At 43.7% G+C, this 45,145-nt stretch carries 36 protein-coding genes, 1 tRNA gene and 3 pseudogenes; 14 read left to right on the top strand and 26 right to left on the bottom strand.

The genetic code is table 11. The features are described 5' to 3' along the window. Positions 1 to 256: 256 nt before the first annotated feature. From HXY43_RS19465 to HXY43_RS19425, 9 genes are all read right to left on the bottom strand, one after another. On the bottom strand, positions 257 to 679 hold the full coding sequence (locus HXY43_RS19465; protein WP_290886291.1) for a hypothetical protein: 423 nt from the start codon (positions 677 to 679) through the stop codon (positions 257 to 259). A gap of 275 nt (positions 680 to 954) precedes the next feature. Further along, entirely contained in the window at positions 955 to 2,079 is a 1,125-nt protein-coding gene (locus tag HXY43_RS19460) for a site-2 protease family protein (protein WP_290886297.1), read from the bottom strand. A gap of 125 nt (positions 2,080 to 2,204) precedes the next feature. Continuing rightward, on the bottom strand, positions 2,205 to 3,233 hold the full coding sequence (locus tag HXY43_RS19455) for an NAD-dependent epimerase/dehydratase family protein (RefSeq protein WP_290886288.1): 1,029 nt from the start codon (positions 3,231 to 3,233) through the stop codon (positions 2,205 to 2,207). Between the two features lie 17 nt (positions 3,234 to 3,250). Then, positions 3,251 to 3,907 carry an ATP-dependent Clp endopeptidase proteolytic subunit ClpP gene (gene clpP, locus HXY43_RS19450; RefSeq protein WP_290886285.1) on the bottom strand — a complete coding sequence of 219 codons (657 nt, stop codon included), beginning with the start codon at positions 3,905 to 3,907 and terminating at the stop codon, positions 3,251 to 3,253. Between the two features lie 34 nt (positions 3,908 to 3,941). Continuing rightward, positions 3,942 to 4,112 (bottom strand): hypothetical protein, encoded by a 171-nt coding sequence (locus HXY43_RS19445; protein ID WP_290886282.1) that lies wholly within the window; start codon positions 4,110 to 4,112, stop codon positions 3,942 to 3,944. Continuing rightward, a complete protein-coding gene (locus tag HXY43_RS19440; RefSeq protein ID WP_290886279.1) occupies positions 4,075 to 4,203 on the bottom strand; it encodes a hypothetical protein in 129 nt (42 codons plus the stop codon). Before HXY43_RS19440 ends, HXY43_RS19445 begins: the two co-directional genes overlap by 38 nt. Positions 4,204 to 4,284: 81 nt before the next feature. Continuing rightward, the gene (locus HXY43_RS19435; RefSeq protein WP_290886276.1) at positions 4,285 to 4,866 is read right to left on the bottom strand and encodes an SRPBCC domain-containing protein; all 582 of its coding nucleotides are present in this window, start codon (positions 4,864 to 4,866) and stop codon (positions 4,285 to 4,287) included. Beyond that, on the bottom strand, positions 4,851 to 5,186 hold the full coding sequence (locus tag HXY43_RS19430) for a helix-turn-helix transcriptional regulator (protein WP_026734237.1): 336 nt from the start codon (positions 5,184 to 5,186) through the stop codon (positions 4,851 to 4,853). Before HXY43_RS19430 ends, HXY43_RS19435 begins: the two co-directional genes overlap by 16 nt. Before the next feature lie 60 nt (positions 5,187 to 5,246). Continuing rightward, positions 5,247 to 5,789: a PadR family transcriptional regulator gene (locus tag HXY43_RS19425; protein ID WP_290886271.1), complete on the bottom strand. Its 543-nt coding sequence runs from the start codon at positions 5,787 to 5,789 to the stop codon at positions 5,247 to 5,249. Between the two features lie 159 nt (positions 5,790 to 5,948). On the opposite strand from HXY43_RS19425, the gene HXY43_RS19420 reads away from it, so the two are divergent. Then, a complete protein-coding gene (locus HXY43_RS19420; RefSeq protein WP_290886268.1) occupies positions 5,949 to 6,209 on the top strand; it encodes a pirin-like C-terminal cupin domain-containing protein in 261 nt (86 codons plus the stop codon). 73 nt (positions 6,210 to 6,282) lie between these two features. Further along, a complete protein-coding gene (locus HXY43_RS19415) occupies positions 6,283 to 6,609 on the top strand; it encodes a hypothetical protein (RefSeq protein ID WP_026734234.1) in 327 nt (108 codons plus the stop codon). An 87-nt stretch (positions 6,610 to 6,696) separates the two neighbouring features. Here HXY43_RS19415 and argJ read toward each other — a convergent pair whose 3' ends face one another. From argJ to HXY43_RS19400, 3 genes are all read right to left on the bottom strand, one after another. Beyond that, entirely contained in the window at positions 6,697 to 8,010 is a 1,314-nt protein-coding gene (argJ, locus tag HXY43_RS19410; RefSeq protein WP_290886266.1) for a bifunctional ornithine acetyltransferase/N-acetylglutamate synthase, read from the bottom strand. A 1,090-nt stretch (positions 8,011 to 9,100) separates the two neighbouring features. Then, the gene (gatB, locus tag HXY43_RS19405; RefSeq protein WP_290886264.1) at positions 9,101 to 10,576 is read right to left on the bottom strand and encodes an Asp-tRNA(Asn)/Glu-tRNA(Gln) amidotransferase subunit GatB; all 1,476 of its coding nucleotides are present in this window, start codon (positions 10,574 to 10,576) and stop codon (positions 9,101 to 9,103) included. Between the two features lie 529 nt (positions 10,577 to 11,105). Beyond that, positions 11,106 to 11,179, bottom strand: a tRNA-Val gene (locus tag HXY43_RS19400). Between the two features lie 477 nt (positions 11,180 to 11,656). Here HXY43_RS19400 and HXY43_RS19395 point away from each other — a divergent pair. Together HXY43_RS19395 and HXY43_RS19390 are read left to right on the top strand one after the other, a co-directional pair. Then, positions 11,657 to 12,502, top strand: coding sequence for a PEP-CTERM sorting domain-containing protein (locus HXY43_RS19395; RefSeq protein ID WP_290886262.1), 846 nt, complete (start codon positions 11,657 to 11,659; stop codon positions 12,500 to 12,502). 216 nt (positions 12,503 to 12,718) lie between these two features. Next, on the top strand, positions 12,719 to 13,381 hold the full coding sequence (locus HXY43_RS19390; RefSeq protein WP_290886260.1) for a class I SAM-dependent methyltransferase: 663 nt from the start codon (positions 12,719 to 12,721) through the stop codon (positions 13,379 to 13,381). Between the two features lie 91 nt (positions 13,382 to 13,472). Here HXY43_RS19390 and HXY43_RS19385 read toward each other — a convergent pair whose 3' ends face one another. Together HXY43_RS19385 and hisC are read right to left on the bottom strand one after the other, a co-directional pair. Then, the gene (locus HXY43_RS19385; protein WP_290886257.1) at positions 13,473 to 14,354 is read right to left on the bottom strand and encodes a rhodanese-related sulfurtransferase; all 882 of its coding nucleotides are present in this window, start codon (positions 14,352 to 14,354) and stop codon (positions 13,473 to 13,475) included. Positions 14,355 to 14,667: 313 nt separating this feature from the next. Continuing rightward, positions 14,668 to 15,717: a histidinol-phosphate transaminase gene (gene hisC, locus HXY43_RS19380; protein ID WP_290886254.1), complete on the bottom strand. Its 1,050-nt coding sequence runs from the start codon at positions 15,715 to 15,717 to the stop codon at positions 14,668 to 14,670. 263 nt (positions 15,718 to 15,980) lie between these two features. Here hisC and lysS point away from each other — a divergent pair, with 263 nt between their 5' ends. Beyond that, positions 15,981 to 17,507 (top strand): lysine--tRNA ligase, encoded by a 1,527-nt coding sequence (lysS, locus tag HXY43_RS19375; protein ID WP_290886251.1) that lies wholly within the window; start codon positions 15,981 to 15,983, stop codon positions 17,505 to 17,507. A gap of 114 nt (positions 17,508 to 17,621) precedes the next feature. Here lysS and treY read toward each other — a convergent pair whose 3' ends face one another. The 3 genes from treY to HXY43_RS19360 all read right to left on the bottom strand — a co-directional run bounded on the left by treY (position 17,622) and on the right by HXY43_RS19360 (position 23,427). After that, positions 17,622 to 20,441 carry a malto-oligosyltrehalose synthase gene (treY, locus tag HXY43_RS19370; protein WP_290886248.1) on the bottom strand — a complete coding sequence of 940 codons (2,820 nt, stop codon included), beginning with the start codon at positions 20,439 to 20,441 and terminating at the stop codon, positions 17,622 to 17,624. A 101-nt stretch (positions 20,442 to 20,542) separates the two neighbouring features. Further along, positions 20,543 to 22,375, bottom strand: a complete 1,833-nt coding sequence (treZ, locus tag HXY43_RS19365) for a malto-oligosyltrehalose trehalohydrolase (protein ID WP_290886245.1) — start codon at positions 22,373 to 22,375, stop codon at positions 20,543 to 20,545. Positions 22,376 to 22,488: 113 nt separating this feature from the next. Further along, positions 22,489 to 23,427 carry a hypothetical protein gene (locus HXY43_RS19360; RefSeq protein WP_290886242.1) on the bottom strand — a complete coding sequence of 313 codons (939 nt, stop codon included), beginning with the start codon at positions 23,425 to 23,427 and terminating at the stop codon, positions 22,489 to 22,491. 345 nt (positions 23,428 to 23,772) lie between these two features. Here HXY43_RS19360 and HXY43_RS19355 point away from each other — a divergent pair, with 345 nt between their 5' ends. Beyond that, positions 23,773 to 24,402: a class I SAM-dependent methyltransferase gene (locus HXY43_RS19355; RefSeq protein WP_290886239.1), complete on the top strand. Its 630-nt coding sequence runs from the start codon at positions 23,773 to 23,775 to the stop codon at positions 24,400 to 24,402. Positions 24,403 to 24,431: 29 nt separating this feature from the next. Here HXY43_RS19355 and HXY43_RS19350 read toward each other — a convergent pair whose 3' ends face one another. After that, positions 24,432 to 24,908, bottom strand: a complete 477-nt coding sequence (locus tag HXY43_RS19350; protein WP_290886236.1) for an MFS transporter — start codon at positions 24,906 to 24,908, stop codon at positions 24,432 to 24,434. Positions 24,909 to 25,337: 429 nt separating this feature from the next. After that, positions 25,338 to 28,712, bottom strand: coding sequence for a maltose alpha-D-glucosyltransferase (gene treS, locus HXY43_RS19345; protein ID WP_290886233.1), 3,375 nt, complete (start codon positions 28,710 to 28,712; stop codon positions 25,338 to 25,340). A 110-nt stretch (positions 28,713 to 28,822) separates the two neighbouring features. Here treS and malQ point away from each other — a divergent pair, with 110 nt between their 5' ends. Further along, on the top strand, positions 28,823 to 30,343 hold the full coding sequence (gene malQ, locus HXY43_RS19340) for a 4-alpha-glucanotransferase (RefSeq protein WP_290886230.1): 1,521 nt from the start codon (positions 28,823 to 28,825) through the stop codon (positions 30,341 to 30,343). A gap of 317 nt (positions 30,344 to 30,660) precedes the next feature. On the opposite strand, the gene HXY43_RS19335 is transcribed toward malQ, so the two are convergent. Beyond that, positions 30,661 to 31,374 carry a hypothetical protein gene (locus HXY43_RS19335; RefSeq protein ID WP_290886228.1) on the bottom strand — a complete coding sequence of 238 codons (714 nt, stop codon included), beginning with the start codon at positions 31,372 to 31,374 and terminating at the stop codon, positions 30,661 to 30,663. A gap of 627 nt (positions 31,375 to 32,001) precedes the next feature. Between HXY43_RS19335 and HXY43_RS19330 the strand changes: the two genes are divergently transcribed. From HXY43_RS19330 to HXY43_RS19320, 3 genes are all read left to right on the top strand, one after another. Next, positions 32,002 to 32,619, top strand: coding sequence for a hypothetical protein (locus HXY43_RS19330; protein WP_290886226.1), 618 nt, complete (start codon positions 32,002 to 32,004; stop codon positions 32,617 to 32,619). A 21-nt stretch (positions 32,620 to 32,640) separates the two neighbouring features. Beyond that, positions 32,641 to 33,021, top strand: a complete 381-nt coding sequence (locus HXY43_RS19325) for a hypothetical protein (RefSeq protein ID WP_290886224.1) — start codon at positions 32,641 to 32,643, stop codon at positions 33,019 to 33,021. 169 nt (positions 33,022 to 33,190) lie between these two features. Beyond that, positions 33,191 to 33,535: a hypothetical protein gene (locus HXY43_RS19320; RefSeq protein WP_290886222.1), complete on the top strand. Its 345-nt coding sequence runs from the start codon at positions 33,191 to 33,193 to the stop codon at positions 33,533 to 33,535. Between the two features lie 509 nt (positions 33,536 to 34,044). On the opposite strand, the gene HXY43_RS19315 is transcribed toward HXY43_RS19320, so the two are convergent. Next, the gene (locus HXY43_RS19315; protein ID WP_290886219.1) at positions 34,045 to 34,875 is read right to left on the bottom strand and encodes a DUF6544 family protein; all 831 of its coding nucleotides are present in this window, start codon (positions 34,873 to 34,875) and stop codon (positions 34,045 to 34,047) included. A 132-nt stretch (positions 34,876 to 35,007) separates the two neighbouring features. On the opposite strand from HXY43_RS19315, the gene HXY43_RS19310 reads away from it, so the two are divergent. Beyond that, positions 35,008 to 36,648: a mechanosensitive ion channel domain-containing protein gene (locus HXY43_RS19310; protein WP_290886217.1), complete on the top strand. Its 1,641-nt coding sequence runs from the start codon at positions 35,008 to 35,010 to the stop codon at positions 36,646 to 36,648. Positions 36,649 to 36,779: 131 nt separating this feature from the next. Here the strand turns inward: HXY43_RS19310 and HXY43_RS19305 are convergent, their stop codons facing one another. Then, the gene (locus HXY43_RS19305; RefSeq protein ID WP_290886215.1) at positions 36,780 to 38,606 is read right to left on the bottom strand and encodes a pentapeptide repeat-containing protein; all 1,827 of its coding nucleotides are present in this window, start codon (positions 38,604 to 38,606) and stop codon (positions 36,780 to 36,782) included. A gap of 541 nt (positions 38,607 to 39,147) precedes the next feature. On the opposite strand from HXY43_RS19305, the pseudogene HXY43_RS19300 reads away from it, so the two are divergent. Next, positions 39,148 to 39,747 (top strand): annotated as a pseudogene (locus HXY43_RS19300) (rubrerythrin family protein); the annotation flags it as partial. A 168-nt stretch (positions 39,748 to 39,915) separates the two neighbouring features. Here the strand turns inward: HXY43_RS19300 and HXY43_RS19295 are convergent. Together HXY43_RS19295 and HXY43_RS19290 are read right to left on the bottom strand one after the other, a co-directional pair. Beyond that, on the bottom strand, positions 39,916 to 40,410 hold the full coding sequence (locus HXY43_RS19295) for a Dps family protein (RefSeq protein WP_026734518.1): 495 nt from the start codon (positions 40,408 to 40,410) through the stop codon (positions 39,916 to 39,918). 91 nt (positions 40,411 to 40,501) lie between these two features. Beyond that, positions 40,502 to 40,765, bottom strand: a complete 264-nt coding sequence (locus HXY43_RS19290; protein ID WP_290886294.1) for a sulfiredoxin — start codon at positions 40,763 to 40,765, stop codon at positions 40,502 to 40,504. Between the two features lie 233 nt (positions 40,766 to 40,998). On the opposite strand from HXY43_RS19290, the gene HXY43_RS19285 reads away from it, so the two are divergent. Beyond that, positions 40,999 to 42,135: a transposase gene (locus HXY43_RS19285; RefSeq protein WP_290886212.1), complete on the top strand. Its 1,137-nt coding sequence runs from the start codon at positions 40,999 to 41,001 to the stop codon at positions 42,133 to 42,135. Positions 42,136 to 42,281: 146 nt separating this feature from the next. Further along, positions 42,282 to 43,877, top strand: coding sequence for a SpoIID/LytB domain-containing protein (locus tag HXY43_RS19280; protein WP_290886209.1), 1,596 nt, complete (start codon positions 42,282 to 42,284; stop codon positions 43,875 to 43,877). A gap of 118 nt (positions 43,878 to 43,995) precedes the next feature. Here HXY43_RS19280 and HXY43_RS19275 read toward each other — a convergent pair. Then, positions 43,996 to 44,910, bottom strand: a pseudogene (locus HXY43_RS19275) (alpha-hydroxy acid oxidase); the annotation flags it as partial. An 85-nt stretch (positions 44,911 to 44,995) separates the two neighbouring features. Next, positions 44,996 to 45,145, bottom strand: a pseudogene (locus tag HXY43_RS19270) (IS630 family transposase); the annotation flags it as partial.

Below are 45,145 nucleotides of genomic sequence, written 5' to 3'. Positions count from 1 at the left end.
GGCAGGATGCCCCGAAGTTTGCCGGAAAGAACATCTCCCCGGCAACTTCTCTCCACCCCACAAGAGATTTGTTGTTCTTGTGGGGTGGGCGTCTCGCCCGCCCTATTTTTACTTTATTTCTGTCTATCTACTTAACTTTATTTACAATTTTTTGGGCTAAAAACCAGAGTCCCTTTGAATTTAATTACCAAATATTATTAGCAATTAAGATGTGTTCGCCCTGGCGGCATAGTGCAGTATGCGATCGCTCCATTTATCAGCGTGCTTCCCAGTCTGGACAATCTACTGTTAATTCTGGATGCACTGCACAAGGCAACAAATATTTGCCACTGTAGAATTTACAGTTTCGGCATTTTGAGTATTTTGAGTATGGAGAAGAACTCTTGATTCTGTAGCTGTGCTGTTCCTCGAACTCTAGCTGTGAGTGACCGACTGCCTTATCATACATCGCTGCTAAGAAAGCCGAACCCGTCAATCCGATGAGACCAATACCACTAGTAACCGCGCCTACTTTCAAAGATTTTTCTATGAGTTGCCTATAAGGTTGAAGAAATTCCTCAGTTACCAGAAAACTATAACTTGTTAGCCCTACTGTACATATCAAAATTCCTGGCAGGAAGATTGTGAAATAACAAAAGTATTCCATCTTTGGTAATAAGCACTCTCTAATCCAATTCATAGAAACCTCGCCACATTTCCTCACAACAACTTTGTGGATGAGAGATATAAACGTTTCAGAATGTACTTACTAGGTAGACGCAGTTTCAAGCTTTGCAATCCCGATATCCGATAAAATCTACTTATTGCTGCTGTTGAGCGGCGATCGCACCTTACCACATGCATCATTGTGGTGCCAAGCCAAAAAATAGCCCCCTATTGGGGGCATAGTCGATTAATATTGAGTGTTCTTACTTAAGCATTGCCTCATTCTTCTTGTTTCGGAATTTCGGGTCATTATGCAGGGTTTGTTTGCACTCTTTTTTGGAGTAGGTTAATAATTGCAGCTTTTTCTAAGATTCCCACCAGTACTCCATTGTCGCGAATCACAGGCAGTGCAGATAATTTTTGTCCTTCGAGTAGCTGTACTACTTCCAACAAGGGTTGATCGGATTTTACAGTGCTAGACACCTCGATTGGTCGCATGATTTCCCTAACTAGAGTTTCTGACCACAGTGCAGTAGGGATGGAACGGATGTCATTAACATTTACTGCTCCCAGTAATTGCCCGCTATCATCTGTTACTAAGAACCGACGCCAGTTTTGTCCATTTAAGATTTGCTCATCGGCAAACTCTCTGAGGGTAAGATTGGCAGATACTACCGGACTATTAACTGTGACTGCGTCTGCTGCTGTCAATCCTTGCAGTTGTTCTTGGACTCTAGCAAACTGAGCCGCATTACCAGCATTTTGCAGTAAAAAGAAACCGATTAACAAGTTCCAGAAGTTAGCAAAGCTGCCAAAGAATAGTAGCGGAAGTAAACCAGAGGCGATCGCCACCCAACCAAAGATTTGTCCAACTCGGCTGGCAAAAACCACACCTTTATAAGGATTACCCGTAATTTTCCATACTGCTGCTTTCAGTATATTTCCGCCATCCAAAGGCAAGCCTGGAATTAGGTTAAACAGCGCTAATGCCAAGTTAATATAAGCTAGCAAACCAAGAATCGCTGCTAATGGGCCAGATGCGGCAGTGGCAAAACCAATTGCTGTAAATATACCGAATAGCACCAAACTAACTAAAGGGCCAGCGATCGCTACCCAGAAAGCTTCAGCTGGGGTTTCCGATTCTTTTTCTAAGCTTGCCAGCCCGCCAAATATAAACAATGTAATTGATTTGACATCTATTTTCTGGCGAATGGCAACAAAGCTGTGTCCTAATTCATGGGCAACAACAGAGCTAAATAACAATAGCGCCGTCATCAATCCTAGTAGCAAAGCCAATCCCCCGCCTAATTGGGGAAATTGCGCCGCTAGTCCATTGCTATAACTCCAAGTCACCAAACCTAAGACAAAGAACCAGGACGGATGGATATAAAAGGGAATCCCAAAGAGGTTGCCAACGCGAATCGTGCCATTCATGTCGTTTACCTTCGATTTTTCAGCTTTGAGAAGTTTTTTCACTTCTCTTGATGCCTCTATCGTAACGAAATGTTAAGCACTTTTAATCTTGTTAACTGTAGTGGTGTCCGTCCCTTTAGGTGTGGTTATGCGACTTTTGTTAAAATCGCGTCTTCTGTGGCATAGTCGAGCAACCACGGTGCCGCAAACTGCTGCGGTTGTTGGGGTGAATGATTCCACTGCCAATTAATGGTTCGTTGCAATGCTTCATCTAGTGAAACAATTTCCTCATATTCCAACTCTTGACGGATACGAGTTGAGTCTACAAGCCAATCTTGTTCTGTGTTTACGGGTAACTTCCACTCTGGTGGTAACTGGCTTTTGGGTACGACAACAACTTTACCTTGCCATTGTGCAATTTTCCCGACTCTGGTAACGCGTTCAGCTTCAGTAAGTACTTCTACATCAGCAACATGATAAATGCGATTGGCTGCGCGTTCATTTGTCGCTGCTAGGGCGATCGCATAGCCTATATTCTCCACATAACCGTAGGAACCACGCCATCTAGCGATACTCTCTTCCAAGAGGATCGCAGAACGGCGATCGCCCATCCTTTGCAAGTATGGAAACAGGCGGTTGAGTGGATCGTTTTCACCGTATACCATTGGCAGGCGTACAATTGTGCCGGGTAAGTCGGGGTTTGCCATCACTACCCGTTCCACCAGAATCTTTTCATAATCTACTGGTGCATCAAGGGGTCTAATTGGCATTTCCCGGAATGGATACAATGAGGAGCGTAGGGGCGAATCTTCAGTAAGTGGTACAGGTACAACCTCAGATTCCTTGCCTAAAATCACCCCATAGGCACGATACACATCCATACTACCGATCGCAACAACACGCTGGGCAATACCTGCAAATGTGTTCATCAGCGTGAGTGCGTCTTGTTCTGTATAAGCAACCATATCTACCACGACTTGGGGTGAAAGCTGCTGAAACTTGCTTTTCATTTCAACAAGCTGAGAGCGATCGCCCAAAATGTCATCCACATCTGGTGGTAAGTTTGCCTTAGTTTTTCCCCGATGAAATACACTCACTTCATGACCCATTGCGATCAAGTGACGAACTACAGGGGGGCCAATAAAATTAGTGCCGCCAATGATGAGAATTTTCATGGTTGGTATCCTTTATTTTATCTTCCATTCCACTGCTGTTTATTGATATCAGAATTGGTTGCAGATTGAAGAGATGCAGATGTTTTCAGGATGATACTGTCAATTAATCCGTATTCTTTTGCTTCTTCAGCACTCATGAAAAAATCGCGCTCTGAATCCATTTCAATCTTTTCTATTGATTGACCAGTATTAGTAGCGAGTATCCTGTTGATTAATTGACGGAAATACAAAATTTCTTTGGCTTGTATTTCAATATCAGATGCTTTTCCTTGAGCGCCTCCTGATGGTTGATGAATCATAATCCGAGCATTAGGTAAAGCATATCTTTTACCCTTAGTTCCAGAAGAAAGCAAGAACGATCCCATTGAGGCAGCAGTACCGATACATACAGTACACACGTCTGAACGAATTTGGTTCATAGCATCGTAAATAGCCATTCCTGCTGTCACTGAACCTCCAGGGCTATTGATATACAATGTGATATCTCGCTCTGGATCTTCGGCGTCGAGAAATAGCATTTGTGCAACGATGAGGTTAGCTGTCTCGTCGGTAACTTCGCCTCGCAAAAAGATAATTCGCTCTGCAAGTAAGCGCGAATAAATATCTAATGCTCGTTCGCCTCTTTCTGATGGTTGAATAATAATTGGGATGCTGGGTTGAGTTGGAGTGTTCATAACTGGTATCTCCAAAAAATAGAAATCGGTTGTTTTAAAATTTGTCTGACCAAAGCTTGTAATGTTGCCAAGCTTCTGTCGTATCCACCTCTGGCATATGCTTTTCTACCAAAGTAAATGTTTCTTCAATCAGTTCACCTAAGTGACTAACAGCAATTTCAGGAGACTCACGAAAAATCTGCTTGTCCGCGAGCAACAGAACCACCAACTCCAATTGCTTTCACTTTTGGATTAGCTAAGTATGTAGCTGCGTTTTTTTGCGCCAAGGCAAGCAATTGTTTACTGGCGTCGTTCATTTTGTTATTCAGGCTGGTATTGAAACGCAGAGGTACGCAGAGGAAAGCGCAGAGGGGCGCGGAGTTTTGGTATGTGTGAGTTTAATTTGCTACTAAAATTTTTGGCAGTTTTTCATTCAGTCTGTATTCCCATCCACCATTGAAAAAAGAACTGAGAATGAGGCTATCTAAGGTCTCATACTTGCCGCTGGGTATTGATGGGAATATAGTGTTGCGATCGCTCGGTGCTAGTGTCTGCGTTACCGTTGAAGACTCATGCATGAATTTACCTTGCCACGGTTGGGAAAGGTTTCTTGATTGATGTAGAGACGTTGCATGCAACGTCTCTACAAGTTCGTGCCTCAATCCTTTATGTTCAAGTTGAAGTTTAGTACCGCCATCTACAGGTTTAAGTGTCCAGGTAACAATTGAAGGCTGGCACATCATACTGTCTTGCCAAGTGAAGGCAAGCCGTTTTGGCTCGTCGAGTTCAATCACTTCACAGTCTATATTTTCTCCTAGCCCTGGCAATGTTGAATGCACAAATCGGAATTTATGCCCCAAACGCGGCTCAAAGTCGTTTTCCATTAGCCAGGCTGCTAACGCCTGACGGTTGGTGAGTACTTGCCAAACCCGCTGGGGTGGATAGGGATAGAATGCTTCTATATTCAAGTTTCGGAGCATGAATTTTCCTCCAAGTAATTGCCTAGGGCATCTAGTTTTTCTTGCCAGAATTGCTCGTAATCAGCAATCCAGTTAGATATTTGCTTCAGTGGCTCCGGATTTAGCCGATACAGGCGCTGTCGCCCTGCTTTCCGCATTTGTACTAGGCCTGCTTCACAAAGAACCTGTAAGTGTTGAGAAATAGCTGGCAAGCTCATAGCAAATGGCTCAGCCAGTTGTTTGACTGGTTGCTCACCAGTACGTAACAGATCCAATATCGCCCTGCGTGTGGGATCTGCGATCGCCACAAAAACATCGGCACTGGCAGCAGGTCTACTCATTCAAATTAACCATATATTTAAGCAAACGCTTAACTATTGATATAGTACATAAGCAATTGCTTAAATGTCAACATCGCCAATGACATTAATAGCTGTCTTTAGCCAATCAATGTAAGTTTGTTCTCTGCGGATCGCCAATTCTAGTACGAGTCTTTGCATCATCTGCTCACGACTCGCACAGCGATCGCCGAGTGCTGGTAAATCAATCTTTTCGCACTCAGTCAGCTTTTCAATATGTGCAGCTAACTGCTGTTCTAGCAGTTGAATGATGGCTTCATTAGGTAACTGTGCTGCGAAAAATAACTGCATGAGCAACGGTTCTCGTATCGTTGGCAAAGGCTGAGGACATTGAAGCCAACGGATTAATTCGGCTTTTCCTGCTTCAGTCAGACTGTAAACCTTGCGATTAGGGCGATCGTGCTGAATCTTAACGGTGCAAGTAACCCAACCCTGCTCAACTAGTTTATCGAGGGTTCTGTAAATCTGTGCCTGATCGGCAGGCCACAAGTGAGCAATACATCGATCAAAGCAGCTTATTTTTAGGTCATAGCCCGTCCTTTCTTCTTGCTGAAGAAGACCCAAAATTGCATGTGCTAGCGACATAGACGGTTTTCCGAAACTAAATTAGGGGAAGCTCTCTCTGTTACTTCTTATATAGTTTTATAATATATGATTAATCAAATATATGATTTATCTAGCACTATTGATGACAGTGTGCTTGGACAAAAACTCAAAGCCCAGAATCAAACGGATTTTTGATATTTGACCCCGCGCAGCGGTATTAGTGTAGATAATGAGCATGTGGGAGATGGGCAGATGGTAATATTTGCACAAGATGGTGAGGAAGTGGCGATCGCCAATCCATTAGATGCGAAATCACCCTTGGATGTGCTGCTCATCGCTGGCGTACCACTCAACGAACCAGTTGTTCGCTACGGTCCATTCGTGATGAATACCGAAGCAGAAATTATTCAAGCCATAGAAGATTATCGTAACGGGAGGATGGGTTACATTGACTTCTAACACACTTCTACAAAGAATACATCAACATCAATACCTGCGTGATTTGAGAAACAAATTGCTGCACCTTCATAAGATGCTACTTGATACAGAACGCATCACCTACGAACAGGTGCGGGGACGAGTATCGAGCGGAGAACTTCTTCAACTCGTGATTGAGCATGAACAATTTGCTTGGTTACATCGCATTTCTGAGCTTGTTGTACAAATTGATGAAATGCTAGAAGCAGATCAACCGATATTGCTGGATGACATCCAAAATGTGATTGCCAATGTCCGCACGCTGCTCACACCACAAGAAGCAGGGAATGGGTTTGCAAGAAAATACTACGCTGCTCTCCAGCGTGAACCTAACGTTGTGTTGGCACACGCACAGGTAACAGAACTGCTTGCATCCAAGTAAATCAGGCAAAGTAAAGCATTATAATACGCACCGTGAAGTACCTCGCGGTGCTTTTCCATATAAACCCAGTAAATATCCGGTTAAAATTTAAGTCGTATACTCGGCATTAATCTTGACATAGTCATAACTCAAGTCACAACCCCAAGCTTTGCCGGAACCATGACCATTGCCAATACTAACCGAGATTATCACTGGATTGTCTACCTGCTGCTTCTGAACAGTGCTGCGATCCACTGATAGATCGTTGCTCATATTTGTGGCAATTGCATCATTTGGCAAAGAAGAATCCGCTGCTGTTTTTTTCAGATATTCACTTGCTGCTTTACGATCAAAAGCTAAGGGTTGACCATTCTCCATCATCAAGAAATTCCCTAGCTGAATCCTCAAGTTTTCTTGTTCAAACAACACACCTGCACGTCCAGCGGCGGCGGCGATGCGTCCCCAGTTGGGATCGCGTCCAAAGATTGCAGATTTGACCAGAGAAGAACCTGCTATGGTTTTGGCAACTTGGCGGGCTGCTTGTTCATCGTGTGCGCCAGTTACTTGCACTTCAATTAAACAAGTTGCACCTTCGCCGTCACGAGCGATCGCTTTTGCCAAATGCTGGCAAACTGCTGTTAACATTGCCTCTAATTTTTCCGCTTCGTGTCCCGTTTCCATAATTGCAGGGGTGCGGGATTCACCGTTGGCAAGACCAATTAAGCTATCGTTGGTACTGGTATCGCCATCAACGGTAATAGAATTAAAGCTTCTATCAGCTGCCCTGCTTAACATCTGCTGCCAAAGATGGGGCGAAACTGCTGCATCACAGGTGACAAATGCTAGCATAGTTGCCATGTTGGGATGAATCATCCCGGAACCTTTGGCAATTCCGCCGATTCGCACCGGGCGATCGCCTATTGTTGTTTCTAGCGCGATAGATTTTGTCACTAAATCTGTAGTAATAATTGCACTTGCGGCGGCATCAGAGCCAGTTTCTGATAGTGCTGCTACTAGTTGGGGAATTCCTGCTTTCAGCTTATCCATTGGTATGCGCTGCCCAATTACCCCAGTCGAAGCGAGTAGCACAGATTCTGACGGAATGTTAAGTGCGTGGGCTACTGCCATAGCAGATTCTAGCGCATCTAACCAGCCCTGCTCACCCGTAGCAGCATTTGCCTGTCCAGCATTGCAGAGAATGGCACGGGCACTATGCTTAGCTTGTAAGCGTTGGCGGCAATAATCCACGCACGCTGCTCTCACATGGCTGGTTGTGAATACTCCTGCTGCGATCGCTTCCACATCTGATAATATCAATGCCAAATCCGGCAATCCCGAAGGTTTCAATCCAGCCGTAATTCCAGCCGCCCGATACCCTCTTGGTGCTGTCACACCACCAGTAATTTCCTGCCAGTCTGCCATGATTTTTCCCCCACGACTATTACTCGGCTGACTGGCGATTATATCAAGCTTTTGTTATTTGTTCTCTGTTGTTTGTTGTTTGTTCCTAACAACCACCAACTACCACCTACCAACAAAGAAAAAAAGAGAGCTTTTGGGCAGCTCTCCAGATCATCAGGGTGCATCTATTTAACATATTATACTATGTTAGGGATGTGGGGCAATACACCTCAGTTAATTTTATTTGTGCTGAAAGTTCTTGGAAAAATTTCTGAACTACCTGCAAACATGAAATTGTTACCAAATCATCACCAAATGAATGCACGCAGCAGGGATAGTAAGAGCAAATTAGAAGCTAGATTTTTTTGATAGTTGCTAAATCATAGCGTAATAGCAAAAATTCCAAAAAAAAGAGAGCTTTTGGGCAGCTCTCCAGATCATCAGGGTGCATCTACTTATCATATTATATCATTTTTGTTATGTGGGGCAAGACCCCTTACTGAGTTTTTTATTAAAATCTTCTTAAAAAATCTCCGTATAAGCACGATCAGCAAGAGGGGGATTTTCTTTGTCATTTTAATCCCTCAAACATACTTAATCAACAACCCGAGTAACAACCCATACTATTTTGGATTGTGAAAGCCTTGTTTAATGAGTATTTCAGCGCTTTATCTATCGCATTCATTTTGGGGATTGGTGATTAGGTATTAGTGATTGGGGATTGGGTACTGGGTATTGGGTACTAGGTTCCTAATCCCTAGTCCCCCTTCGGGTACTCTACCTTGAGCCGCCCACAAGGGGCGCCTACGCCACTTTCCCCTATAGGCAAAAGCCAAGACGGGAAGTGGTCTCACCAGTCCCTAATCTCCAGTCCCCTTTAAATTGGTACTCTTACAAAAAAAGAGAGCCACTTGGGTAGCTCTCCAGATCATCAGGGTGCATCTAGATAGCACAGTATAGCATTAGAGCGATGAGGGGCAAGACCCCTTTTTAAGTTGCGAATATGCTTTTAGACTGCATATTTCTTGGTATAGGATGTCCAGAGTCCAGAGTCCATAGTCAAAAAACCCTGGACTCTTGACTCTTGACTCTTGACTTCCGCCTTGCGGACTTAAGCATTTAGCTTTTTCTCCACCAATTCGTTAGTCAACTTGGGATCGGCGCGTTTGTTGGTTTTTTTCAGAACTTGCCCGACAAAGAAGCCTTTGAGATTAACGTTACCGTTACGATATTTTTCTACTTCTTTGGGATTGGCAGCTATCACTTCATCGATGATGGGTTCTAGCACCCTGGGATCTGCGATTAACTCTTGACCTGCGAAAGCTTTCTCAGGAGAAACACCACTCAACAAATCGGTCAACTTTTGTTTAGCTTGGGCATTGCTAATTTTGCCCTTTTCGATCCGACTGATGACATCAGCGAGATTGGTAGGAGTGAGGGCAATATCGGTGATGCTGAGTTTATTTTTGTTGAGGTAAGCAGCGATATCTTGAGTAATCCAGTTAGCAGCTGCTTTGGGATTAGCACCCGCTGCGATCGCCGCTTCAAAATACTCAGCAGTAACGCGTTCCTCTGTTATAACTCGCGCATCGTAGGTTGAAAGACCCAACTCATCTTCGTAGCGACGGCGTTTTTCGGCTGGAAGTTCCGGTAGTTGAGTTCGCCACTCTTGTAATTGTTCATCTGAGACTTCGATTGGTGCTAAATCAGGTTCGGGGAAGTAGCGATAATCGCTAGAACCTTCCTTACTCCGCATACTGACTGTGCGCTGAGTACCTTCTTCCCACAGGCGGGTTTCTTGCACGATTCTTTCACCAGCTTCTACAGCTGCGATTTGGCGTTCAATTTCGTATTCAATCGCTTTTTGAATGGCGTTGAACGAGTTCATGTTTTTAATTTCTACCTTCGTGCCAAACTGCTTTTGACCGACAGGACGCACAGAAATATTCACATCGCAGCGCAGCGAACCTTCTTGCATGTTGCCATCGCTGACACCGAGATAACGCATAATCCGGCGTAATTCTTGGGCGTATTCAGCAGCTTCTTGTCCAGAACGCAAATCCGGTTCCGAGACAATCTCTATCAACGGTACACCAGCACGGTTGTAGTCTACCAAAGAATAGGCAGAACCGGAAAGGCGATCGCTACCTGCGTGTACCAGTTTGCCTGCATCTTCCTCCATGTGCAAGCGAGTGATGCCAATTCTTTTACGGACGGGGTTTCCATCCTCATCTACCAACTCAATTTCTAACCAGCCGTGTTCGGCAATGGGCAAATCGTACTGAGAAATTTGATAATTTTTGGGAAGGTCAGGATAAAAATATTGTTTGCGATCAAATTTGCTATATTTGGCAATTTGACAGTTCAGTGCCAAACCTGCTTTAACGGCGTATTCTAGTACCTTTTCGTTGAGTACGGGTAACACACCCGGCAAACCCATGCACACCGGATCGATGTTAGTATTGGGGTCAGCCCCGAATTCTGTGGAGCTAGTAGAAAAAATTTTGGTTTTGGTACTCAGCTGACAATGGGTTTCTAGACCAATTATTGCTTCGTACTCAGTTTTGACGGTCGTAGCAGAAGTCATAAAAACACAAATTATGGCTAATCCTCATTTAGGCTACTATTGTAGACTGCTATGGACTTGGTCTGAATACGGTTGTTTGGGTGGAAGCAAAAGAAGATATGTTCTAAATTCTGGCGTTGCTGAATCAAAATATGAATGATGCGATCGCATCCGTAGTAGGAAGGAGTGGATGCGAACAGGCTAACCCAAATGCTTCCGCCTGCTGGAGTGAGGATGCAGCATGAACCAATTCGCTTGTGTGGCGCTTGTTATGCTCAAGAGCCGTGTCACCTTATGAAGTGGAAGTTTAAGTCAAAGGGAGGGTGCGATCGCCACTATTTGCGGTTAAGCACAGAAACGTGAAGCCAATAGCCAATTAGGAGAATCTGAGTTAGGGCAGTATGTAGACCGATTGTTAGCTCAGGCTATCGTGGCGATCGCTCAAACCTACAGAGCTAGCAGTATTGTAGAGAGACTTAATTAGCTTGATTAGCTTGACGACACTAATTTGTCACCAATGACAAACAATAAGTCACTGTACAAACAACTATGGACGTAACTGGATTCGAACCAGTGACCTCTACGATGTCAACGTAGCGCTCTAACCAACTGAGCTATACGTCCGTACTTTTCCTAGTATAACATAGATTTACCTAAAAAAGCAACTTCCACTGTTTTGTTTTCTCTTAGAAAACGAAAACCACAAATTATTTATTGTCCCCAGATATACTTTATATAATTTTCATCTACTTATTTAGCTAGCATTTCATATAGAATCTAGACAAAATCTTACTTTGAGCAGATAGCGATTTCCTAACAACAAATCTACTTACGTAAATCTTTGATGAAGTGAGGTACAAGTCATTGATTTTAATTACTTGAACAATAAGACTTACTTCTGTAGTTTCAACAACTATAAGCGCAAACATTGCTAGCGCTTCAGAAATGATAACAATTTCAAAACTTTTAGCTGGAATTACTGCGATCGCCAACCTTGTTCCTTGTAACAGGTGTTTTTGCGTGCTATTTCCCAGCAGCTAGCGGATCTCGCTCCAGGGTAAATCTACCAATAATTGTTGCCCATTCACAGGAGTGATTTGAATGACAAAATTTCAAATTAGAAAGAGATTACGTCAGGCTACAGCTAAGGGGAAAACTGTTTTTCTTGGTTTGGGAACCGTCTCAACCGTGGTGACGCTGGGTGTATTGTCTCCATCTACATCTTTCGCTGCCACTATTGTTAGTACCGAACTAGTACTCTCTGTTGACGTTTCTGGGAGCGTTAATAGCAGTGAGTTCAACTTACAGCGACAAGGTTACGCAAACGCATTTAGGAATCCCACAATTCAGGAGCAAATCGCAGCCTTGCCAGGAGGTATTGCAACAACTTTATCCTATTGGGGTAGTAATGCAGAACAGTCTTTACCTTGGTTCCATATCACTGATGCTGCTAGTGCTAATGCTTTTGCTGATGCAATCGCAGCTACTACAAGACCATTTTCTGGTGCGACTGGTATTGCTAATGCCATTGACTTTGCGAAGAATCTCCTCGACACAAACGATTATGATGGCAACAGAAAAGTAATTGATGTGTCTGGTGATGGAAGGGATAATGTTTCCGGTCTTGCAAAGCTTCAAGCCGCACGAGATAACGCAGTTAACGCTGGGGTTGTTATCAATGGTTTACCAATCTTAAATGATGAGCCAGACCTTGATAAATACTACCAAGACAACGTGATCGGGGGTTCAGGTTCCTTTACAATTCCAGCAAATGACTTCTCAACCTTTGAGAAAGCTGTAACAAAGAAAATAGGACGTGAAATTGTCGAATCTAAACCAGAAGTCCCGGAACCCTTAACTATCCTCGGCTCCCTCGCCGCTGGTAGTATGGGTGTAGCTCTGCGCCGGAAAAAGATGCAACAAAGCAAAAGTGTAGAGAAAGCTTAAGCTGATTTTTCTGTTTTCATCTGTTTTCAAAGCTGAGAAATACCAATAACTTAAGGTTGAGGGCGAACCGTTTTTTGGTTCGTCCTGTTTCTGAACAGCCTTAGTAACTTCACCTAAGTTTTAATTAGTCGTTATTCTTAATGAGTATAAGCTCAATCAACTTATGCACTTTTGCGATAGAAACAAAAAAGAATACACGAGGAGCGATCGCACTCTATGGCGAATAAAACGCTTGGACTGGAAAAACATCTTTATGACTACTTGCTCTCAGTATCTCTGGGAGAACCAGAAGTTTTGAGCAAACTGCGCCAAGAAACAGCACAGCATCCCATGGCCGCAATGCAGATTGCACCTGAGCAGGGACAGTTTATGGCGTTGTTGGTGAAGTTAATAGGAGCAAAGAAAACTTTAGATATCGGTGTATTTACGGGTTACAGTTCTCTGGTGGTAGCATTGGCATTACCACCAGATGGCAAAATCATAGCCTGTGATATTGATGAAGAACCTACGTCAATAGCCCGTCGCTACTGGCAGCAAGCAGGTGTAGCAAATAAAATTGACTTGCATATTGCCCCAGCCCTAGAAACTCTAGAAAAATTGCTGGCAGCAGGAGAAGCAGAAACATTTGATTTTGCCTTCATTGACGCTGATAAAAGCAACTATGATAACTATTACGAACTAGCTTTGCAACTTGTGCGTCGGGGAGGGCTGATTGCGATCGATAATGTGCTGTGGTCAGGTCAAGTTGCAGATCCCCAAGTGCAGGATAATAGAACTAAAAAAATTCGTGCTTTGAATCAGAAGTTGCATCAAGACCAAAGAGTAACTATCAGTATGCTGCCAATTGCTGATGGGTTGACATTAGCAATGAAAAATTAACAATCAGAAATCAAACATTTTGCGTCATTTTATACAAATAACTCTGCGAGCCTCTGCGAAAACCTCTGCGAGCCTCTGCGTTTAATTAAACCTAGCTTTGCCCCCTTTTTGCTTGTCTTTGCTTTTCCTCCTGACGTTTTCTCTTCTCCTCGGTGAGACTATCAAAACAGTGCGGACAACAAACTCCTTCTTCGTACTTTAGAGAAGTCTTGTCAGCTTCTGAAATCGGATATCCACAACTAGCACACATTTCATAGGAACCAGGTTCCAAACCGTGAGCAACTGCAACCCGTTCATCAAAAACAAAACACTCCCCATCCCACAAACTTTCTTCTGCTGGGACTTCCTCTAAATATTTGAGAATGCCACCTTTGAGGTGATAAACCTCTTGAAAACCTTGAGAGAGCATAAAAGACGAAGCTTTTTCACAGCGAATACCACCGGTACAAAATAGCGCTACCTTTTTGTGCTTGCTGGGATCGAGGTGTTTGCGAACATAATCTGGAAATTGCCGAAATGAGTCTGTATTGGGATTTTGCGCTCCTTGGAAAGTGCCAATACTTACTTCATAATTATTGCGGGTATCAACGATCGTTACTTCCGGATCGGCAATGATGGTATTCCAATCCTTGGAATTAACATAAATACCTACTTGTTCATTGGGATCAATATCAGAGATTCCAATAGTGACAATTTCTTTTTTGAGGCGCACCTTCATGCGCTCAAACGGGGGTAAGTCAGCAGTAGACTCTTTGTGTTCCAAGTCGGCAAAACGGGAATCGGAACGCAGAAAAGCTAATACTGAGTCAATACCCTCACGAGAACCCGCTATTGTAGCGTTGATACCTTCTTGTGCTAGCAGAATAGTTCCCTTGATGTCTTGGGCTTGACAGTAAGACAGCAAAGGCTGTTGTTTCTCGGCAAAGTCTGGCAGCTTGACAAATTTATAAAATGTAGCAACAACTACGCTCATTTCTGACTTTTTCTCCCTTCTTCAGGACAATCACCCACAAGAGGATGTTTGAGAAGTATTAGATCTCCCCAAGCCACCCTTGAAAAGGGCATTGCCCATACGTATTTTTGAATCGTCCTCCTTGAAAACTACGTCTTTATCGCAGTGGAGGCTATTTTCAATACACCAATGACCGCGAATACCACGACTCATATCTTGTGCTGGGTGAATTAGGCCTCAACACTTGCAATTTTACCAGAAACTTAGCGAGAGCATGAAAGCCCCTGAAAAACAGCCCTGCCGTGGCTAGGGAAATCGATACTTCCAAAAACAACTACGACAAATTAACCAACATCTCAATGAGTATTTGATTTTGCTCATCAGTGCCGACGGTAATGCGAAGCTTATCTTCCAAACCAGGATGCTTGAAGTAGCGCACCAAAATTCCCCGTTCTTTCAGTGCCAAATAAATTTCCTCTGCATTGCCCTTGGGGGGTTGTGCTAACAGAAAATTAGTTTGGGAATCCCACAACTTAAAGCCCAGTTGCTTGAGATCTACCGCCAGCTTCGCCCGTGAAGCCTTCACTTTTTGGACACATTCATTCTTATAGGCTTGATCGCGGATTGCTGCGGCCCCAACCAAACAAGCGATCGCATCAATATTGTAGCTATCTTTAACTTTAAATAAACCAGATAATAGCTGAGGATTGGCAATTCCAAAGCCTAGCCGCAAACCTGCTAGAGAATAACCTTTGGATAACGTGCGGATGACAATGACATTCTCAAATTCTTTTACTAACGGCAACGCTGTTTCGTCCGCAAAGTCAACATAAGCTTCATCAACCACCAATACACCTGATAACCTAGCTGCCAATTGGCGGAGATGATCAACTGGAACAGCATGTCCTGATGGGCTATTGGGGGATGCAACAAACGTCACCGCACCATTTGCCGCTACTAGTTCCTCAATTGGTAAGTGATAGTCATCTGGGTAAGGAATTTCCACATATTCTGCAGGCTGCATCTGTGCCAACGTCCGATACAGCACATAGGTTGGCATCGGATAAACCACCTTACGCCCCAACTCTGCACAGGCACGCATGACGATATTTAGTAAATCATCGCTGCCATTACTAACAATAATCCAGTCAACCGGAATCTCCAACACCTCGCTAACCGCTTTCCGAAAATCGTTAGCATAGGAATCTGGGTAACGCCGCAACCATTCACTATCTAGGTTACGCAAAACAGCGATCGCATCAGGTGAGGGTGGATAAGGATTCTCATTGGTGTTGAGCTTGATAATGTTTGTACCAGGCTTGGGTTGTTCACCGGGAACGTACCCAACCATCGCATCAACACTTGGGCGGAAGTAGGAAGTCATGAGGTATTTTCAAGGCCGAATGAGTATATAACTTTCATGAACGAGTATTAGAACTTTGTTGAACAGGGAGAAGAATTAACCCCGAATGATATTGGGTACTAGCACCATTATTTATATCCCCTAATTTTAATAATGGAGATTTCCCTATTCCCTGTTGCCCGTTAAGAGTTCCCTGTTCCCTTTTAAAAGCTGTACTCTTGAGGGGTGTCTGCTTCTTTCCTTCCATCTATAATTAATTCTTGCCCCCTGAAAGTTCGTTAACCATGTCGGAAGAAGATATCCGTGCCACGCGGCAGTCGAAAGTAGAACAGCTTAGACAGTTAGGGATGAATCCCTACGCCTATCGTTGGGAATCTACCCATCATACAGCGCAATTGCAGGAAAAATTTGCTGATTTGCCCAACGGTGAAGAAGTTGAGATTGATGTAGCAGTTGCCGGACGCATCATGGCGCGTCGCGTCATGGGTAAACTGGCTTTCTTTACCTTGGAAGATGAAACCGGCAAAATTCAGCTTTATCTAGAAAAAAATCGCATTCAAGAAGGTATGGCAGATATTGATACCGATGCCTTCAACCACCTCAAGCAACTCACAGATGTCGGCGACATCATGGGAGTCAAAGGGACAATTAAACGGACTGAAAAGGGCGAGTTATCAGTTTACGTTAAACAATATACAATCCTAACTAAATCCCTGTTACCCTTGCCTGATAAGTGGCACGGGTTGACGGATGTTGCCAAGCGTTACCGTCAGCGCTACGTAGACTTAATTGTTAACCCAGAAGTCAGACAAACTTTTCGCCGTCGCGCTCAAATCACCGCTGGTATTCGTAGATACTTAGAACAGCGTGATTTTCTGGAAATCGAAACCCCTGTTCTGCAAGCAGAAGCCGGAGGTGCAGAAGCACGTCCGTTTATTACGTACCACAACACGCTGGAAATGGAGTTATATCTGCGAATTGCGACAGAACTCCATCTCAAGCGGTTAATTGTCGGTGGTTTTGAAAAGGTATTTGAACTGGGGCGAATTTTCCGCAATGAAGGGATTTCTACCCGGCACAACCCAGAATTTACTATGATTGAGGTTTACCAAGCCTACGCCGATTACAACGATATGATGGCGCTGACGGAGGGAATTATTACCACCGTCGCCCAAGAAGTACTCGGTACGCTGCACGTAACATACCAAGACCAAGTGATTGATTTAACACCACCTTGGCGACGTGCAACTATGCACGATTTAGTGATGGAATACGCAGGTTTGGATTTCAACTCTTTCCAAACTCTGGAAGGAGCAAAAGCAGCATGTAAAAATGCTGGGCTAGAAGGTATAGAAAATTGCCATTCTCTTGGTAAACTCCTCAATGAAGCCTTCGAGCAAAAGGTAGAAGCAAACTTAGTTCAACCTACCTTTGTGATTGACTATCCTGTGGAAATTTCGCCACTGGCAAAACCGCATCGTTCTAAGCCTGGTTTGGTGGAACGTTTTGAGTTATTTATTGTTGGGCGAGAAACTGCTAACAGTTTCTCTGAACTTACCGATCCTATTGAGCAAAGGCAACGTTTAGAAGAACAAGCGGCGAAGAAAGCGGCGGGTGATTTAGAAGCACAAGGAGTAGATGAAGACTTCCTGGCAGCTTTGGAATACGGGATGCCGCCTACAGGTGGTTTAGGGATTGGCATTGATAGGTTGGTAATGTTACTAACCGACTGTGCCAGTATTAGGGATGCGATCGCTTTTCCCTTACTCAAGCCAGAAAAATCTGACTCGTCTTCAGAAACAACTACTTAGGTGTCCGCTTAAATACTTAAACTGTAGCCTAGGCTGGTAATAGGTGATTGGTGATTGGGGATTGGTGATTGGGAAAGAGCCTTGTTATAGTTCTTCCCCAGTCCCCAGTCCCCATCATGCATTTTCCTGTGTTGATGATTCTGGTTGATTAATCAACAACGCTACAGGGAATTTTTGTAAAATTTCCCGCACCCACAGGGTGTCTTCACCTTGCACTTGTTGCCCAGTAATTGCGTCATGCCAAATACCAGAGGAACCAGCAGGTGGAACAATGCGGGTTTCTTGCCACACCTGTTCGCCTAGGGGGTACTCGCCTTCTTTAACTAAAGAGGTGAGGAAACGAGGAGCGATCGCAACTATTTTCTTTTCTCCTAATTCCCTGGCAAATGCAACAATGTGGCTTTTTAAGCTACCTGCGAATGTTAATTTTACGTAAGCTCCCCGCTGGAATACATCCAAATTTTGCCGCCGTGCTTGCAGAAGTTGATAAGTCAAGAACAGCTTAATTCGTCCATCTTCTGGACTTTTCAACAGTTCGGCAATCAAATCTGATATATTTTCTGCCGCTTTTGCTTTAATGTCTTGCAGATATTCTTGCCGTATTTCAAAGTCTACCGGACGGCGGTTATCCGGATCTACCATACTTAGATCCCAAAGTTCTGTTCCTTGATAAATGTCTGGTAAACCTGGTGCAGTAACTTTCAGCAATGTCTGCGAAAGAGAATTTAAAATGCCGTAGAATTGAATTTTGCGCTGGAAGGGACGGAAAGCTTGGAGAAATGGGTTATTTTCAGGATCTTTCAGTACGCGATCGGCAAAATTCGTGAAAGCACTTTCATAGGCTGTATCCGGTTTTATCCATGCGGTGTGAACTTTTGCTTCGCGAATTGCTTTGATAATATATTGTTGAATCCGCTCTACAAAGCCTGGATACTCTTCATCTTTAAAAGGAAAAGCTCCAATCAGCGATTGATAAAAAAAGTACTCATCGTTAGGAGTTGGCATATCCCGTCCGCCCAGAGTTTCCTTATGCGGAGCATTGATTTCCCGCCACTGTTTGAGATTATTCTCCCACTCTTGCGGTATTTCTGATAGGACGTTAATGCGAGCGCGCATATCTTCACCACGTTTGGTGTCGTGGGTAGAAGTAGCGTTCATGGCATGGGGCCACTGAGAAAAACGCTGATGATTAAAGTTGTGGAAATCATCCAATGAAATACCAAAATGTGTGGGATGAGAACCCACTTCATTGAGTGAAATCAGGCGGTTGTAGACATACAAAACAGTATCTTCCACACCCTTCGCCATTAGTGGCCCGGTAAACTGCTGCAACCGCATCAGGAAACGCAACCATTGCTCCTGATCTTCCTGACTTAGATGTTCGTCAATGTCGAGAATGAGGAATTTTTCAATAAAGCTCAACTCGTTGAGGAAGTTGGGAATATTCTGTTTGGCTTGAGTCATTACTTGCTGTATATATTCCCGATCTGCTTTGCTAGCTCCAGCGCTACTAATGTAGGTGCGATAAACAGGGAACAGTGCCAGAATTTCTACCAAGGCAGCTTTTAAGCCGTACATTGTAAAGTCACTAGCATAGCGATAGCGACCGGAAATTTTTTTGAGCTGATGGGCTAAATTATCAATATCTCCCGCTAAATGTTTGCTAATAATTAATCTTTTATTTTGGTCAATTAATTCTTCACAGGAAACTTTTCTACCCAAAAAACGATGATAAATAGCATCAAATTCTTGTACTGTTGATTGTTGGCAGAAAATACCATTTACTTGGTTAAGAAAATCATAACCTGTTGTACCTTGAATCGGCCAGTTAATTGGCAATTCTTCTTGAGGTTCGAGAATTTTTTCTACAACTAGGTAAGCTTCCGGAGCCTGTTCTCGAAGTCTATTGAGATATTGAGCTGGATCGTAAAGACCGTCGATATGGTCAATTCTTAACCCACTCACTATTTCCTCTTGAACCAATTTCAAGATACAGGCATGAGTGGTGTCAAAAACTTGTTCGTCTTCTACCTTGAGGGAAATCAGGTCATTAACGGTAAAGAAGCGTCTGTAGTTTAGTTCTTCATTGCCGACTTTCCAGTAGGCAAGACGGAAAAATTGTTCAGCAAGTAAATTTTCTAAGTGGTTAAAACTCTCAGGGTTTCCTGGTTCTCCATTGAAGATACGGATATTTTCTTCAATAAATTCTCTGACATCGGAACTCTCATTCCAGAGTTCCCATAACATGCGTTTAATAATGATAATTTGGTCATAGCGTTCTCTTCCCTCCTCCCCAGATGGGATGTATTTCAACATATAGAGAACACTAAGAAGTTTCATGAAATGGGGATGGTCTCTACCCAATTTATCTCGCAAACGTCCCAAGTCATAGATGAAAACTTGGGAGTAAGATTCAATGCGGATAGGAAATTTCAGCGAGTAGTAATTAATTGTTAAACCGTTTTCCTCATACTGGAGTTGCAGTTCACCACTTTCTAAACAATCGCCGCAAAATTTGCCTAAAAAAGGTGCTAATACTTTGCCTTGATTTTCTGCATAGTGATGATACCAATCAATATCAAAGTAGTCTCGATACTGGGAGTCAAAACCATTTTCGAGAACATCTACAAGCATGTGGTTTTGACTGTCAAAAGCCATATGATTAGGTACAATATCTTGCACCCAGCCGATATTGAGTTGCTTGAGTTCCTCGATTAATTCTAAAAATTTTTCTTTCCCACCCAATTCTGGATTAATTTCGTTCGGGTTGACAGTATCGTAGCCGTGAGTGCTACCTTTTCTGGGGGTCAAAATTGGCGAGGCGTATAAATTAGAAATTCCTAGTTCTGCTAAATAGGGAGCGATCGCACAGGCTTGTGCAAAACCAAAACTAGGAGTGAACTGTATCCGGTATGTGACTATGGGTATTTGCATGATTGGTCATTGGTTATTGGTCATTGATTAGTTGTTGGTTGATTGTTGATTGTTGCTTGTTAAGACACCAAACAACAAACACCAAACAACAAACAACAATGCTATTGACTATAAATAACAACACTTTCAGCATTCAGTACAAGTGTTGGCTGTGATTGCGTGCTAAGTGTCTCCGGTAACTGAGAACCTGCACCACCCCAGGTGGAATCGGCGGAATCGAGTAGTTTTTTCCAGTTTCCAGTCGGTATATTTGCTTTCATTTCCACAACTTCTTGACTAAAGTTGAGCCAGCACAATACTTGGCTATTTTCACACCACCGTTGCAGCTGTAAAACTTTCTCTGGTTCTACTACCGACGCTTCTAGGTTGTTACGATCCAAATTAGCTAGCGCGGGAATTTCCCTTCGCAGTTGCAGTAATTTTTGGTAAAACAACCACAGCAGTCGGTTTTTGCCCTCATGACGCTTTTCCCAATTCAGGCGCGATCGCTCCATAGTCTCTACTGCTTGCGGATCTGGTGCTTCTTGACCGTAAATCTCAAAAAACGCTGCAAATTCCGCTTTTCTGCCTTCCCGTACCCCCTTAATTAGGTCAGGGTCACTGTGACTGACAAAGTAGAGAAAAGGAGCAGTTTCGCCATATTCCTCACCCATGAACAATAAAGGAACATAAGGGGACAACAGAATAGCTGCCGCAGTTAATTTTAACCCGTCAAAGGAAATTAGCGAGCTAAGGCGATCGCCCAGCATTCGATTACCTACCTGGTCGTGATTTTGAGAACACACGACAAATTGACTTGAAAGACAGTCACTCGCATCGCTACCGTGATAGCGGCGGCGATGGGGGGAATAGTCCCAAGCGTAGACAAAGCTGTGGCGATAAGCTTTTGCGAGTTGTTCTAGTGTGCCAAAATCTTTATAGTATCCCTGTTGTTCTCCAGTCAGTACGGTATGTAAGGCATGGTGAAAATCATCACTCCATTGAGCGTCAATTCCATAACCTCCCACCTGCGGAGAACGGATAATCCGGGGGTCATTCAGATCGCTTTCAGCAATTAGGTAGCGCTTGTGTCCTTGTTGTTGCGAAAGTTGGGTGACCGCTTCGGCAATTTCTGCCAAAATATGCTTAGCACCAAAATCATAAATAGCGTGAACGGCATCCAAACGCAAACCGTCGATGTGGAAAGTTTCTAGCCAGTAGAGGGCATTCTGGACAAAGTAATTGCGCACCCCATCACTGTAAGGCCCGTCAAAATTAACTGCACTACCCCAAAGGGTTTTGTAATGGTCGGTGAAATAAGTACCAAATCCCCACAGATAATTTCCTTCTGGGCCGAGATGGTTGTAAACAACGTCCAATATTACCGCCATACCTTGCTGGTGACAGGCGTTGACTAATTGCTTCAAACCATTGACGCCACCATAGGAATTTTGCACCGCGTAGGGAAAAGTGCCGTCGTAACCCCAGTTGCGTTCTCCAGGAAACTGGGCAACGGGCATAATTTCAATGGTATTGACGCCTAACTCACGCAGTTCGGGCAACCGGGAAATTACTGCCTCAAATGTGCCTTCTGTAGTAAAAGTCCCTACGTGTAACTCGTAGACAGCCATTTGTGCTAAGGGAATTCCCTGCCAGTGGTCATCATTCCAGCTAAAGCTGCTGTGGTCAATAACTTGAGAAGGGCCGTGAACTCCTTTGGGCTGAGAGTGGGAGGCGGGATCGGCTCGGTCAGTTTGACCCTCAAGCTGATAAAAATAGAGAGTGTCTGGGTCAATGTTGCTAACGCTACCGTGCCAATAACCCCTGTCATCCTTCTGGAGAGGGATAATTTTTTCTTCGGGAGCAATTAGTTTAACAGCAACCTCTCCAACCAAAGGTGCCCAGAGAGTAAATTTGCAAGTGCGATCGCCTGAATATTGAGAACCGATATTCATAAACATAAAATTGTTGGTAGTTGGTGGTTGGTAGTTAGTAGTTAGTATTCATTTGTTAGTAGTTAGTAGTTAGTAGTTAGTAGAACCACTATCCACTATCTACTAACCACTAACTAATCATCATCGTCATGAGAAACTCTGCCTATACGTTGCAGGACAACAAGCGATCGCGCTTCTACTTGTACGGGTTTGTCATTGATGTAGCGTTTGCCGCGTTGGACAAAGCGGGGTTTGGTAGTATCAATAATGGTGAGCCATTTCCAGTCCTGTAGCCTTTCGGGAATATGGAATTCCAGCATTTCGTAATGGGCGTTGAAGAATAATAAGAAGCTTTCATCGATAATGCGCTCACCTCGGGGCCCCGGTGACGCTATTTCCTCACCATTCAGGAAAATGGCGATCGCTTTGGTAAAACCAACGTTCCACTGTTCTTCTGTCATTTCGCCGCCGTCGGGGTTAAACCAAAGGATGTCATGTACGCCGGAACCGTGGATGGCTCGACCTTGGAACCATTTGCGTCTGCGGAATACCGGATGTCTGCGGCGCAAATCAATTAATTGGCGGGTGAAGTCCAAAAGCGCTTCGTTTTCTTCTTGTAAGTCCCAGTCGAGCCAAGAAACTTCATTATCTTGACAGTAAGGGTTGTTGTTTCCGCGTTGCGATCGCCCCATTTCGTCTCCCATCACCAGCATGGGAACTCCTTGAGACAACATCAGTGTTGTCATAAAGTTCCGCAGTTGCTGTCTACGCAGACGCAGCACTTTCGGGTCATCCAGCAATTTGTTGGGGTTGAAGCGATGTCCTTTTTGGGGAGCAAAAAGACCGTGTACCCTAAATCCGTAACGCTGACCGGGTCCGATCGCCGGGACATAACCATGCCAAGTGAAGTTAGTTACTTCTTTGAGTTCCAGTCGGGTTTCTTGCCCTTTTTGGTCGAACAAGCACAACTCAACTTTCGTAGCATGTTCTAAGAACAGAGCGAAGTTAGTACCCTTGCCATCCCAGTTTGCTCCTAAAGGATATGGTCTACCAGGCCAGAGTGAGAGGTACATACAATCAAGCTCCTGTTACAGGTTTTTAAGGCAGGATCGTTATGCCAATATGCATTGAATTTGCAGACTTTCTCGTCGAGGCAATCCTCGCATCTAAGTGAGGATTGCAGCTATTGACTATTGACTGAAGAAAATATTACCAACCACAACACGTATTAGCTTCTCGCGGTATTTCAAATCCTATGCTAAAGGCTAAGTTTTGTAACTCAACCAGTAGAAGGAATTTTTACCTATTCGTTTTATTTTATATTATGGCGAACTCTACCATTTGGGTAAGTTTGTCAATTGGCGATCGCATAAGTAATACTAATTCGCTTTAACTCGTCTACAAATGATGACCCAAAGATGTTATTTAAAGAGGCAGTCAAAACGATGCACAATCATCAGCAACAACAGCAGCAGTTGGGTATTGTAGACAGTCTTCTGATGCAAATGTTTGGACGACCCAAGGGCATACTGGGTCGATTAGGAGGTTTCATTTTAGCCCGCACAAAACGTGATTTTACTCAATGGGTGATTCATCTCCTCGAAGTTCAGCCGGATGACAAAGTGATAGAAGTTGGATTTGGGCCCGGAGTGGCCATTCAGATTCTGGCAGATGCAGTGTCAACCGGGTATGTGGCAGGTGTTGACTATTCAGAGGAAATGGTTGAACAAGCCAGAGTGCGGAATGCGAAAGCGATCGAGGCTGGCTTAGTCCAACTTCAGTATGGCTCGGTGGAAGCACTGCCATTTGCAGATGACACCTTCGATAAAGCTTTGGCGATCAACTCCATGCAAGTTTGGTCAGATGCGATCGCTGGACTGCGAGAAATGCGGCGAGTGATGAAGGTTGGCGGCAAGATTGCGCTTGGGTTTACTCCTTATTCCGGGCAACCGAGTACTGGATTGACCGAAATGCTTACGGCTGCTGGCTTTACTGAGTCACGCTTGGTAGAGACAGATCGGGGTTTCTGTGTGCTGGCGATCAAATGATCGGCTGCTATGCGATCGCCACCCCTAAATCACTCCAAATCGCTACAAAAATTCCTTATACCTACAACCAATACCGTCAGTATCGCCAATATTAGAAACACACTCCGCCAGCTTTGATCAATGACATTGCCGACAGAACCAGCCAATGTCCAACACGCCATGTTTTGCTCGTGGCGCGTCGGTTCGATGTCCATCAGTGTTGCTTGGGAAAGACTGACAAAGGAGCCAGATGCTGGATAAAACAACACAAACGCGGCTAATAACCATAAAAAGTCATGACTGAGGCTCACAAGCAGCAGTGCGATCGCAAAACCAATGCCTCCTCCCAAAATCAATTGCCGTCGCTGACCTAGATCTCCCAAAATCCCCAGAATCGGTTCTATCAGGTTACTGACCGTATTGGGTATCGTCAGCAACAGTCCGACTTGCACGTAGGAAAGATGCAGGTCATTCCGAATTAACGGATAGGCTGCGCCCCGCACTCCATCCACAAGCTCGTCTAACAACTCAATGACCAAGAAGATTATCGTTAATAAAATGACAGTCCTGGTCGTTCTGTTTTTACTATCCAATGACATCGTGGAATTCTCCCGTCCTCAAAATTTCATCACCAGCGCAACATCTTCACAGCGTTGGCGATTGGAGGGGGAACCCACGAACAAACTCTCCACCTTATTTGTAAGGCGAATTGCTTGGTGGAGCGTGTTCTAGCAACTTACCAGGGAGGGAAAATCATAGAGGTGAAGGGTAAACAAATGACTGGTAAATAGGTCTGTAGTCCATTGTAGGCATATCAGAAGTCGCAATATTATCTTCCGAGTCTGTGTCTATTTTCCTCTTTGTGTCTTAGTGTCTTGGTGGTTCAAAAATATTTTTTTCACCACTAAGGCACAAAGACACCAAGTAGAATCGTGGTTTTAACTTAGACAACCCACTTATTTAGAGTTTTGCAACAGTTCTAAAATCCGTTGCAGGGGAACTTCTACCCAAGTCGGACGGTTTCTGAGTTCGTAGTCCAACTCCAGAATTACTTTCTCTAACAAAAAGGCATCGACAAGTACTCGTAACTCTGAAGGATGCTTGGGTACAAAGGCTGCATGGTTAGATGTTGCCAAGTAGGATTTCAAAAAGGCAACACTAGACCAACAGAAGAAAAACTGTTGCCAATGCTCTACCAACGGTAAATCATCTGGGCGGAGTATACCGCTTTCTTTTTCGTTACGCAAGGCAACGCGGCTGGCATAGTACAATGATTCCAGCATTGAGGCAACATCGCGTAGGGGCGATCGCTTCATGCGGCGTTCGCTCAAGGGGCGATCTGAGCTACCTTCAAAGTCAATGATGATGAAATCTTTACCCGTGTACAACACTTCATCTAGGGAATACTTGCCATGACAGCGAGTCCGCATGGCGGTGATTTTGTGATTCAAAATCTCCTGAAAGCGCCCCAAGATCCACTCTCGCTGGTTGAGTACCATTTTTGCTAAGGGCTGTACATCAGTGGGCAGTTGCACCAAGAGTTTGTTCAAAAGTATCAATGTCTGCCCCGCTTGGTTCCGCATATTTTGGTAGATTGAGCGCTGGTAGAAGGAAGAAAACGGTTCGGGTGCAAAATGCACATCTTCGATGTCAGATGCCAGCGCTATATGCAATTCGGCAGTACGTAGCCCCAACAATTCAGCAGAACGGAGATAATTTCCCATGAATTCTTGGGCCATTTCGGGAATGGGAACTTCTAGTGCTGCTTGCAACAAGGAAGGGGGTAGTTCAATATCAGTGATATCTACGTACTTGGGCAGCACTAGTTCAAAAAAGTCGCGCAAGCTGTCGAGGGTATAAGACCAAGCATCCCGAATGTCAGGAATGTATTTTCGCAAGATTCCCAGTGTTATCGGTTCAGCCCCTTTGCGATGATACTCCAGCGCACCTGCGACAGGAGCTAAATGTTCTGGCTGGGGTATGCCTTTGGTAGCTGAAATCTTGGTGAGAAAACGACCAATTTCTAAATCGGGGTTGATGCCTGTCTCGACTTTGCGGAAGATTTTGCAGAACAGGCGATCGCCATAAATTATGCCTGTATTAGTATGTTCTCCCTTGAGTAGATGTGGCTCTAGGAAAACACTAGTAATACTCTCACTAATATTACTGAGTGTTTCTGGGTAATCATCTGTGGTTGTTGCTACCAGTTTGCCCAGCATACCCTCGTAGCATTGATGATGGGTGATTGCATGCAAAGGGATACTGAGAAAGTCTTTGTGTCCGAAAGCATCAAATAGCACTCCTACTTCTTTCTTACCCTGCACGTAAATCTGAGCTACTACCTGTTCGATATTAGTGCTGAAGCGATCGCTACCAACACCATCTGCTTCGTAAGCAAGTGTGAGAACGTAGGTTTGCGGATCGCCTTCTGTATAGTCCACCTGCACTAGAACAATATATGCCTCGACGTCTTTGTAGCAGAGAGGAATTGCCTCGATAATATGGGTAGATTGAATCACCCGCATTTTGCCGTCGAACCAAGCACAGCTACACAAAAAGTCTGGTAGCATCGCTTCCAGTGTTCTCTTGGCCTCGCCTTTAGCAAATATATTCTGCCACTTGTCACCCACGACCAGCTTGGGTATCTGGTTGGGATTGCGAATCGGGCAGGTAAAGCTGGGTTGCATTTGCAGGGTAAACCAGTAAAATGCATGTGGCCCAAGACTGAGGAAGTAAGGAGACTCGCCAATGGCAGGGAAGGCGCTGCGACCAAAAATTTCTACGGGAACCATGCCATTGAATGCAGACAGATCCAGTTCCACTGTCTGTACAAACCGCGACAGATTCGCCACAATCAAAATGTGTTCATCGTTGTAGTTGCGGGTGAAGGCAAGGACTTTGCGGTTTTCTGGATACAGAAACTCAAATGTGCCGCGACCAAAAGCTTGATAACGTCCTCTGGTGGCAATTAGACGTTTTGTCCACCACCACAGAGAATTCGAGTTTGCCCGCTGTGCTTCGACGTTGATTGCTTCATAGTGGTATTCTGGGTCTACAATCAAGGGAGCATAAAGCCTTTGGGGATTGGCACTGCTGAAACCTCCGTTTCTGTCAGGACTCCACTGCATCGGCGTGCGTACACCATTGCGATCGCCTAAATAGATATTGTCTCCCATGCCAATTTCATCACCGTAATACAATACGGGTGTTCCTGGCAGAGACATCAGCAAAGCATTCATCAACTCGATCCGCCGGCGGTTATTTCCCATCAAGGGTGCGAGACGGCGACGAATACCCAAGTTGATCCTTGCTTGCGGGTCTTGGGCGTAGACTTTGTACATATAATCTCGGTCTTCGTCGCTGACCATTTCCAAGGTCAGTTCATCATGGTTTCGCAAAAATAACGCCCACTGGCAATTATCGGGAATATGTGGTGTCTGTTGTAGAATATCAATGATTGGGAAGCTATCTTCCATATGCAGCGCCATATACAAACGCGGCATCAGGGGAAAGTGAAAATCCATGTGGCACTCATCCCCTTCCCCGTAATACTGCACTGCATCTTCAGGCCACTGGTTGGCTTCTGCTAGTAACATCCGGTTGGGAAACTTGTCGTCGATGTGCAGCCGCAATTTCTTTAAAAACGCGTGGGTTTGGGGCAGGTTCTCACAATTAGTTCCCTCGCGTTCATAAAGATAAGGCACTGCATCCAAGCGTAGCCCATCCACACCCATTTCCAACCAGAAATCAACCACGTCAAATAACGCCTGCTGTACTACTGGGTTCTCGAAGTTCAAATCGGGTTGGTGAGAATAAAAGCGATGCCAATAGTATGCCTTCGCTACAGGGTCCCATGCCCAGTTGGAAGTTTCAAAATCCTTGAAGATGATCCGCGCTTCCTGATATTTCTCAGGAGTGTCACTCCAAACGTAAAAATCTCTCTCAGGACTTCCCGCTGGCGATCGCCGCGCCCGCTGAAACCAGGGGTGCTGGTCAGAGGTATGATTGACAATCAATTCAATGATGACGCGAATACCCCGTTGATGGGCGGCTGTTAAAAAAGCCTTAAAGTCCTCCAGATTACCGTAGATTGGGTTGACACTGGTGTAGTCGGCAATGTCATAGCCGTCATCGCGTAATGGTGAAGGGAAAAAGGGCAGCACCCAAACTGCCGTGACTCCCAAATCTTGGAGATAATCTAACTTCTGTGTTAGCCCGCAAAAATCGCCAATGCCATCGCTATCGCTATCGGCAAAGGCTCTCACAGGCACTTCATAAATTACAGCATCTTTGAACCAAAGCGGATCGTCCTTCAATGTCGGATTTTGCATATTTTATACAACCTACTGGCATAAGTTATTGTACTAAGGGGGCTCGCTGCCGTGTTTGAATTTTTTGACCTTTTCGTATTCCCTGATACCGATTTTCTTAGGATATTGTGATGAGTTTTCAAAGAGCAAGCGGAATTTTGTTACACCCTACTTGTCTACCCAGTCGATTTGGCATCGGTGATTTAGGTCAGTCGGCTTACGAGTTTGTGGATTTCTTGCAGAGAAGTGGTCAAAGATTGTGGCAAATTTTGCCATTGGGACCCACTGGCTATGAGCACTCGCCCTATACCATGAATTTTAGTGCTTTTGCTGGAAACCCACTGCTGATCAGTCTAGAGCAGTTGGTACAACAGGGTTTACTATCTCAAGAGGAATTGACGCCCCTACCCGAGAGTGCACAAGATCACCCCAACCGAGTTAACTTTGACGCAGTAATTCCTCACAAGACAAAATTCCTCCGTCTTGCTTACGAACGTTTCCAGCAATCTTTAAACGAAAAACCGAACCCTGTGTTTGAGCAATTTTGTCAGACACAGTCAGCTTGGCTTGACGATTACGTGCTGTTCATGGCACTACTGGAAGCGAACGATGGCAAAGCGTGGAGTCAATGGAAAAGTGCGATCGCCCGCCGTGAATCCAGTGCTTTGATGGCTGCTGCTGAGAATTTAAAGGAAGCTATATCCTACCACAAGTTTTTGCAATTTATAGTGTTCCAGCAGTGGTCTCAACTGCGTGCCTATGCCAACGGCAAAAATATCCAAATTGTTGGAGATATTTCGATTTATGTCTGTCACAACAGCGCTGATGTGTGGGCAAACCCGGATATCTTTCAACTCGATCCGCAAACACTAGAACCAGCCTACATTGCGGGAGTGCCACCAGATTACTTCTCTGCTACCGGGCAACTGTGGGGAAATCCAGTTTACGATTGGGATAAGTTGCTGCAAACCAACTTTGCTTGGTGGATCGAACGCTTTCGGGCGACATTACAATATGTAGATATTGTCAGAATTGACCACTTCCGGGGTTTTGAAGCTTACTGGCGCGTAAGAGCTGGGGAAGAAACAGCCATCAATGGCGAGTGGGTGAAAGCACCTGGGGTCGAATTTTTTGAAACTTTGGGAGATACCTTGGGCAGTTTGCCTGTGATGGCAGAGGATTTAGGTATTATTACACCAGAAGTAGAAGACTTGCGCGATCGCTTTGAATTTCCGGGAATGCGGATCTTGCAATTTGCCTTTGGTGGTGGTTCTGACAATGCTTACCTGCCCCATCATTATGTTAGGAATTGCGTCGTTTATCCAGGCACTCATGATAACGAAACTACACTAGGCTGGTGGCAGGGGGGAGCTAAACCCGAAGAAAAGCAAATGGTTGCCAAATATCTGGGTTATGATTCACCTGAAGAAATTCTGGAAATCAATTGGGAATTCATCCGCACGGCTTTAGCTTCTGTTGCTGATTTAGCGATTATTCCACTCCAGGATATTTTGGGTTTAGATAACAGCGGCAGAATGAACGATCCGAGTGTGAATGCAGGTAACTGGCGTTGGCGTTATACCAGTTCTGATTTACTTACCTCAGAGTTAAGTCAAAGATTGTTGGAGATGACACAACTCTACAGTCGGTAAATATGGGACGGGCAAAAGCCCGTCTTTTTTGTCAGTAGTGATTATGAACTACACACTTAACAGTGTAGGTAAAAATACTATTGCTAAATTTTTTACTATTATATACCGCAAAATTACTGACGAGAAGGTGAAGCTCATATTAATTGGCTTCTCTCTGAGTTTGGAGATGATGTCTTCCCAGACAGAGACTGATGCCCACAATCAGGGCATGAAAAATCGATCACCGATACACACAGATACATACAGATAGGTTACGGGTGTGCTGATCGCGCGATCGCTTTCCCTTTTCCCCGTTCCCTGTTCCCCCAACCCTATTTTCAAGCTAGATAAGAGTATTCGCCATAACCTTCGCTGTCGTTTCTGGCTAACTTCCCAATTTGCAAAACAGCCTCTACATTGTCCAAAATCAGCAAGCAATGAGAAGAACATAAACATTGAAGTAAATATCTGATCTGAGTTTTTGCTTCCTGTTGATTTGGCAAAAAGGGGACAAGTTCACCTAAAGGACTTGCTAGCGGTTCTGTACTAGGTTGCGATCGCCAGATCGCCCGATCGAACTCATCTTCTATTTGTTTTACCAACTTCGCAGCTAAGGAAGTTTTGTCTATCTCCCTAAAACTTACAAATGCCACTAGTCTGCATTTATCTTGTAGTATCCATTGTCTAAGCTTGCTGAATTCTTCTGTGCGTTCCAAGAAAGCCGAAGTATTAGGTACATCACTAAAATCTTGTCGTTTCTTTTTTTCCTTATAATTCAGAATTTCTTGAGTCTGTTGATATCGCTCCAATGCTTGTCGAAAGTTCTTTTTCGTAATTTTCTCTCCTAATGCTTGAGATAGCAAATTCCATAATACAGACCCTACATCTTTCTTGATATAGTCGAGGCAGTAGCCACGATCGTTGGCAAACTGTTCGTATGTTTGATTTTCATAAGATGCTTTCAATAAATCACTTTGTAAGTCAGTTAGATGTCTGCCAGTTGATTCATAGACCACTTTATCCGCTATGTCTAATAACTCTTTAAAATTCATATTTACAACCCATTAAATGAATCTTCTTCAGGCAAAAAAATTTATAAACCGAGAAAACTTCTCAGTCCTAAATCAATTTTTGAATATTGTCAATTGAAGGTGCTTAGTTTCACACTAAGAGGATATTTTAAAAGTATTATTTCACACTCAAATCGACAGTGATAAAACGCTGTTAAATGAGACTTTTCACATCTGCATAAGTTTAAAACGAGATTTTTCAAGAGACTGTACAACTAGACTAAGTCTGTATATTAGGGAATTATATTCGCCCAATACTTTCGCAACATCACCTAAGTATATTCTCTAATTTAGATAATACTGAGTATTGATTGTTTTATTTCAGTCTTTGTCTTCTCTTCAACATTTCCTTATTATTCTTTCAAATCAAAAACTTTTGTAACCTGAATGACTTGAGTAACAGATCGATGTTTACTGCATGAACCTGAATCTTTTCCAATCTCCCACTTAATCCCACAAAACCCCCCTCGTGTTTTTTTGTGATTCTTGGGAATATCGAATTGTGATGAATAACGAACAGAAAAGGTTCGGACAACTCAATACTTAAAGAGTAACTCAAGTGGCAACTATCACAGATAACAATGACCGACTTCATCTAAAAAACCTCAAATGCTTAGAAAAGCTTTAAGAACATTAGCTAACCACTCATTACTATGTCTGCTTGTAGTAGTCAGCATAAATGTAGAAGCCCAAGCACAATCTATCAATAACTCTGTTAATTCCCAATCTCAACCCAATCAAGAGCAGACTCTTGATAACCAGCAACGAAACTCTGCTGCTATTAATCAAACTGGAGTCTATAACCTTGGTGAATCAGCTGCTTATAAGATTCAAGGGCTAGCTGGAATCCAGGTTGTCTGTCCCCGACCATCTTTAATATTAGGAACTTCCTTTAGTTCCTTTGATGGGATTAGCTTCTCCAACAATGCTTCTTATGGTGTGAATGTTGCTTTCGTTATTCCTCTGGGTGGAAACCTAGAAAGTACCTGCAAGCGGATGGCTGAAACCATTGCTCGCAAGACTCAATATGATGTAGAGATTATCAATGCTCGCGCCTGTGCTGAACTAATCGGTGCTGGTGTCCAATTAAGCCCCGACAGTTTTCCAACTATTTATGCTGTCTGTAAAGGGGTTTCTATAAAGAGAACTAATACAAATGAACCTAACAAACCGCTCAGGTTCCAGTCTCAAGAATTACCCAAATATGAGGCTGAAAAAGACAACTAATTTCACAAAAAGGATAAAGTCATGAAGAAAGTTCTTGGTTTCGCTATTCTTGCTACCTTTTTAGCTACTCCTGCTTTTGCTGGTGAAACTTTTGTCCGTAACGAGTGGACAAACAGCCACACCTATACAGAAACTGACTTAAACCTTGATTCTACAACCACCTCAAATCGCAACGAATACTACAATTCTTTTGCTGATAAGATTTACGTAGATGGTGATGTTAACACCAAATATTCTTGGGGTGGTAAAGAAGTTTCGTTTGAGGATTTTACTGTTCACACCGCCGGCTCTAGTCTGTACGGAAACTTTCATGAAAATATTGTGAGCAAAATCACTGGTACTATCGAGTCTATTACTAACTCATACACTAATTCCCACGAAACCAGTGCAGGTGTTCGTTAGTTCCGAACCAGTTTGATGTGATTTGAAAAGATTGTAGGGTGGGTATTCCACCCTTTTTCTTATGAAATATTTAATATTGTTATCTCTTGCCCTGTCGGGATGGATTGCCTTCATCTATTCCCATCAAAAATTTTTTATTGATCAATTTCCTATCTTGTCTATGAACTCTATGTTCAAAATATCTAATCAAAATCCTCACGAGAATATACAGATTCAGCAAACAGATTTGCAATCTCAAATCAAGCAAGATTTATATAACTCTATATCTACAGGAATGTCCTATGATGAAGTTCGTTCTATCATAGGTTGGGATGGCATCTTGATTTATCAAAATAATATCGATTACGCAGGTGGAAAAATTAATGAGAAGATTTACCAGTGGAATAATCAAGATATTTATTCGACTGACAACCAATCTCAAAGAGCAGATAGTAGGAATCCATACTGGAGTGTGACACTCCAATTTCAAAATGATATCCTCATTAATAAAGCATCCTTTAACCTAGAACCTTAGGCATTATGTAAAAATAACTTGAATAAATACTACGTTAATCCGAAAATAAACTTATTTGGCAGAAGATACCAAATAACCTTCTGCTGGGCGAAGACTAAAGCAGCAAATCCCAAACCTGCTAAGCGTTAAACAGTTGTCTAATTAATTTTGATAGATTTGTAGTGGGGGCTTTAGCCCTCATTTAAGCATTAAAGTGCTTACTACAAGCTTCCTTAGACTGTCATAATCTTTGTGGCAGATCACTAGTCTGTGAGTGATACATGGTGCAACGAGGTTGCGATCGCACCTGCGCAACCAGCCTAAAATTAGCTCATACCAAATTGCGTTCAGATGTAGCAATTCGTGCCCTCTCCCCCTCCCCTCTCCCAAATTGGGAGAGGGGTGCCGGCAGGCGGGGTGAGGGAAGTACTATCTTTGACTGCAACTTAGTATCAGTCACAAAGGCTCCCAATAATTGCCACCAAAGGGTGTAGAACCCAATGTGCACATTTACTCATAGCAAAACTCCATCACTGAAACTCTGCTTTTTCAATCGTGGCGCGAAAGAATTCTAAATAACGTTCTGTACCAAACCACCAACCGACGCTCATTTGGGATGGAATTGTGAAGCCGCCAAACTTTTGTTCTGCTTGCACTTCTGCTCCAAATGGAATATAAGCCCAACTACCATTCTCTGTCTTGTCTCCCCAACGCAGCAGAGAAACCTTAAGTAGTTTACCATTGGCGTCTACAACCAGCGTTAGCGTTACAGGTTGATCATCAATGATAAGATGTGCTTGCGCAGTGTTCTCATCAATAGCCTTCCAAATCACACCTTGTTGAGGTAGCAAAGCAGAGGGTAGCCACATAAACTCTGCTGCCAGTCGTCCAATGCTAGAGCGGGCAATATCGTGAGTGTGAGCATTTACTAAAGGAATGATTCCCCACAGAGAAAACTGCATTTTGCCCGAGCCGTTGCTGTAGTAATCAGCACCAACTACTTGAGACAAACCACTACCGACGGCTGCTTTCCAGACGAATCCTTTTAGCACTGAAATGATCTCTTTGGCTCGCATCGGCATCCAAAGTTGATCTGGCGCTAGCCTAAAACTGCCACTCATTTCCAGATTTACGGAAGATGCCAGGGGTGTTCCTGGTGCGATTGCATGTAAAAAGTAGCGCTTTGCAGGAGCGGGTAATCCTGCAACCATATCCTCTGTAAAAACATTTTCTGTGGGTGCGGATGCGAGTGTTTGCCAGATTTTATTTACTTCGTTGCTATTTTTTATTTGGACTATGACTAAAGTTAAGAATGCGATCGCTAGTAACGCTGCGATGCTGAGTAAAATTTTTGTCAACATTTCGAGTTAGATTCAACCTGAATTTATCTCAAATTTAGGATCAAAAAATGAGAAACTTTTGAGGAACTGAACTACAGAGTTGGAATTCTTTTCCCTAAAACGCGATCGCAAACTCAGCAACCCTTGGTAAAAATGAGAAAAAATTATCAGTTTCCTCTGACTCGGTACTTTCAACTTATGCGGATGAGCATCATTGTGCTGGTGTTCGTGATGAGCTTGCTGCTGGTTCCTGCTCAAGCACAATCTACTAAAAATGCTCCCGTTGCCATAGATGGTAGGCTAGTTTTCCGTGTCAGCAATACTGAGCGATTAAGCGCCCCAGAAAGAGCTAACTTCATTAGTTCTCAATTGCAAGCAATCGTAAAATCTCAAGAAGCACCAGATATTAAAATTGAACGACGCAACGAATCTCCAATCATCTTTATTAATGGTCGTTATTTGCTGACTGTCACGCAAACCGATACCGTTGCTGCTAGCAATCCTGAAGAACAAGCTGGTATGTGGGCTGAGGATATTCGCAATGCGATTCAAAAAGCTCAAAACGAGAGAAGCACACAGTTTATTCGCAACACATCCATACTGAGTGTTGTGATTGTTTTGATGGCAGTTGGTATAAATCGAGTGTTGGGAATTTTGTGGCAACTCACACAGTACCGAGTCTCTCAACTGCTGGTGTCGGCTGATTCATCTGGCGATAACCAAATCCAAAATACATCTCGGTTGCTATTCAAAGCCACACTGCTGTTAGCACGGATTGCTCTTTGGGTGGGGGTTGCCCTCTATATCACAAATTTATTCCCTGTTACCCGGCAATGGAGCTATAACATAGCCAGCAGCATTATTGCTAGCCTCACCTCTCCAATTTTTTCGCTTGGGCAAAAAGCCTACTCGCTCACAGACATCTTAATTTTAGTCGTCTTGCTCTTTGGGTTAATTATATTTACAGGTACGACAACTAATTTGCTACGCTCTCGGATTTTAGGCCGGATGCGGATCAGTCGGGGAGCGCAGGAAGCGATCGCAATTATCTTCAAATACGCGCTGATTAGTTTTGGTACAGTTGTTCTTTTGCAAATTTGGGGACTGGATTTAAGTTCTCTAACAATCGTGGCAAGTGCGTTAGGGGTTGGGATTGGTTTTGGTTTTCAAGACATTGCTAAGAACTTCGGTAGTGGATTGGTGTTATTGTTTGAACGTCCCATCCAAGTAGGTGATTTCATTGAAGTGGGTGAATACATGGGGACAGTGGAATACATCGGAGCGCGTAGTGTAGTTATTCGCACCCTAGATAGGGTTTCTATTATCGTGCCCAACTCCCGTTTTCTAGAGACTGAAGTGATTAACTGGAGCCACCGCAACCCTGTTTCCCGGATTCATTTGCCAGTAGGAGTTGCTTATACCTCAGATGTGAATTTAGTAAAATCCGCACTCATTGAAGCTGCTATTGGTCATCCTGAAGTACTGAAACTACCGCAACCCCAGGTGTTTTTTTTGGGATTTGGTGATAGTGCCATTAACTTTGAATTGCTCGTTTGGATCGACAAACCACACCAACAAGCACCAATTATGAGCGATATCTATTTTCTCATCGAAGCTTCTTTCCGAAAACATAACATTGAAATTCCATTCCCTCAACGAGACTTAAATATGCGTACGGTCGATTTACCCATCAAGCTTTCATCAGAACTCGAACAAGCTTTGTTGCGGTTAACTCAAGGAATGAATGGAAAAGGCAGAAGTCACGAGACAGAAAGCAGAAGGGGAAACCCATAAATTGGCGCGATTAGTGCAGTGTGGCGAAAATAACTAACTAAGTACAACATTGCACAAATTCGTAACGAAATTCAGATTATCAAAACTCTGCGTTCCTCTGCGGTTCCTCTGCGTTTTTACACAAAGCTCTACTAAGACGTAAATTGCGATCCACAGTTAGAACAAAACTTGAAATTACTCGGATTCTTGTAACCGCATTTGGTACAAAAAATATGTTTTTCATCAGATGCACTATTTACTTTCTCCACGATTTGTTGGTTTTTATCACCACGTGATGATTGGATTTTGGTATGAACTTGGCCACCGCTAAAACTTTGAGAAATTCCCCTAGGTCTATTACTCAAAAGACTTACATATTTAACATTTGAATAAAAACTCGGGTGCTCTAGCGCTGTCATGACCATATTTTCTAATCTACTAATTTGTTTTTCTTTCTCTGCTATTAGTAAATTTATTTCTCGGTCTGACAAGGCTTTTATCTGATTATAAGTAGCAAAATATTCTTCACTTAATTCAGATTTGTCAGCTTGTGTTGCAGTTTGGGCACGCAGTAAAAACTTATCTTGTCCGCGTTTTTCTATTGCTACAATTTCTAACTCAGCATCTGGATGGTTTTCTGCTAACTGTTTGAATGAAATTGCAATCGCACGGGGGTCAACGCCTTGATGATGGTAAAGATCGAGGGTGTCGAAAATCGGCTGAATAAAATCAGCAAAGCCCCCATTTTCAAAGACTTCCTGTCGGTTATCTGGTTTTCGTAAAGGGTCTGGGTTTTCTTTGGTGGGTAATCGCATATAAACATACTCACACCTCACCCGATTCAACTTAGTCTCGCTGGTAATACCCCAATCTTCAATAAAGGCTCCGGTGAGAATAGCACCTGTAAAATCAGTTTTGTTTAGTTGTGTTTGTACTAACTTTGCTCTGGATAGATCGGCATTCTGTAAGTTGGCTGTACTTAAATCAGCTCCAATAAAGCTAGCATCTGCTAGGTTCGCTCCTTTTAAGTTGACACCTCGCAGATCGCAATGGTCGAAATTCCGATCCTGTCCGTGTCCTGTAATCAACAATTGACACACTTGTGTGTTCTGAAGGTAAGTTTTGCCAGGATTAACACGATCTAGCATTTTGGCTTGGTGGAAACAGGTATGAATTAAGATAGCACCCCGAAAATCTGCACTTTTTAGTTCGGCTGAGGTGAAATCAGCGTCAGTTAAGTCTGCACCGCGAAAACTCGTACCTGCCGTAGTAGCAAAGGCAACGGCAAATGAGCGAAGCGGGGCATTTTTTTCATCTCCAGCTAAGGTGCACCACCCAATGTAAGCGTAAAGTAGCACAAAGGCCAAGGCTCCGGCGAAAGCTCCAGCAACCGCGAAGGCTCCAGCGACGGCTAAGGTTCCAGCTACTGCAAAGGCTCCAGCAAAGGCTCCGGCGATCGCAAAGGCTCCAGCAAAAGCTCCCGCAACAGCTAAAGCTAAAGCTCCAGCAAAGGCTCCAGCAGCGGCAAATGCTCCAGCGATCGCTAAGGCTCCGGTGACAGTCCCGGTAACGGCTCCACCAATAGCAAAGGCGACAGCGACGGTAAAGATAAAGAACTCTAAAGCTGTTACTAAACCGTAGCGAATCGTGATAATAAAGAAGACTGTAAGTGTTATTAACGAGCCTGCACTAGCAGTGAAATTTTTAGAGATGTAGGAATCAAATATAATTCCGACGAAATCGCCTGCATACCCAGACAATATTCCTGATAGCGCTGACAGTAGCCATGAGACTAAGACCAATCCAATTACCCAACGTCGCTGCAATCCAGCTTTAGCCTCTTTAAAGTTGGCTGCTTTTAAAATGGCATTGGTAAAATCTGCGCCTCGGATATCTGCATGGCTAAAATTAGCACCAGCAAGATTTTGGCCTTTAAAGGAGCGTCCTCGGAGATTTTGACCACAGAAGTCCTGGGGCATAACTCAACTAGGAAGAGGTTTGTACTTGCATTTTGATACAGATTTGCTCATGGGTATTTCAAATGTTGAAAAAAATAACATGGGATAATCATTAAAGCAATTCCCATATCTAATGGCTAAGCTACACAAATATCTACTTAAGTTTCAACAATAGTGGCGATCGCTCTGTTTTTTGCAAGTTTTGGCAACTTCTAAGCGAGTATCAAAATCTGCCTGATAAATATTGGAACTTCATTCACGAGTATCAAAACTTAGTCACCAAGTATCGGAACTTCATTTACGAGTATCAAAGCCCTTTTCAAGGGGGATTTAGGGGGATCTCCAAAGATTGAATTCTACTAACTGAACCGTATTGTATCAGAGCCTGATCAGCAAAGATTAGAACCTCTCCCTTTAACCCTTGCTCTTTACCCTTTACCCGACTTCTGTGTATTCGCAAGATTGGAATACTTTTAGCAAGAAGAGAAAAGACAGGTGTTGCTGTTATTTTGTAATATTCCGTTGATTAAGTTAGCCTCAGTACTACCTAATCTTTCCCAATAGCGAACTGTCGAAGTTATTTCGGGAAACGGCAAATCAAGAAACAGAACACGCTTTTGCTCACTTTCGGTTAATGCATCCAGAATTGGTAGTTGGTGATGTCGCTTCGTTAACAGACGAACAAAAGAAAGCGATCGCAGCTCGTTGTTTAGAGTTAGCGATTGAAGGGGAGACTTATGAATATACCACCATGTATCCAGAATTTACCGAGCAGGCGCGTGCAGACCGAGATCATAAAGCCGTAGTCGAGTTTGAATCTCAACAGGCAGAGTCTCGCGAACATGCTCAGATATTCCGCAAAGCAGCCCATAACTTTGGTTTGCTAACGCACATTGAAAATCATCATGCCCGTCAATATACGGAAGCACTCCATGTGCTGCAAGGAGAGGCACCCACTGCCAAAACAGCTAGCAGCGATCCTGCTACCCAGAAATGGATTTGCCGCCAGTGTTCAATGATATATGACCCCGTAGTCGGCGATCCTGATTCTGGAATTGCTCCTGGGACGCCCTTTGAAGCAATACCTGAAGATTGGCACTGCCCGATTTGTGGCGCTAGCAAGAAAACCTTTGTTCCCTACGAGGAAGCAGTTACAGCTTAGGGAATAGAGATTAGGGGCTATAGGGAAAGGTTAAAGGTAAAAGGGCTTTCCCCTCTACCCTTTTCACCTACCCCTGTCAAGGTGTGAGTCTTGGAAATGGATTTTTCTTGGTGAGTCCACTTGCCGTCTTGGACAATAGGTAATGGGTCAATTACCTATTACCTATTACTATTCTTCCAACAAACTTCTCAACATCCAAGCGGTCTTTTCATGTACTTGCATCCGCTGGGTTAATAGGTCGGCGGTGGGTTCGTCGTTTACCTCTTCGACTACAGGGAAGATAGACCGTGCAGTTCGCACTACGGCTTCTTGCCCTTCTACTAGTAGGCGAATCATGTCCGTAGCTTTGGGAACCCCGGTAGTTTCTGAAATTGAACTCAGTTTGGCAAATTCGCTGTAGGTTCCGGGTGCAGGATAGCCAAGTGCTCTGATCCGTTCAGCGATTAAATCAACTGCTGTGGCTAATTCTGTATACTGCTGCTCAAACATCAAATGCAAAGTTTGGAACATTGGCCCGGTTACGTTCCAGTGGAAATTATGGGTTTTCAGATACAGACTGTAGGTGTCAGCCAAAAGACGAGACAAACCCTCGGCAATTTTCGCTCTATTGGCTTCGTCGATACCGATGTTAACTGGTAGAGATGTTTTGGTTTGAGATTGCATAGTTTTCTCCAAAATTAGTCAAATTTTGTTGTTTGTTGGTTGATGGTAGTTGATTGGAACAAACAACTAACAACCAACAACAAACAACTCTTTACGCTAAATGCCTCATTAAAACACTCTTGGGTGCTTTGCGAACTCTGGCTAAAATAGTCTCTTTACCTAAACGCTGGCAAGCCTCATAACGATGGCATCCAGAAAAACCGTAATATTGTCCCTCTACTTCTAAGACATCTATTGGTTCTTGCTGCCCGATCTCACGAATTGATTCCATTAAGGCCTCTACTTTCTTGGGATCGTTTTGGCGTGGTAGAGGTCGTCTAATCTGATTCAAGGGTATTTCTTTGACTTTCACCATATACTGCTTTGTTAATTCCCTGTCACCTATATAAATCATACTCATTATGACTTCGCATTGCAACTGAATTGTTAAGAGAGTTTAAAATGTTGCCAATATCAATGGCTAAACTAATGGCATATAGCTACTAAACTACTAAGAGAAACGTTGAGAGCCTCCGCACTGTCTTCCGGAGGGTGAAAACGAGGAGAGACGTATCCTACACACTTTGTAGGATATAGTATGATTTGGACATGGCAAATCTGTCACTAACACTAAAGCTCCCGTTTTATCGACTTAATCAAGTTAAGGCACTTGAGTTTGAAAGACTAACTGCTGTCAACACTCAGGTGGCTAATAAATTGTTGCGAGTCGGAATTAAGGAGCGAAAAAAGTTAACCAGTGCGGCGTTCCGTCACATTGAAATAGGTTCAATGTGGATTAATCAAACAATTAGGAACACCAATGCAAAAATCAAGGTTAAGCACTTTAAGCAGATGTGGCTTGAGGTGAATAATCAAGGTTTTGAGATTGCCAAATCAGGAGATTTATATACAGTTTCTTTTAGCCTTTATCGAGGTAGAAAAGGACGCATCCCTTTGTCTGTTCATCAAGCTTCGCATGCCGATGTTTTGGAAAAACTGATTTCTGGAGAAGCCAAGTTGGGTTCTCTCAAGCTGTGTAAATCCAAAAAAGGAATTTGGTATGCGCTCATTGCTGTGTCGATGGATGTTCCCGATGCAGGTGAGATTAAGGGTTGGATCGGAGTAGATAGAGGACAAAACAATATTGCTGTTGCTGCACTGCCAAATAGTTTTGGTAAGTTCTGGAAAGGTGGACGGGTTAAAAGTTTGAGAAGACAATTTCAACGTACCCGCAAAAAACTCCAACAAGCTAAACAAATTAAGGAAGTGAAGCGACTAGAGCAACGTGAAAGACGTATTATGACCCATATTAACCATGTCATTTCAAAACAATTAGTACAGTTTGCGTCATACTTTGGAATGGGGTTACGGTTTGAGGATTTGTCTAGTTGCCGTCAGACAATGAAGCAGAAAAAGAAAACTAAATCCGATGCCGCTAAAAACCTTGATACATGGGCATTTTATCAGTTGGAATTTTTTACCAAATATAAAGCAGTTCGTGCAGGTGTACCAGTTGAATCTGTGAGCGCGTCATACACTAGCAAATCAGATCATCGTAACGGTGTTTTAGGTGTTAGAAATGGGGATTGGTTTAGAGGTTATGACGGTTATCGCTGCAATGCTGATTGGAATGCTAGTCAAAATATAGGTCAGTGGATAGGTTTTTCATGCCCTCTGGATCTTCAGAAGACTGTATCTGCAATGGGTGCAGTTGATGTAGAGGGTGGGGTCAATGACAGTCCCTAATTAGTGTGAAATGTCTAATCGGGTGGATTTATCCCTCGATTAGACAACCGCTAGAATCACCGCCCTTGAAGCTGGCGGTGAGTGTCAAAAAGGAAATTCGTCATCTAACTTAAGATGACACTGGCTGCCGCATCTAGTTAATTGCTATGAAAATATCGTTCTGGCCTTATTCCCATACTGTACTGACAACATTTTGTTTATTGGGGTTGACAGCTGCATCGCGTCCTGAAGGAATTACAGAGGATGTAGAGTTACGGGTTGGAATTGTGCAGCGATTTGGGGATAGTCCTAAAGAACAGATACAACTCGAACCCACACAAGGCGATCGCTTACGGCTAACATTTAAAACGGGTAATCAGCAGCAAACTCTGGTTACAGCCAAACCCGTGAAACTGGAAGTGATGATGCAACCCATCGCGCAACCAACTGTTGAGGAACAGGTGGTGTTGGGAACCTACCGCACTTATGAAACTGCCGAAGATAGCGCTAAAAATTGGCGTGCTAAGGGAATAGAAGTAGAAATAGTCCAGCCAGAACGCTGGCAAATATGGGCAAAACGGGACGTTTATAGTACTCCTTTATTGCGCCGCTTGCTATTGGAGAGTGTCCAGGCAGCTGGCAAGAAAAAAGCAATAATTGATACTAAAATTCAGCAGCAGACACCACAAGTTAGTTGGGTAGTCAATGACAAGCGTTACAGCCACAATTATCTAGAAATTAGCAGTAGCAAAAATTTAGTTAAGGTCAATGAAGGCAAAAAACCAAATAATACTCGCCTTTACGCCGGACGCCTGCAATTACAGCCAAATGCCTACGGCACTTACACTCTAGTTAATCAAGTACCTTTAGAAACTTATTTACGCGGGGTGGTGCCCTACGAAATTGGCGCACAAGCCCCGATGGCAGCAATGGAAGCCCAAGCGATTATTGCCCGCACCTATGCACTACGGAATTTACATAGATTTGCGGCTGATAAGTATCAATTATGCGCTGACACGCACTGTCAAGTTTACTATGGACTCAAGGGGGTGACTGCTGTCACAGATCGGGCGATCGCATCTACAAAGGGTATGGTACTAACTTATAATAACGAATTAGTGGACGCCCTTTACTCTTCTACTACTGGTGGTGTCACAGCGGCTTTCAGCGATGTCTGGAATGGCGACGATCGCCCTTATCTAAAACCGATAGTAGATTCGCTTAGTAATATTTGGAACATAGCCGGGCAAAATCTCGCGGATGAAAATAACTTCCAGCGGTTTATCCGCTTGCAAAAGGGATTTAATGAAAGCAAGTGGGATTTATTCCGCTGGCGGCGAGAAACCAAACTGGAAGATATTGCCAAGGGTTTGCAGAAGTTTCTCAAAGTGAAAAATAGTCCCTATGCCAAGTTCAAAACTATCAAGGATATGAGGATAGTCAAACGCAGCACAAGTGGACGCATTCTTAAACTCGCAGTTGATACCGATATCGGTACATTTCACCTACATAAAGACGAAGTTCGTAGCGCTTTTATTGCTCCTGTTAGCACGCTGTTTTATTTGCAGCCTCTCAATAAAGGTCAACCAAAATTATGGGGGTATGCTTTTATTGGTGGCGGACTCGGACATGGGGTAGGCTTGAGTCAAACAGGCGCACAAAATTTAGCCAAGCTGGGTTGGTCGAATGAGAGAATACTCCAGTTCTACTATCCTGGTACTCAAATTCAAGTTCTCAACAATACAATCAAGCTCATTAACTAAAGTGTTACGCATTGAATTTGCACACTTACTCGTGAGGGTTGTCCTTAGTCATTAGTCATTGGTTACTTGTTAGTGGTTAGTGGTTAGTGGTTAGTGGTTAGTGGTTAGTAGTCAACTACTATCTACTAACTACTATCAAACTAGAATCAACATTTTCCAACTTGGCACAACCGCTTAATGCCATTGCTAAATCAAGTTCATCGCGTAAAATTTCGATGACATGAGCCACACCTGCTTCTCCACCCACAGCTAATCCCCACAACACGGGACGCCCTACAAGTACGGCTTTAGCCCCCAGTGCCAAAGCTTTGAGAATATCAGTACCTCTACGAATACCACCGTCTACAATTACTTCAGCACGTCCATCAACTGCTGCTACGACTTCAGCTAAAGCATCAACAGAAGCGATCGCCCCATCTAATTGACGACCACCATGATTAGAAACAATAATTGCTTTTGCACCACATGCAACGGCACGTGCAGCATCATCACCCCGTAAAATTCCTTTAATTGCCAATGGTAAGGGGCATATCGATTGCAACCATTCTAAATCGCCCCAAGTTACTGCCGGATCGAGCTGCTGGGCAAAATAAGTAAATAACCCAGATTCTCCTTGTTGGTGAGGAATGTTTAGCCCTGAGAGGGTGGCGAGGTTAGCGAGTTGTAAACCCGGTGGCAGGGCAAACTGGTTGCGCGTATCGCGTTCCCGCCGACCGAGAACAGGTGCATCAACAGTTACACACAACGCTTGATAACCTGAAGCATAAGCACGTTCTACTAAAGCACGGGTAAGACCGCGATCGCGATGTATATATAATTGAAACCACACAGGTGCAGTTGAGGTTGACGAATGATAGGCGCGTGCCACCTCTTCCAGACTCTGAGTAGACATCGTACTCAATACCATACCCGCACCAGCAGCAGATGCTGCTTTTGCCGTCGCTAGTTCTCCCTCTGGATGGGCAAGACATTGAAATGCCATCGGTGCAATTAACAGGGGCATTTGGAGGGGATGACCTAAAATCTTGGTTGTGATATCAATTCCGGTTGCGTCAGAATGATAAAGGTTTTGTTTTTGGCCACCAGTGGAAACATGCGATCGCTTGAATCAAAGATGGCTGTTTGAGAAGAACTTGGCAACGTTGAAACAGAACTTGCTCTAATTCATCAAGGCTTTGGAATGAACGATGAGCTAGTGGTTCATTAATTAAAGGCCAAAGACGTTCGGCAGGCTGTAGTTCAGGAGAGTGAGAAGGTATAAATTCTAG

Source organism: Fischerella sp., assembly GCF_013388695.1.
Classification (GTDB): domain Bacteria; phylum Cyanobacteriota; class Cyanobacteriia; order Cyanobacteriales; family Nostocaceae; genus PCC9605.
Note: the sequence above shows the minus strand (reverse complement) of the source record. Positions and strands in the feature narration are given on the sequence as shown.

Excerpts from the sequence above, each read along its gene's own strand:
- HXY43_RS19465 (WP_290886291.1), bottom strand. The coding sequence starts at position 679 with ATGAATTGGATTAGAGAGTGCTTATTACCAAAGATGGAATACTTTTGT.
- HXY43_RS19460 (WP_290886297.1), bottom strand. The coding sequence starts at position 2,079 with ATGAATGGCACGATTCGCGTTGGCAACCTCTTTGGGATTCCCTTTTAT.
- HXY43_RS19455 (WP_290886288.1), bottom strand. The coding sequence starts at position 3,233 with ATGAAAATTCTCATCATTGGCGGCACTAATTTTATTGGCCCCCCTGTA.
- clpP (WP_290886285.1), bottom strand. The coding sequence starts at position 3,907 with ATGAACACTCCAACTCAACCCAGCATCCCAATTATTATTCAACCATCA.
- HXY43_RS19440 (WP_290886279.1), bottom strand. The coding sequence starts at position 4,203 with ATGAACGACGCCAGTAAACAATTGCTTGCCTTGGCGCAAAAAAACGCA.
- HXY43_RS19435 (WP_290886276.1), bottom strand. The coding sequence starts at position 4,866 with ATGCTCCGAAACTTGAATATAGAAGCATTCTATCCCTATCCACCCCAG.
- HXY43_RS19430 (WP_026734237.1), bottom strand. The coding sequence starts at position 5,186 with ATGAGTAGACCTGCTGCCAGTGCCGATGTTTTTGTGGCGATCGCAGAT.
- HXY43_RS19425 (WP_290886271.1), bottom strand. The coding sequence starts at position 5,789 with ATGTCGCTAGCACATGCAATTTTGGGTCTTCTTCAGCAAGAAGAAAGG.
- HXY43_RS19415 (WP_026734234.1), top strand. The coding sequence starts at position 6,283 with ATGCTACTTGATACAGAACGCATCACCTACGAACAGGTGCGGGGACGA.
- argJ (WP_290886266.1), bottom strand. The coding sequence starts at position 8,010 with ATGGCAGACTGGCAGGAAATTACTGGTGGTGTGACAGCACCAAGAGGG.
- gatB (WP_290886264.1), bottom strand. The coding sequence starts at position 10,576 with ATGACTTCTGCTACGACCGTCAAAACTGAGTACGAAGCAATAATTGGT.
- HXY43_RS19395 (WP_290886262.1), top strand. The coding sequence starts at position 11,657 with ATGACAAAATTTCAAATTAGAAAGAGATTACGTCAGGCTACAGCTAAG.
- HXY43_RS19390 (WP_290886260.1), top strand. The coding sequence starts at position 12,719 with ATGGCGAATAAAACGCTTGGACTGGAAAAACATCTTTATGACTACTTG.
- HXY43_RS19385 (WP_290886257.1), bottom strand. The coding sequence starts at position 14,354 with ATGAGCGTAGTTGTTGCTACATTTTATAAATTTGTCAAGCTGCCAGAC.
- hisC (WP_290886254.1), bottom strand. The coding sequence starts at position 15,717 with ATGACTTCCTACTTCCGCCCAAGTGTTGATGCGATGGTTGGGTACGTT.
- lysS (WP_290886251.1), top strand. The coding sequence starts at position 15,981 with ATGTCGGAAGAAGATATCCGTGCCACGCGGCAGTCGAAAGTAGAACAG.
- treY (WP_290886248.1), bottom strand. The coding sequence starts at position 20,441 with ATGCAAATACCCATAGTCACATACCGGATACAGTTCACTCCTAGTTTT.
- treZ (WP_290886245.1), bottom strand. The coding sequence starts at position 22,375 with ATGAATATCGGTTCTCAATATTCAGGCGATCGCACTTGCAAATTTACT.
- HXY43_RS19360 (WP_290886242.1), bottom strand. The coding sequence starts at position 23,427 with ATGTACCTCTCACTCTGGCCTGGTAGACCATATCCTTTAGGAGCAAAC.
- HXY43_RS19355 (WP_290886239.1), top strand. The coding sequence starts at position 23,773 with ATGTTATTTAAAGAGGCAGTCAAAACGATGCACAATCATCAGCAACAA.
- treS (WP_290886233.1), bottom strand. The coding sequence starts at position 28,712 with ATGCAAAATCCGACATTGAAGGACGATCCGCTTTGGTTCAAAGATGCT.
- malQ (WP_290886230.1), top strand. The coding sequence starts at position 28,823 with ATGAGTTTTCAAAGAGCAAGCGGAATTTTGTTACACCCTACTTGTCTA.
- HXY43_RS19335 (WP_290886228.1), bottom strand. The coding sequence starts at position 31,374 with ATGAATTTTAAAGAGTTATTAGACATAGCGGATAAAGTGGTCTATGAA.
- HXY43_RS19330 (WP_290886226.1), top strand. The coding sequence starts at position 32,002 with ATGCTTAGAAAAGCTTTAAGAACATTAGCTAACCACTCATTACTATGT.
- HXY43_RS19325 (WP_290886224.1), top strand. The coding sequence starts at position 32,641 with ATGAAGAAAGTTCTTGGTTTCGCTATTCTTGCTACCTTTTTAGCTACT.
- HXY43_RS19320 (WP_290886222.1), top strand. The coding sequence starts at position 33,191 with ATGTTCAAAATATCTAATCAAAATCCTCACGAGAATATACAGATTCAG.
- HXY43_RS19315 (WP_290886219.1), bottom strand. The coding sequence starts at position 34,875 with ATGTTGACAAAAATTTTACTCAGCATCGCAGCGTTACTAGCGATCGCA.
- HXY43_RS19310 (WP_290886217.1), top strand. The coding sequence starts at position 35,008 with ATGAGAAAAAATTATCAGTTTCCTCTGACTCGGTACTTTCAACTTATG.
- HXY43_RS19305 (WP_290886215.1), bottom strand. The coding sequence starts at position 38,606 with ATGCCCCAGGACTTCTGTGGTCAAAATCTCCGAGGACGCTCCTTTAAA.
- HXY43_RS19295 (WP_026734518.1), bottom strand. The coding sequence starts at position 40,410 with ATGCAATCTCAAACCAAAACATCTCTACCAGTTAACATCGGTATCGAC.
- HXY43_RS19290 (WP_290886294.1), bottom strand. The coding sequence starts at position 40,765 with ATGGTGAAAGTCAAAGAAATACCCTTGAATCAGATTAGACGACCTCTA.
- HXY43_RS19285 (WP_290886212.1), top strand. The coding sequence starts at position 40,999 with ATGGCAAATCTGTCACTAACACTAAAGCTCCCGTTTTATCGACTTAAT.
- HXY43_RS19280 (WP_290886209.1), top strand. The coding sequence starts at position 42,282 with ATGAAAATATCGTTCTGGCCTTATTCCCATACTGTACTGACAACATTT.